The 57,671-nt window shown below is 57.1% G+C and carries 51 protein-coding genes and 4 pseudogenes (1 of these 55 only partly in view); 25 read left to right on the top strand and 30 right to left on the bottom strand.

Features of this window, described 5'->3' with window-relative positions; genetic code table 11:
* The 4 genes and pseudogenes from traA to G6L97_RS24590 all read left to right on the top strand — a co-directional run.
* Positions 1-2,062: the final stretch of a Ti-type conjugative transfer relaxase TraA gene (gene traA, locus G6L97_RS24575; RefSeq protein WP_174004137.1), read on the top strand. The gene continues 2,558 nt to the left of window position 1, outside the view; the window shows 2,062 of its 4,620 coding nt (coding positions 2,559-4,620); the start codon falls outside the window, past its left edge; the stop codon is at positions 2,060-2,062.
* 733 nt (positions 2,063-2,795) lie between these two features.
* Entirely contained in the window at positions 2,796-4,118 is a 1,323-nt protein-coding gene (locus G6L97_RS24580; protein ID WP_174004135.1) for a type II toxin-antitoxin system HipA family toxin, read from the top strand.
* Positions 4,119-4,135: 17 nt separating this feature from the next.
* Positions 4,136-4,414, top strand: a complete 279-nt coding sequence (locus tag G6L97_RS24585; protein ID WP_025591424.1) for a helix-turn-helix transcriptional regulator — start codon at positions 4,136-4,138, stop codon at positions 4,412-4,414.
* 48 nt (positions 4,415-4,462) lie between these two features.
* Positions 4,463-4,723: pseudogene (locus G6L97_RS24590) on the top strand (DEAD/DEAH box helicase family protein); the annotation flags it as partial.
* 185 nt (positions 4,724-4,908) lie between these two features.
* Here G6L97_RS24590 and rctB read toward each other — a convergent pair.
* Positions 4,909-5,259, bottom strand: coding sequence for an SMa0974 family conjugal transfer regulator (gene rctB / locus G6L97_RS28315; protein ID WP_419463424.1), 351 nt, complete (start codon positions 5,257-5,259; stop codon positions 4,909-4,911).
* 564 nt (positions 5,260-5,823) lie between these two features.
* Entirely contained in the window at positions 5,824-6,744 is a 921-nt protein-coding gene (locus tag G6L97_RS24595) for a LysR family transcriptional regulator (protein ID WP_174004165.1), read from the bottom strand.
* Positions 6,745-6,988: 244 nt separating this feature from the next.
* Between G6L97_RS24595 and G6L97_RS24600 the strand changes: the two genes are divergently transcribed.
* Positions 6,989-7,903: a nucleotidyltransferase and HEPN domain-containing protein gene (locus tag G6L97_RS24600; RefSeq protein ID WP_174004133.1), complete on the top strand. Its 915-nt coding sequence runs from the start codon at positions 6,989-6,991 to the stop codon at positions 7,901-7,903.
* A 272-nt stretch (positions 7,904-8,175) separates the two neighbouring features.
* On the opposite strand, the gene G6L97_RS24605 is transcribed toward G6L97_RS24600, so the two are convergent.
* On the bottom strand, positions 8,176-8,688 hold the full coding sequence (locus G6L97_RS24605) for a GNAT family N-acetyltransferase (protein ID WP_174004162.1): 513 nt from the start codon (positions 8,686-8,688) through the stop codon (positions 8,176-8,178).
* An 836-nt stretch (positions 8,689-9,524) separates the two neighbouring features.
* On the opposite strand from G6L97_RS24605, the gene G6L97_RS24610 reads away from it, so the two are divergent.
* Entirely contained in the window at positions 9,525-10,541 is a 1,017-nt protein-coding gene (locus G6L97_RS24610; RefSeq protein ID WP_111799693.1) for a hypothetical protein, read from the top strand.
* 88 nt (positions 10,542-10,629) lie between these two features.
* Here G6L97_RS24610 and G6L97_RS24615 read toward each other — a convergent pair whose 3' ends face one another.
* Together G6L97_RS24615 and G6L97_RS24620 are read right to left on the bottom strand one after the other, a co-directional pair.
* Positions 10,630-11,193, bottom strand: coding sequence for a chloramphenicol phosphotransferase CPT family protein (locus tag G6L97_RS24615; protein ID WP_174004131.1), 564 nt, complete (start codon positions 11,191-11,193; stop codon positions 10,630-10,632).
* A 117-nt stretch (positions 11,194-11,310) separates the two neighbouring features.
* Positions 11,311-11,958 carry an HAD family hydrolase gene (locus G6L97_RS24620; protein WP_174004129.1) on the bottom strand — a complete coding sequence of 216 codons (648 nt, stop codon included), beginning with the start codon at positions 11,956-11,958 and terminating at the stop codon, positions 11,311-11,313.
* A gap of 123 nt (positions 11,959-12,081) precedes the next feature.
* Between G6L97_RS24620 and G6L97_RS24625 the strand changes: the two genes are divergently transcribed.
* Positions 12,082-12,609, top strand: coding sequence for a GNAT family N-acetyltransferase (locus G6L97_RS24625; RefSeq protein WP_174004128.1), 528 nt, complete (start codon positions 12,082-12,084; stop codon positions 12,607-12,609).
* A gap of 49 nt (positions 12,610-12,658) precedes the next feature.
* Here the strand turns inward: G6L97_RS24625 and G6L97_RS24630 are convergent.
* The 3 genes and pseudogenes from G6L97_RS24630 to G6L97_RS24640 all read right to left on the bottom strand — a co-directional run bounded on the left by G6L97_RS24630 (position 12,659) and on the right by G6L97_RS24640 (position 14,746).
* A pseudogene (locus G6L97_RS24630) lies at positions 12,659-13,281 on the bottom strand (tyrosine-type recombinase/integrase).
* A gap of 113 nt (positions 13,282-13,394) precedes the next feature.
* Positions 13,395-13,904 carry a histidine phosphatase family protein gene (locus tag G6L97_RS24635; RefSeq protein ID WP_236773671.1) on the bottom strand — a complete coding sequence of 170 codons (510 nt, stop codon included), beginning with the start codon at positions 13,902-13,904 and terminating at the stop codon, positions 13,395-13,397.
* Between the two features lie 221 nt (positions 13,905-14,125).
* On the bottom strand, positions 14,126-14,746 hold the full coding sequence (locus G6L97_RS24640; protein WP_174004126.1) for a tyrosine-type recombinase/integrase: 621 nt from the start codon (positions 14,744-14,746) through the stop codon (positions 14,126-14,128).
* Positions 14,747-14,895: 149 nt separating this feature from the next.
* Here G6L97_RS24640 and G6L97_RS24645 point away from each other — a divergent pair, with 149 nt between their 5' ends.
* Complete coding sequence (locus G6L97_RS24645; RefSeq protein WP_174004124.1) at positions 14,896-15,348, top strand: NUDIX hydrolase; 453 nt, start codon at positions 14,896-14,898, stop codon at positions 15,346-15,348.
* Positions 15,349-15,431: 83 nt separating this feature from the next.
* Complete coding sequence (locus G6L97_RS24650; protein ID WP_174004122.1) at positions 15,432-15,893, top strand: GNAT family N-acetyltransferase; 462 nt, start codon at positions 15,432-15,434, stop codon at positions 15,891-15,893.
* A 221-nt stretch (positions 15,894-16,114) separates the two neighbouring features.
* On the opposite strand, the gene G6L97_RS24655 is transcribed toward G6L97_RS24650, so the two are convergent.
* Positions 16,115-16,621: an MgtC/SapB family protein gene (locus G6L97_RS24655; RefSeq protein WP_323131708.1), complete on the bottom strand. Its 507-nt coding sequence runs from the start codon at positions 16,619-16,621 to the stop codon at positions 16,115-16,117.
* 97 nt (positions 16,622-16,718) lie between these two features.
* Here G6L97_RS24655 and istA point away from each other — a divergent pair.
* Together istA and istB are read left to right on the top strand one after the other, a co-directional pair.
* A pseudogene (gene istA, locus G6L97_RS24660) lies at positions 16,719-18,287 on the top strand (IS21 family transposase).
* Positions 18,220-18,954, top strand: coding sequence for an IS21-like element helper ATPase IstB (gene istB, locus G6L97_RS24665; RefSeq protein WP_063976958.1), 735 nt, complete (start codon positions 18,220-18,222; stop codon positions 18,952-18,954). The pseudogene istA and the gene istB overlap by 68 nt, the downstream one beginning before the upstream one ends.
* A gap of 854 nt (positions 18,955-19,808) precedes the next feature.
* Here istB and G6L97_RS24670 read toward each other — a convergent pair.
* From G6L97_RS24670 to G6L97_RS24680, 3 genes are all read right to left on the bottom strand, one after another.
* Positions 19,809-20,519, bottom strand: a complete 711-nt coding sequence (locus G6L97_RS24670) for an autoinducer binding domain-containing protein (protein ID WP_174004054.1) — start codon at positions 20,517-20,519, stop codon at positions 19,809-19,811.
* Complete coding sequence (locus G6L97_RS24675; RefSeq protein ID WP_174004056.1) at positions 20,516-21,280, bottom strand: acyl-homoserine-lactone synthase; 765 nt, start codon at positions 21,278-21,280, stop codon at positions 20,516-20,518. Before G6L97_RS24675 ends, G6L97_RS24670 begins: the two co-directional genes overlap by 4 nt.
* A 156-nt stretch (positions 21,281-21,436) precedes the next feature.
* On the bottom strand, positions 21,437-22,156 hold the full coding sequence (locus G6L97_RS24680) for a helix-turn-helix transcriptional regulator (protein ID WP_076846167.1): 720 nt from the start codon (positions 22,154-22,156) through the stop codon (positions 21,437-21,439).
* Positions 22,157-22,967: 811 nt separating this feature from the next.
* Here G6L97_RS24680 and G6L97_RS24685 point away from each other — a divergent pair.
* Both G6L97_RS24685 and G6L97_RS24690 read left to right on the top strand, forming a co-directional pair.
* Positions 22,968-23,702 (top strand): response regulator transcription factor, encoded by a 735-nt coding sequence (locus G6L97_RS24685; protein WP_174004058.1) that lies wholly within the window; start codon positions 22,968-22,970, stop codon positions 23,700-23,702.
* The gene (locus tag G6L97_RS24690) at positions 23,692-25,092 is read left to right on the top strand and encodes an amidohydrolase family protein (protein ID WP_174004060.1); all 1,401 of its coding nucleotides are present in this window, start codon (positions 23,692-23,694) and stop codon (positions 25,090-25,092) included. Before G6L97_RS24685 ends, G6L97_RS24690 begins: the two co-directional genes overlap by 11 nt.
* Here G6L97_RS24690 and G6L97_RS24695 read toward each other — a convergent pair whose 3' ends face one another.
* The 11 genes from G6L97_RS24695 to G6L97_RS24745 form a co-directional block, all read right to left on the bottom strand.
* Positions 25,093-26,433 (bottom strand): MmgE/PrpD family protein, encoded by a 1,341-nt coding sequence (locus G6L97_RS24695; RefSeq protein WP_174004061.1) that lies wholly within the window; start codon positions 26,431-26,433, stop codon positions 25,093-25,095.
* Positions 26,434-26,444: 11 nt separating this feature from the next.
* Positions 26,445-27,542 carry an ornithine cyclodeaminase gene (locus G6L97_RS24700; protein ID WP_174004062.1) on the bottom strand — a complete coding sequence of 366 codons (1,098 nt, stop codon included), beginning with the start codon at positions 27,540-27,542 and terminating at the stop codon, positions 26,445-26,447.
* 101 nt (positions 27,543-27,643) lie between these two features.
* The gene (locus G6L97_RS24705) at positions 27,644-29,038 is read right to left on the bottom strand and encodes an MmgE/PrpD family protein (protein WP_174004116.1); all 1,395 of its coding nucleotides are present in this window, start codon (positions 29,036-29,038) and stop codon (positions 27,644-27,646) included.
* Between the two features lie 13 nt (positions 29,039-29,051).
* On the bottom strand, positions 29,052-30,008 hold the full coding sequence (locus G6L97_RS24710) for a carbon-nitrogen hydrolase family protein (RefSeq protein ID WP_174004063.1): 957 nt from the start codon (positions 30,006-30,008) through the stop codon (positions 29,052-29,054).
* Positions 30,005-30,655, bottom strand: coding sequence for an RraA family protein (locus tag G6L97_RS24715; protein ID WP_174004064.1), 651 nt, complete (start codon positions 30,653-30,655; stop codon positions 30,005-30,007). The genes G6L97_RS24710 and G6L97_RS24715 overlap by 4 nt, the downstream gene beginning before the upstream one ends.
* Before the next feature lie 32 nt (positions 30,656-30,687).
* Positions 30,688-31,554, bottom strand: a complete 867-nt coding sequence (locus G6L97_RS24720) for a TauD/TfdA dioxygenase family protein (protein WP_003517335.1) — start codon at positions 31,552-31,554, stop codon at positions 30,688-30,690.
* A 109-nt stretch (positions 31,555-31,663) separates the two neighbouring features.
* Positions 31,664-32,743 carry an ABC transporter ATP-binding protein gene (locus tag G6L97_RS24725; protein WP_174004065.1) on the bottom strand — a complete coding sequence of 360 codons (1,080 nt, stop codon included), beginning with the start codon at positions 32,741-32,743 and terminating at the stop codon, positions 31,664-31,666.
* Entirely contained in the window at positions 32,740-33,543 is an 804-nt protein-coding gene (locus tag G6L97_RS24730; protein ID WP_173994819.1) for an ABC transporter permease, read from the bottom strand. Before G6L97_RS24730 ends, G6L97_RS24725 begins: the two co-directional genes overlap by 4 nt.
* 9 nt (positions 33,544-33,552) lie before the next feature.
* Positions 33,553-34,437, bottom strand: a complete 885-nt coding sequence (locus G6L97_RS24735) for an ABC transporter permease (protein ID WP_003517329.1) — start codon at positions 34,435-34,437, stop codon at positions 33,553-33,555.
* Positions 34,438-34,448: 11 nt separating this feature from the next.
* Positions 34,449-35,489, bottom strand: coding sequence for an ABC transporter substrate-binding protein (locus tag G6L97_RS24740; protein ID WP_174004066.1), 1,041 nt, complete (start codon positions 35,487-35,489; stop codon positions 34,449-34,451).
* 76 nt (positions 35,490-35,565) lie between these two features.
* Entirely contained in the window at positions 35,566-35,952 is a 387-nt protein-coding gene (locus G6L97_RS24745; protein ID WP_174004067.1) for a hypothetical protein, read from the bottom strand.
* 551 nt (positions 35,953-36,503) lie between these two features.
* Here G6L97_RS24745 and G6L97_RS24750 point away from each other — a divergent pair.
* The 3 genes from G6L97_RS24750 to G6L97_RS24760 are packed head-to-tail and all read left to right on the top strand — an operon-like array spanning position 36,504 to position 40,625.
* Positions 36,504-37,163: an ABC transporter ATP-binding protein gene (locus G6L97_RS24750; RefSeq protein WP_174004070.1), complete on the top strand. Its 660-nt coding sequence runs from the start codon at positions 36,504-36,506 to the stop codon at positions 37,161-37,163.
* On the top strand, positions 37,160-39,568 hold the full coding sequence (locus tag G6L97_RS24755) for an ABC transporter permease (RefSeq protein WP_174004072.1): 2,409 nt from the start codon (positions 37,160-37,162) through the stop codon (positions 39,566-39,568). The genes G6L97_RS24750 and G6L97_RS24755 overlap by 4 nt, the downstream gene beginning before the upstream one ends.
* Complete coding sequence (locus G6L97_RS24760) at positions 39,558-40,625, top strand: lipocalin-like domain-containing protein (RefSeq protein WP_174004074.1); 1,068 nt, start codon at positions 39,558-39,560, stop codon at positions 40,623-40,625. The genes G6L97_RS24755 and G6L97_RS24760 overlap by 11 nt, the downstream gene beginning before the upstream one ends.
* A 355-nt stretch (positions 40,626-40,980) precedes the next feature.
* Here G6L97_RS24760 and blcR read toward each other — a convergent pair whose 3' ends face one another.
* Positions 40,981-41,808, bottom strand: coding sequence for an IclR family transcriptional regulator BlcR (blcR, locus tag G6L97_RS24765; RefSeq protein ID WP_111808668.1), 828 nt, complete (start codon positions 41,806-41,808; stop codon positions 40,981-40,983).
* Between the two features lie 55 nt (positions 41,809-41,863).
* Here blcR and G6L97_RS24770 point away from each other — a divergent pair, with 55 nt between their 5' ends.
* The 3 genes from G6L97_RS24770 to attM are packed head-to-tail and all read left to right on the top strand — an operon-like array spanning position 41,864 to position 45,336.
* Positions 41,864-43,318, top strand: coding sequence for an NAD-dependent succinate-semialdehyde dehydrogenase (locus G6L97_RS24770; RefSeq protein WP_111795140.1), 1,455 nt, complete (start codon positions 41,864-41,866; stop codon positions 43,316-43,318).
* Between the two features lie 20 nt (positions 43,319-43,338).
* The gene (locus G6L97_RS24775) at positions 43,339-44,499 is read left to right on the top strand and encodes an iron-containing alcohol dehydrogenase (RefSeq protein ID WP_065703118.1); all 1,161 of its coding nucleotides are present in this window, start codon (positions 43,339-43,341) and stop codon (positions 44,497-44,499) included.
* 45 nt (positions 44,500-44,544) lie between these two features.
* Positions 44,545-45,336, top strand: coding sequence for an AttM family quorum-quenching N-acyl homoserine lactonase (gene attM / locus G6L97_RS24780; protein ID WP_003517310.1), 792 nt, complete (start codon positions 44,545-44,547; stop codon positions 45,334-45,336).
* Positions 45,337-45,671: 335 nt separating this feature from the next.
* Here attM and G6L97_RS24785 read toward each other — a convergent pair.
* From G6L97_RS24785 to G6L97_RS24810, 6 genes and pseudogenes are all read right to left on the bottom strand, one after another.
* Positions 45,672-45,884, bottom strand: a pseudogene (locus tag G6L97_RS24785) (class I SAM-dependent methyltransferase); the annotation flags it as partial.
* A gap of 322 nt (positions 45,885-46,206) precedes the next feature.
* On the bottom strand, positions 46,207-46,959 hold the full coding sequence (locus G6L97_RS24790) for an SDR family oxidoreductase (RefSeq protein WP_174004075.1): 753 nt from the start codon (positions 46,957-46,959) through the stop codon (positions 46,207-46,209).
* A gap of 215 nt (positions 46,960-47,174) precedes the next feature.
* On the bottom strand, positions 47,175-47,927 hold the full coding sequence (locus G6L97_RS24795) for a GntR family transcriptional regulator (protein WP_013637385.1): 753 nt from the start codon (positions 47,925-47,927) through the stop codon (positions 47,175-47,177).
* Positions 47,928-48,072: 145 nt separating this feature from the next.
* Positions 48,073-49,203: a sugar phosphate isomerase/epimerase family protein gene (locus G6L97_RS24800; RefSeq protein ID WP_013637386.1), complete on the bottom strand. Its 1,131-nt coding sequence runs from the start codon at positions 49,201-49,203 to the stop codon at positions 48,073-48,075.
* Between the two features lie 78 nt (positions 49,204-49,281).
* Positions 49,282-50,154, bottom strand: coding sequence for an amino acid ABC transporter permease (locus G6L97_RS24805; RefSeq protein WP_142851319.1), 873 nt, complete (start codon positions 50,152-50,154; stop codon positions 49,282-49,284).
* 3 nt (positions 50,155-50,157) lie between these two features.
* Entirely contained in the window at positions 50,158-51,090 is a 933-nt protein-coding gene (locus G6L97_RS24810; RefSeq protein ID WP_025591445.1) for an ABC transporter substrate-binding protein, read from the bottom strand.
* A 625-nt stretch (positions 51,091-51,715) separates the two neighbouring features.
* Between G6L97_RS24810 and G6L97_RS24815 the strand changes: the two genes are divergently transcribed.
* The 6 genes from G6L97_RS24815 to G6L97_RS24840 are packed head-to-tail and all read left to right on the top strand — an operon-like array spanning position 51,716 to position 57,665.
* Positions 51,716-52,831, top strand: a complete 1,116-nt coding sequence (locus tag G6L97_RS24815; RefSeq protein WP_174004077.1) for an ABC transporter ATP-binding protein — start codon at positions 51,716-51,718, stop codon at positions 52,829-52,831.
* A gap of 23 nt (positions 52,832-52,854) precedes the next feature.
* A complete protein-coding gene (locus G6L97_RS24820; RefSeq protein WP_013637390.1) occupies positions 52,855-53,895 on the top strand; it encodes an extracellular solute-binding protein in 1,041 nt (346 codons plus the stop codon).
* 10 nt (positions 53,896-53,905) lie between these two features.
* Positions 53,906-54,733 (top strand): ABC transporter permease, encoded by an 828-nt coding sequence (locus G6L97_RS24825; RefSeq protein WP_013637391.1) that lies wholly within the window; start codon positions 53,906-53,908, stop codon positions 54,731-54,733.
* Positions 54,726-55,553: an ABC transporter permease gene (locus tag G6L97_RS24830; protein WP_013637392.1), complete on the top strand. Its 828-nt coding sequence runs from the start codon at positions 54,726-54,728 to the stop codon at positions 55,551-55,553. The genes G6L97_RS24825 and G6L97_RS24830 overlap by 8 nt, the downstream gene beginning before the upstream one ends.
* Positions 55,554-55,576: 23 nt before the next feature.
* Entirely contained in the window at positions 55,577-57,001 is a 1,425-nt protein-coding gene (locus G6L97_RS24835; protein WP_013637393.1) for a M24 family metallopeptidase, read from the top strand.
* 1 nt (position 57,002) lies between these two features.
* Positions 57,003-57,665, top strand: a complete 663-nt coding sequence (locus G6L97_RS24840) for a flavin reductase family protein (protein WP_025591449.1) — start codon at positions 57,003-57,005, stop codon at positions 57,663-57,665.
* Positions 57,666-57,671: the final 6 nt, after the last annotated feature.

The following is a 57,671-nucleotide window of genomic DNA, read 5'->3' on the forward strand; positions in this document are numbered from 1 at the left end:
GCTGCGCAAGGACGGTGTCGAACGGGTGACGGTGACGGTGCCCGTCATCGACGAGAAAACCGGAGAGAAGAGGTTCGAGGAACGGACGGTCGATCGAAACGTCTGGACTGCCAAACGGATCGAAACGGCAGAGGTTCGCCGGCAGCGCATCGAGGAGGAGAGCCATCGGCCGGAACTATTCAAGCAACTGGTGGAGCGTCTTGGCCGCTCCGGCGCCAAGACGACGACCCTCGATTTCGAGAGCGAGGCCGGCTACCAGGCGCACGCTCGGGATTTTGCCAAGCGTCGCGGTATCGATACGCTCTCCGGTGTCGCAGCCTGGATGGAGGACGGGGCGGGGCGGCAGCTGGCGTGGCTGGCGCAGAAGCGCGAGCAAGTGGCGAAGCTTTGGGAGCGGGCGAGCGTGGCGCTCGGCTTCGCGATCGAAAGCGAGAAGCGTGTTTCCTATAGTGAGGAACGAGCCGAAACCCGGACGGCAAAAATTCCGACGGATCGACAATATCTCATCCCGCCGACAACATTGTTTTTCCGTGGTGTCGGCGAGGATGCCCGCCGCGCGCAGCTTCGCTCGGATCACTGGAAGGAACGCGACGCCATTCTTCGCCCAGTCTTGCAAAAGATCTATCGCGATCCTGAAGGCGCGCTTACCAGACTGAACACGCTTGCCTCCGACGCGCGGATTGCGCCCCGCGAGCTTGCCGACGACCTTGAGGCCTCGCCGCAGCGTCTCGGCCGTCTGCGTGGATCGAATCTTCTTGTCGATGGCCGCACGGCCCGCTCCGAGCGCGATGCGGCGGTGTCGGCGTTGTCCGAGTTGCTGCCGCTGGCACGTGCCCATGCCACAGAGTTCCGCCGCCAGGTCGAACACTTCGGCATGCGCGAGGAGCAACGGCGCGCGCATATGTCGTTGTCGATCCCGGCGCTTTCCAAACCGGCTATGGCGCGCCTTGCCGAAATCGAAGCCGTACGCGAGCGCGGTGGCAAGGATGCCTACAAGACGGCCTTCGCTTACGCGGCGGAGGATCGCCTTCTGCTTCGGGAGGTAAAGGCGGTCAACGACGCTCTCAACGCTCGCTTCGGCTGGTCTGCCTTCACCGACAAGGCAGACACTGTTGCCCAGCGCAACATGATCGAGCGCATGCCGGACGACCTTGACCTCGACCGGCGCGATAAGCTCAATCGTCTTTTTGCCGCCATACGCCGCTTTGCCGAAGAACAGCATCTTGCCGAAAGGAAAGATCGCTCCAGGATCGTTACCGGCGCCAGCGTCGTGCCTGGGAAAGAGACGGTGCCGGTGTTGCCAATGCTTGCAGCTGTAATGGAGTTTGAAACCCCGATCGACCACGAGGCGCGGGAGAGGGCGCGCGCTGTGCCTCACTACAGTCAGAATCGCGCCGCCCTTGGGAACGCGGCAGCGCGTATCTGGCGCGATCCGGCAGGTGCTGTTGGAAAAATTGAAGATCTGATCCTGAAGGGCTTCGCCGGTGAGCGGATCGCTGCGGCCATCAGCAATGATCCCGCTGCCTACGGCGCGTTGCGAGGCTCCGGCCGTATCATGGACAAATTGCTCGCTGTCGGCCTGGAGCGGAAGGAGGCTTTCCGGGCCGTCCCGGAGGCGGCAAGCCGTGTCCGGTCATTGGCCACCTCATTTACGGCCGCATTTGATGCAGAGAGGGAGGCGATCAATGAGGAGCGCCGGCGCATGAGTATTGCCATCCCGGGACTGTCGCCTTCCGCCGAAGATGCACTGAGAGAACTCTCAGTGGCGATGAAGAAAAAGAACGGCCGGCTCGACGTCGCTGCTGGCTCGCTCGATCCCGCCATTAGTAAGGAGTTTGCAACCGTCAGCCGCGCCCTCGACGAGCGTTTCGGCCGCAATGCCATCCTGCGTGGAGAGCTGGATGTTTTCAATCGCGTGCCGCCTGCTCAGCGCCGTGCGTTCGAGGTAATGCGGGAACAGCTGAAGGTGCTGCAGCAGGTGGTCCGCATGCAGGCAAGCCACAACATCGTAGCAGAGCGCCAACGGCGTGTCCTCGACCGCGCCCGCTGCGTTATCCGCTGAAACCAATGAACCGAAAGGAGATGAATATGGCTGAACAGGAGTTTTCTAACGACGCAATCGTCCGCGCTGAGGTCGACGCCCAGTCGCGTCATATGCCTTGGTGGTACTCTGGATAGCCGCGATGCGTTGTTCAATTTCGACAAGCCGCGCCTCATCTGTCTCAATAGCAGGGTCGCCTTCAGCGGAGGCTTCGATCTGCGCCTGCAATTCATCGAAGGTCTCCCCAAGAGCCTAAAGCTCGGCCTGTTCTTCCTCTGTGAGCTCTCGTGTTTGCGGATAAATCTGCCCGTAGCCGTCTACGGTGACACCGTCAACATCGCCGCGCGGCTTGAAAGAGTTGCCGAACCTGGAGGCATAGGTGTCTCGCGATCCATCAGAGATCACGTCGTGAAGCAAAGAAGAAAGCTAAAGTTTGAGGACGCTGGCTTTCAGTACGAGCCTTTCAAACCAATACGATTTCGGGATGGTCTTCTTCGCTGCGATCGGCGAAGTCTTGCTCATTGTGTTCGAACGGAGAAGCGATTCCGATGCTTGGCTAACACCTGTGCTGAGCTTGTCCCTCATGCTGTTCGCTTGCGGCAATGCGTCTCGTGGCCGGAAGATGGTCAGCCGAATCAGGAGCTTTAATGATCGCTTCGGTAGCTGGCAGTTTCAAGGGCACTTATTTAACCCACTTTGATGGGTTGAATAAATTGAAAATATGCTTTATTTGAACCATTGAAAGGGTCAATTAATGCGCCTGACGCTTCAAACCCATTTTTATGGTCAGTGGCATCACGCCGCGACGCTAGAACTTAAGGACGACGCGGCCGGCTTCCAAGGCGCGTCCATCGTCGATTACGATCTCGACTATTTCGTAACAGTTGCATCTGCGGAGTTCGCGGGTGGAAAAACGGTTCGCGACCATCGCGCGTTATCTGTTCGATATCCCGTTGATCTCGAAAATCGATATAGCCGCCGCTGGCCGCCCTTCCTCTTGGATCTTATGCCCCAGGGGCATGCAAGGCGAAAGCTTGCCGAGCATCTCATTCTTGCTGAAGGCTCGCGCGCTTCCGATCTCCCGCTGCTTCTGCGATCGGCGACGGGCGGCATAGGCAATATCCGGATCAAAGAAGCGGCGGAGGCCGAGACGGAACGGCTGCGCGGTGTTGAGCGCCAAGGGGTTACAGAAGCGGAAATCCTTGAGCGCTCGGATCATTTCATGGAAGTCGCCGATCGCTTCGGAATGCTCGCCTCTGGCTCAAGCGGCCTGCAAGGCGAATGGCCTAAGGTCTCGATGACCCAAGCGAATGACGGTCTCTATTATCCCGACAGCTTCGTGACTGATGATGAAGCCGTGCGCCACGTCATTGTCAAGCTGGTCCGCAGCAACGAGCCCGTGGACCGCCTTATACTCGAAGGCGAAGCCCTCTATTCGCGGATCGCTCAAGAGATCGGCCTGAATGTGGACGAACCTTCGACCTATGCCGAAAGTGTCCTGATCATTCCTCGGTTCGACCGGAAGAAAAAAGAAGGTGGCGGAACCGTTAGGCTGGGCCAAGAAAGCCTGGTATCCGCGATCGGCGTTGCTGATTTCGGTCATGTCGGCTCGCACGAGGCCTACATCGACGTTTTGCGCCAATATTCTGCCAATCCCTTCGCGGACATTGTCGAATACCTGAAGCGGGACATCGCCAATTTGGCGCTCGGCAATCCCGATAATCACGGCCGAAATTCTGCACTGAGTAAGCACCAGGACGGCACGATCAGCCTGTCTCCGCTCTTTGATTTCGCGCCAATGCGGCTTGCCAAAGAGGGGATCGTTCGTTCCACCCGCTGGGCCATGATGAGGGACGGTGGTCGCGATCACCTTCCCGATTGGAAACGCATTTGCGCTGAACTGATCCCCGATCCTGATGAGCAGAATGCGCTCGCAGCTGAGCTTTCCGTGTTTGCCGAATACCTCCGGCAAACACCGGCTATGGCGAAAGATATGGGTGGGTCTCAGGAGATTCTAGAGCGTGCAATGGGACGCTGCATTGAAATCGCGGAGAGCGTTCTGGCGGCGTGCCAGTGATGCCGGAGGACAGCTAAATGGCTCGATGGAGAAAGCCAACGAAAGAGGAAATTCTTGAGAACCGGCGAACACTGGCGGAACGCGCTCGGACTGGCGACTTGAGGTTACCTGAGGCTGTTGTTGAAATCCGAAGAGGGCTTGGTTTGACGCAGGACGAATTCGCCAAGACGCTATCGCTCACCAGGCGCCAAGTTGCTGAGATGGAAGCCGGGACGGCGAACCCAACGCTCGAAACTTTAGGGAAGATTGGCCGATTGTTCGGATTTACTGTGGGGTTTATTCCGAAGGCGCAATGATAGCTGAATTTTCTCGGGGGATGGGCGTTGGTACTACGCAAGGAAGCGATGGCGAGGATCAAAATCAATCGGCTGCTGGAGGCCGCTGGCTGGCGCTTCTTCGATGACAAGCGGTCCCGCGAATGTCGTTCTTGAGCCGAACGTCAAGCTGAAGCCTGAGCATATCGAAAGTCTCGGTGCGGACTTTGAGAAAAGCGCGAAGGGATTCATCGATTTTTGTTGCTGGGCAACGACGGCAAGCCGCTGATCGTCTTGGAAGCGAAATCGGAAGATAAAGATCCTCGTACATACATGACCGAGGCATCGAGGGAGGGTTGCACCCAGCCCCACCCCTCGACTTTGAGAGGTTCCGCGGCCTGCTCGAGAGTGATTGGGGCAGCCCGCAGCAGCGTACGGAGGTGCCCAGGCGCATATTGCATGGCGCTGGCACAAACCGTGGTTCGACAGCTACGACCTGGAAATTTTTCGCATTGATCCAACGGAGCTCGAGACCGTCATTCTCTCATGTCCGTTGTCGCGGTTCTAGGGAATTGCCCGGAGCGGGACTCTTGTGCTGGTAGCCATGTCATTGATCTTGCGGCGCTGGGTGCTATCTCCCACAAGCGACCCTCGATCACTGTTTGAATGCCGTAGAACGTGAGCAGGTCTCCGGCGGAGACCCTTACAATGAGACCATCGTCAACGACTGTGATGATGGCACACCCATTTTCGAAATTCAGTTGCCTGCCGTTGCACCTGTCGGTGATCGACAAGCAGATATCTCTGCTCTGCGCGCAGATTTTCTTCGCTACGGTGAGTGCGGCTTCTAGCTCAATGAAGGCCTCTGAGACATTTTGATACCCCATTTATCATTCCTCAGATGTGTCTTCCATCCGCTTTGCCCAACATAAAACATAAGCGACGACCAGCGGCGGTATGGAGGACAACATGCAGTTGGTCCGGTTGATGGGAAATACCCACAACGGCGCTCCCTCATATGAGGGGTATCGATACGATCGGCGTACCTCGCAGCTAAACCGTGCGGCGGGCTGAATAGAATTTATCAGGATAACTTGGAAAGAGAGGTTCTGCCGATTCTTCAGAACGGGCGCCTCTTTCGGCCCCCAACGCTTGGCAGACCCGTATCCAGTTCATGGCCGGGCAAACGAGACAGCAAGTGCGTAAACGCCGGTGGGTAGTAACATCGCTGCCACCGCGGTTGCGCGGGGCTTGACGGTCAACACCCGCGTCACAAACATTTTCGATGCCGCCGATCTGAAGGTCACCGACCCCGAGATGTCGCGCGGTGATTTATGTCGACAGACTTCCTGTTTGCTGTGTTGCGCGAGAATAAGGTCCGCACGTAGCAGTGCGTTCACGACTGTTCAGCAAACCAAAAACCCCGGCCTGCCGCATGCTACTTCGGATGTTCAGTTGCGGTGCTGTTTACGAGCCGGCCCTTTCGCCATATTGGATGCGAGCTGGCGGCCGATCTCGATGATGTCATCACGATTGGCGGTCGGGTCCTGGTTGCTCCAGGCGAGCCCAAGGCCGATACGCAGATCAATCTCCTCCACTGCCTTCAAACGAAAGTTTCTGTTTGGCAGGTTTGCCGCCCATTCCGGAACGAAGCCAACACCGACGCCTGCGGAGACGAGCGCGATTAGTGAAAGTGTGTCGTCGCAGGTATAGACGATCCGATCGGAGAGTTCATGCTCGCGGAATGTATCGAGAAAATACCGCTCCGTGTAGGACAGGTTTGAACGCGAAAAGGAAATGATCTTCTGGCGGCGCAGGTCTTCCAGCGTGACGGTCTCGGCCTCAGCTAAAGCGTTTTCTTTGGAGACGGCGAGCAAATAGCGCTCCTCTGTTATCGCCTGCCATCGCAATGCGCCGTTGTTGTCCAAAGGCCGGACAAACCCGATATTGACCTGTCCGCGCTCAATGTCCCGTACGATGGATTCGGTTGTGCCGTTGCGGATATGAATGCGGATATCCGGATAACGTCGGCCAATTCGGGCAAGAAAATCGGGCAGAACACCGAAGGTTGCCGGGTGAATTGTGCCGATGGTGATCTTGCTGGCAGCCTTGCCCGCAACCGCCTGTGTGATTGCATAAGTTTCGTCGACATCCCGAAGTAGTTGAACGCAACGCTCGTAAAAAACCGATCCTGCGGGAGTAAGCTGAACACGGCGTGTGGAACGAATGAGAAGGGAAACGCCCAGTTCCTTCTCGATCGCTTGGACCTGGGCAGTGACGGCAGGCTGCGCAAGGTTGAGCCGGATGGAGGCGCGCCCGAAATGCAGCTCCTCTGCGACGGCAACGAATGTGCTCATTTGGCGCAGATCCATTTCAGTTCCTTCCGCCGGGGGCGCAATTAAGATCGAGGGAGGCCTCGAATACCAGGAAGGATAAAGTGGTTGAGCGCCTCGGTCCAGATGCGACATTGATAGGTTTGTACGATTAATGGTTGCTGAGTGCGGTTGAGCCTCGCATAATGTGGATGCAGGCGGATTGGGATTACAACAATGTGGAGTAGCAATCGCCTGCCGGTAGCGGCTAGAATATCTACCCAGAAGAATCGATGGTGAGGCCATGAAATCGGATATCGGACATCTTCCGCAGACAAAGCAGCGCGAACTGGAAAGGGTCGTCCGGATCATCCACGAAGAGTTCGCCGGCATTGTCGAGCGCTCGAAGTCTGATGCCAAAAAAGACGGACGGATTTATAAAATCATCCTGTTTGGTTCCTACGCCCGTGGAACATGGGTGGATGAACCAAACACGTCAAAGGGTTATCGATCGGATTTCGATATTCTCGTCATCGTCAGCAACAAGGAACTGGCAGATCCCAAATACTGGGACAAGGCGACCGACCGGCTGATGTGGGACAAGGAGATCGAGACACCCGTCGGCCTCATCATGCATGGTGCCCGCGAGATCAGCAATTTTCTGCATGATGGCCAAGCCTTCTTCGTCGATCTCGCCCGCGAAGGTGTCGTGCTCTATGAATTCGACGACCGGCCGTTGGCTGAAGCGAAACCGCTCAGCCCTGCCGATGCACTGAGAGTTGCCGAGGAGCATTTTGAAAAGCAATTCGGCAGTGCCAGCTACTTCCTTCAGTTAGCACGATACGCGATAGCGGATGATCAACCAAATCACGCAGCTTTCTTGCTTCACCAGGCGGTGGAAACTGCCTATTCCTGTTATCTGTTGACACTCACCAACTATACTCCCGCTTCGCACAATCTCAAATTTCTGCGCGGACTTTCGGAGGATCGCGACCGCCGTTTGGTCGACATCTGGCCGCGCGACCATCAGCGGTTTACCGCATGGTACAACGTTCTCAACGAGGCCTACGTCAAGGCACGTTACTCAAAACATTTCGAGATGAACGAAGAAGCGCTTACTTGGCTTCAGGACCGCACGGCAGAACTTCACGTCTTGGTCGAGGTGCTCTGCGAGGAGCACATCGAAAAACTGCGGCGAGCAGTGAAAGACGGCAGTTGAGGCCATGCTGCTTCATCTGAATATTTGGGACTGTTCAGATTAGTTGCATTGGTGACCTGATCAACAAAGAGGATGATGCATTTCTCATGAATCAGGCCCGCGGTGGTTTTGCCCGCACACACGGCTGCTTTGGGGCCGGCATCGGTCCGTCCGCGTCTGGGGGCCTAATTGCGATAACTGACGTTACCATCAAATCGGCAAAAGGCAGCTCCCGACCCCATTTCGGCCATTTGCTTGTCATGCTGACTATGGCCGCTTCTGGCCCGTAGTGGTCATTGAGCTTGGCTAATATACAGGTATCGATTTACGATGCGCCCGCTGCTCTGGAGCCGTTTTTGGTAGACCTCCATTCGGTCATGGACTTTTTCCGCGACTTTCTTCGACGGTATATTTTCGGGGCTTATTATGCTGACCACCCTGCCCAGGCCAAGGGTGTTCAGCGCATGGCCCCGACAAGCTGTCGCAGCCTCAGTAGCAAAGCCGTTCCCCCAGAAGCCACGCCACAGATGATACCCAATTTCCGGTTCGGTGCCTTCAGGGGTCTCTTGTAGAGTAATCCCACAGTCGCCGATGACCTGTCCAGAAGAAGGGTCAACTACTGCCCAAAGGCCGAAGCCGTGCTTGAGGTAGCTGTCGAATGAAAGCTCCTGAAACCAAGTCCGGATTTCCGATGACGACTTGGTGCTTGGATAGAATTTCATGCATTCATGGTCGGCGTAAATCTTGCTCAACGCGTCTAGGTCTTGTTTCTCGACTTCCCTAAGAAGCAGTCGGTTAGTCCTCATAATAGTTGACACGCAAACCTCTCATCTTGCCCGTCGGACACTCTGCCAAAAGGTTGACTCTCGTGCCATTGCCCCTTGACCTCAACTCTAGGTGAGGTTGTACGAATTTCAAGGCGGTCGCGGCCCATCGAACGCGACCACGTCAAAGGAGGGCGTCTTGGTCACATATTTTCGCTACTCGAAACCCAAATATTCCGTCAGAACACGTCTGGTTGGAGCCGTATTGTTGCAGTTACTTGGCACCGGATTGTTAGCGTTCATCTTTTGCCATCTGGACACGCTTACGGCGAAGCCAACGATAACTCTCGGTCAGTTTTTGCCATGCTTGGTTGGGGGCGTCGCTGGGTTTCATTCTGTGGCTTTTCGTCGGCCAGCAACAGACGGCCAGCTTAGCCTTGTCGCAACATCGTTCTTGGCATTTGGAACCTTTTATTGGCTGGCGTCCTATTCATTGCCTGATCTTTTGCTAGCAAGATTGATATCGGGATTTGGATTGGGCGTGGTTGTTGCAAGAGCCTTCCGGCGCGGCTTTCTTGAAAATCCGGTAGTTCCCCGCGTCCGATAGATTCCCGACCGCACTTGGTGCTTTGCATTAGGGCAGTTCCCCGCCCTAAGCCGACATCGGGGACCGATAGCCGCTAGGCCGCTACGCGCACCCATGTCGGGCATTGAGCTGGTGGCGGGAGGATTCCAAAAGCCGTTACATAGCGATCAGGACAACCGGCTAGTATGTGTGCCTTCCTTTGGTCGTTGAGACAAACTTTGAGTTTGCCCGGAAGAGGACCTATTAATGGGCCGAACGCGGCGTCCACTCCAAACAAAGTAAAGTAGATTTCATGACCGATTACGATCCAGAGGCAGTGTTTCAAGGTCATAGGGATCGGTTCATAAAAGTCCTGGAGCCGGTGTTCCTGCCAGACGATCCGGTCAGCAACGACATCATCCGCTATTTTGCATCTTTGCTCCGCGTCATTGGCATGGAAGACAAGGGATGGGACCCTTACGCAGAAAGCCGTAAGATACTTAATGATATCAACCGGCTGATGAAGCTGGAGCTTCCCGAGGATCGTTTCCCTGACGGCTGGACCTCGTGGCGACTTGGCTTGCTCCTATACAGCCACATTGTCGAAATGGACGCACCATACGAAGTGATCACCAATCTGCTGCGCTTCCGTCTAGGAAAGGGCTACAGCCCCAATCCGTATTTCGATCTTCTCACGGAAAGAGAGAAGAAGAACTTTGCCAAGAACGGAATCCGGACAGGGCGAAAGATCGAAGTGATAAAGTCGCTGTCTAAAGAGTGCGGGCTATCGGTCGGTGAACTTTACGACGAGTTCTACAACAGCCGTTTAAGGAACGCAGTCCAGCATTCAGATTTCATCCTCACGGCAGACGATTTTCGATCTCGAAGCGGGATAAGTGGCGGGAAAGCATTTAAACTAACCTACGATGAATTGGATACGCTAATAACGAAAGCGAAAGCGTTCATCGCCGCCTTCTTCCAGCTTGAATTTGATGCGCGCGCAGTGTGGGGGGCGAAAAAGGGTCAGGCGATACCCTATGACCCTCACTATAAGGGGCTAATGGAAGTGCTGGTAGATGACCGTGATCTCATGTGCGGGTTCGCGGTCCACTGGCCAAACAACATCCAGTCCATGTATCGCCGTACAGAAGCGGGGGCGGAATTGGTCAACTGCATGGTGAACGTGGAGCAGGCCACCGTGGATTTGTGGGTAGACCTTTATGCTCGGAAACCTGGAGCGTTCAGCCCGTTGGTCGAGGAAGGAGCTGAGCCAGTCTATACCCCGCTAGACAACTCCGACGTACGTCCATTATGGCCCGCGACGATGTAGCATCCGAAATGCTTCAGTGTTTGGCGGGATAGCGCCGCACCAGCCTCCAACCTCAAAGCAGTTCATGTCTCCTTTGGGCGCATCTACGTCACAACGGCAGCCGGCCTAAGGGGACTTCGGGGCTCGCGAAATTTGACGAGCGATCGCTTTTTCTCCAGGCGACGAGCAGCCTCTCGACATTTGCATCAGCGCCGTCCTCGGACTGTAGTTCAATGTCATACCGCTTGCCGAAATGAATCGTCTCAAAATCCTTCTTGGCGCTACCCACCGGTCTGTTACCTCTCGCGGCTTCACGCTTGACCAGAATTTCGAGCGGACAATGTACGGCGGCGAAGAAGACATCGTGCTCCGCCAAAAGATCAACGAGTTCTTCCAGCCATCCCTCGGTATCGAGAATGTGTTCAAGGATCAGATGGTTACCCGCATCGGCATATGCCCGCAGCGATCCATGGAACCCGTGGAAAAAGGCCATGCGAGCGTCAGTCCAGCGAAAATCACCACTCTTGAAGCGTTCGGTCGGAAGCACGCCAGCGTCGCGCAGATGATCGATCGATACGTGCCAGAATGGTTTCTCGATGCGTTTCTGCAATGCCCTCGCAATGGTTGACTTGCCGCTGCTCGACGTGCCATGAAGAAAAATAACGTGTGCCATCCTTTCGTCTCCCGGTTTCCAGGCCGCAATTAATGCAGGCATATGACACATCAATGACCGCTGATGGCGCTTTCGCGTCACGACGGCAGTCGGGCTCTAAGCGGTCATCAGAGCACCTCATGCGAGGATGCTTGAGACGACCCTGTCGATATTCGCGTCGGGCCAATGCTCAGCGTGGCTTAGCCCAGGCGGCAGATCGTACCCGACGAAATAGCTTTTGGACGCCAGGTTGAGCATGGGGATATCGCCCCAAGAATCACCTGTGGCCGCGAGCGCATCCGGGCCGAGGTTCAGTTCAGATAAAAGAGCCTCGAGATAGCTCGCTTTGTCCTCAGGCCAAAAATGCTGGACCGTGTCGTCGGCCTGCCATCCGGTACCAACAGCGTAATCCGCCTCCAGTTCGGCAGCGAGCCAATCGACCGCGAATGCCCAAGTTATGGAAACGAGAGCTGTTTTGATCCCAGCTTTCTTCAGACGGGCAAATCCGTCTTTCACGCCGGGCGCGAGCCGCAGCTCCATCAGATGCCTGGTCAGATTCGCCTTACCGAAAGGCAGATACCATTGAAGCATTGTATCGCGACCAGCGATAATCTCCTCGCGAGATCGCAGCAGTTCGAAGGCGTCCATCTCGTTTGAGCGACCGATATTCCGAGCGATACATCCGCAGATGTTTTCGCCGCGCAGCAGTGTGCCATCGACATCAAAGGCGGCTAATCTGATACCGGTAATTGTCGGTCCCCTCTCGATGCTCGAACTATCGCTCATGGTAAGCAGAGACACGGTTTAACGCAACGACCGCTTTTGGCGCTTTCGCGCCATGACGATTGCGTATCGCGTCGGCGATGAGTTACCCTCAACCTTCGGCAGAGCAGATAATGGAGGTTAGGGATGAATCCGGCCATTCGAGAGGCCGATGTCGAAGATGCGGGGATACTTTCGGTGCTGGCGACCGAGGTGTGGCTGGACACCTATGCGACGGAGGGTGTTTCCTTCGCCTTCGCGGCGCATTTGCTGGAGGAGTACTCGCCCAAAGCATTCACGGAAACCTTGCTGAATGAGAGCATCCATATCTTCGTCTATACGGACGGAAACTTCGTCAAAGGCTATCTCAAGGTCGTCACAGACCCGGTGGCTCTCGATCTGCGATATGGCACCGTAGAGGTGGGGACGCTGTATGTGCGTCGGCATCACAAGCGACAGGGTATCGGAGCGGAGCTTCTGCGCCACGCGATGGATGTGGCGGTCCAGAGCGGACACCGGAGCATGTATCTCACTGTACATCATGCCAATCGAGACGCGCTGGCCTTCTACGAGTCCCACGGCTTCCACCACGCTGGCAACTTCTTGTTCGAGTTCGAAGGCATCCAGGTGCCGAATGTTGTTCTCGCCATTGATCTAGCGCCGCACGGACCATGACCGCAATTGGCGAGAGAGAGACCACCGGCTATTGCCGATGGTCAAGAACCTATAGCTCGATCTGCTCGGCAATTCTGAGGGCATCATCCACCTCGACGCCGAGATAGCGAACGGTGCTTTCCAGCTTCGTATGACCGAGCAGAATCTGGACGGCCCGGAGGTTACCTGTCTTCTTGTAAATCTGCGCTGCCTTGGTTCGCCTCATGGAGTGGGTGCCGTAGGCGCTGGCATCAAGTCCAATAGACGAGACCCAACGGTGGACAATCCGAGCGTATTGCCACGTGGACAAATGATGCGACGTCTTCCAACGGCTTGGAAATAGATAGCTGCCGCCGTTCCTTCGAACGAAGGGAAGCCATGCCACGAGCGCAGTCTTCGTCTGCTCCGTCACCTCAAACTGCACGGGTCGCTTCGTCTTCTTCTGGATGATGGTCGCTCGGTCCCGGATCGAACTACCCCATCATAGGTCCTCAACCCTCAGCTTGACCAGGTCGCAAGCGCGGAGCTTGCTGTCGATGGCAAGGTTGAACAGCGCCAGCTCTCGGGTCGCCCCACTCATTTCGAGCCTGACGCGCGGATCGACCAAACGTTCTTTGGCTGCAGTGGTCGCTTCTGTCCGACCAGAATTCCTTTGTTCCATGGAGAACGATTACGCAGTGCGACGGTATCCATCCCGAATCCTCCGCCACTCCTCCCGCCGCGTCGCCTCCATCAGGCCGACCAATAGTAGCATATCTCGTCACTACTTGGCCCAAACCCGCCATTCGGGTTCATCCTCAGCTGGGTCAACTTAGACGTTCCATCATCCCCGCCGGTAATAGCCGGAATGCAGCGTTTTGAGGGACTTCCAGATTTAACATCTCATTCTTGGAAAGACCGCTGTGGATGCCCCGCATGATCCGGCTCGTTACTCCGTGACAGACAACAACGGTGGGAGCATGGATGTCGTTCGAGAGGTCGCTCAACACCGCCCGCACGCGGGCGAACATTTCGTCGTAGCGCTCGCCATCAAATGAGTGAAAGAACCACTCATTGCGACCAAGACCATCTCTTGCATGCGGCCACTGCGCTTCGATCTCGTTGTCAGTGAGCCCATCCCATGACCCCATCCCGACCTCTTTAAGACGATCATCGGTGATTAAGGGTACGTGAACCCCCAAAGTTGCGGCGATAATCGTTGCCGTTTGGATTGCCCGTCCGAGCGGGCTGGTTACGATCCTGGTACTCTGATCTAACCCGTTGCTCCTCAAAATTTCCCCGACTTGGGAAGCTTGAGCGAGGCCGAGGGCTGTCAACGCAGAGTCGCGTTGGCCCTGCCATCACCCGGCTGCGTTGAACTCTGTTTGCCCATGTCGCACCAAGTATATCATCCATCCCTCTCACTCACGTCTAGGTCAAAGTGGGCTTGGCAATCAGGTGCCAACTAACGAGCAATAGCATTCGCCCATTTTTTCGGGAAACTTATGACTGCTCTTGGCGCGAGAGAGACCACCGGCTGTCGCCGGTGGTCAAGAACCTAAAGCTCAATTTGCTCTGCGATTCTGAGCGCATCGTCTATCTCGACGCCCAGGTATCGGACGGTGCTTTCGAGCTTCGTATGACCGAGCAAAATCTGGACCGCCCGAAGAGTGCCGGTCTTCTTGTAAATTTGTGCTGCCTTAGTTCTCCTCATGGAGTGGGTGCCGTAGGCGTTGGCGTCGAGCCCGATTGATGTGACCCAACGGTGGACAATTCGTGCATACTGCCTCGTCGACAGATGCTTTGACGTGTTCCGATTGCTCGGAAACAGATAGCTGCTGCCGTTCCTTCGAACGAATGGGAGCCATGCCGCAAGCGCGATCTTGGTCTGCTCGGTGACCTCGAACTGCACGGGCCGCTTCGTCTTCTTTTGGATTATGGTAGCCCGATCTCGGATCGAACTACCGGACCATAAATCCTCAACCTTCAACTTGACGAGGTCACAAGCGCGAAGCTTGCTGTCAATGGCGAGGTTGAAGAGCGCCAGCTCCCGGACAGCGCCGCTCATCTCAAGTCGAACGCGGATCGACCACACATTCTTCGGCTGAAGTGGGCGCTTCTGCCCTACCAGAATACCTTTGTTCCATGGAGATCGATTACGCAGTAGGGCGGTGTCCATGCCAAAGCCTCCGCCACACCTCCCACCGCGTCGCCTCCGTCAGGCGGCCGGATGGTAGCACGCTCTGTCGCTGTGTGACTCGGGGCGGACTTCTCCGCAGATTGCGGCGATCCGTTGCGAAGAGGCTTCTATTGCGTTAACTCAACAGTATGACCGCCGTCACCAAATCCAGTGTTATCCGCATTAAAGCCTTGGGCCTACATTGGCGTGGCCCAAGGCTCCTCGCTTTTGAGGTCTACGACCATGAGGGGCGTCTCAAGGGTGTCCGGCCACTTGGCGGTGGCGTTGAGTTTGGCGAATGCGCAAAAGATGCTGTCATCAGAGAATTCAAAGAGGAGATTGACATCGAGGTTTCCATTCTCGCCGGGCCAATGGTTCTGGAAAACGTCTTCGTCCACGAGGGTGAACGCCGGCACGAAATCCTATTCATTTTTGACTTGGCATTTCCCCCTGGAGCTTTCGAGGCCCAGGAACGCATCCGATTCCAAGAGGATGACGGCACCTCAATGGTGGCAGCTTGGTATGATCCGCGAGAACTGGACATGGACGGAAGCCCGGAGCTTTACCCGAACGGCCTCAAGACCCGGTTGCTTGGTCGATGATCGGTGTTGGGGCTTAGCAGCAGCAGCCCCAACCTTCGGCGCTAGATGATGATCACACCTCTCGGAGGTGATATATTTCAAACATGGGCCAGATCGCCACACGCCACTATCGGAAAGAGGATGCCAACGCTTGCTTGGCCATCTTCGATAGCAACGTACCAAGATTCTTTGGATCGGAAGAGCGTGTCGAATTTGCCCAATTCCTTGGTGAGGTGGACCGCTCGATGTTCCCTTATCTCGTTCTCACGCTAGATGGCCGTATCGTCGCATGTGGTGGGCTGAGCATTGCTTCAGAACCGACGATGGTGTCTCTATCTTGGGGCATGGTCGATCAAGCCTATCATCGACGGGGACTCGGCACTCGCCTGACACGTGAAAGACTGAACCTGGCTCGATCTTCAGCAGGCATAGCCGAGGTTTCGATGGCGACGAGTCAACATACTAGTCGTTTTTACGAGAAACATGGCTTTAGGATTGAGCGGATCACACCGAATGGCTTTGCCGCCGGATTGGACCGATACGACATGACACTACGTCTAGGGTAGCAGAACTTCACGTCTCCTCTTGGCGCAAAGCGGTCGATTGGACTCCCGCAACAGACTGTCTGGGTTCCACCCCATTGCCGACGCTGGCTTTGAGCAGAGCGACTGCTTTTGGGACATCTTCGAAGTGAACCTAACGTCTCAAATTGCGCGCTTTTCAGCCTTTTCGCGCTACCTGCTACAGATTGAGTTGAGGCCGAAACATCTTCGCTGTCGTCCTACGGTCAATCGTCCCCACTAGACTTTGAGTCCGTCTCGGATGGCGTGGGCAAGATGTGAGGCACCGCTGCGAGAATGACCAAGACGATCGCGGTCGATAAGACGGCCGTTACCTCCATTCCCAGGCCGGCCATTACACCAATCGCGGCTGTCGCCCAGATACTGGCCGCTGTGGTGAGCCCTTCTACCTCCCGCTGCGCCGAGCGGATTATGATAGCACCCGCGCCGAGGAAGCCTATTCCTTGAACGACACCCTGCAGTACCCGTGACAGATCGCCGATCTGCATGCCGCTCTGCAGTGGACCTAAAACGAAAAGTGCAGCACCTACGGCAACCAACATGTGAGTCCGCAAGCCAGCACTTCTGCCCTTGCTCTCGCGTTCGAACCCGAGAACCCCACCGAGTACCGCCGCGATCACAAGGCGCACAGTGATGCGAGTTATGGCCGACGCGTCTGGAACATCAGAGAATTCTTTGACTAACGTCCCCCAAACTGTGATTAGGCATGGAATAAGGACCCCGCAAATGGGGTGATCGGCGTCCAAACGGGACCCCCATCTGCGATGGGGTTACAACAGCCTCCGGTTTCATCGGAGGCTTTTTGTTTGGATGCTTATTGTGGAAACAATTCTGAAGATACGGCGGCTAGCCCATGTTCAGGGCAAGTCGATCAAGGCGATCTGCCGGGAGTTGGGTATATCGCGGAAAGTGGTGCGGAAGGTTCTGCGCACCGATGAGACGGAGTTCAAATACGAACGGACCCGTCAACCTCAGCCGAAGCTCGGCCCCTGGCGCGATCAGCTCGATAGAATGCTGCTCGCCAATGAGGCCAAATCCTCTCGCGAACGGCTGACACTGATCCGGATATTCGAGGACTTGCGCGACCTCGGCTACGAGGGCGGTTACGACACAGTCCGGCGTTACGCCCGAACCTGGGCGAAGGAGCGCGGGTCCGTGACGGCGCAAGCCTATGTGCCGCTCTATTACGCGCCGGGCGAGGCCTACCAGTTCGACTGGAGCCACGAGATCGTCGTGCTGAACGGCGTGACGACGACGGTGAAGGTTGCGCATATCCGGCTCTGCCACAGCCGGATGATGTATGTGAGAGCCTATCCGCGCGAGACGCAAGAGATGGTCTTCGACGCCCATGACAGGGCGTTCGCTTTCTTCGGCGGGGCCTGCACGCGCGGCATCTATGATAATATGAAGACCGCGGTGGAGACGGTCTTCGTCGGCAAGGAACGGCAATACAATCGCCGCTTCCTACAGATGTGCAGCCATTACCTGATCGAACCGGTGGCCTGCACGCCGGCGTCGGGATGGGAGAAAGGCCAGGTCGAGAACCAGGTCAATCTGGTGCGCGAACGCTTCTTCACGCCGCGGCTGCGCTTCAAATCCTACGATGAACTGAATGGCTGGTTGCTGGACAAGTGCATCAGTTACGCCCGCGCTCATAAGCACGTCGATCAGACGGAGCGCACGATCTGGGAGGTGTTCGATGCGGAGCGGCCGCACCTGGTCGGCTATCCCGGCAAATTCGACGGCTTCCACGCAGTGCAGGCCTCGATCGGCAAGACCTGCCTCGTGCGTTTCGACAACAACAAATACTCGGTGCTGTCCACGGCAGTCGGTCGTCCGGCCGAGATACATGCCTATGCCGATCGCATCATCATCCGGCAGGATGGCGTGGAGATTGGCCAGCACGATCGCTGCTTCGGCCGTGGCGAGACGATCTATAATCCCTGGCATTACGTGCCGGTCCTGACCCGTAAGCCGGGAGCCCTGCGCAATGGTGCGCCTTTCCACGACTGGGTTTTGCCCGCCGCCATGGAGAAGGTGCGCCGCCGGCTGAAGGCCATGCATGACGGCGACCGGCAGATGGTGTCGATCCTCGAATGTGTGGGCCTGGACGGGCTCCCCGCCGTCGAAGCGGCCTGCCAGGAGGCGCTCGATCAGGGCGTGTTCTCGGCCGCTGTCATCATCAACATCCTGGCCCGCAAGCGTGACCCGCAGCCGGCCGCCATCCTTTCCATTCCCGATGCGCTTCGCCTGACCCACGAGCCTCTGGCCGATTGCGCCCGTTACGACAGCCTCAGGAGGGCAAGCTGATATGGAACGATCCCAAATCCTCGACATGATGGGCGCGCTGAAGCTGTTCGGCATGCGCAGCGCCTATGACGAGATCATGGCCTCCGGCATCAAGCGACAGCACGAACCGCCGCGCATCGTCGGTGACCTGCTTCAGTCGGAGATCGCCGAGAAGCAGGCACGTTCCATCAAGTACCAGATCACCGTGGCCAAGCTGCCGCTGGCCAAGGACATCGACGACTTCGACTTCACCGACACGCCGGTCAACGAAGGGCTCGTGCGCCAGCTTGCGACAGGAGCCTTCCTCGCCGAGCAGCACAATATCGTTCTGGTCGGCGGAACCGGCACGGGGAAGTCCCACCTGTCCATCGCGCTCGCACGCGCCCTAATCCGCAACGGCGCACGCGGACGCTTCTTCAACGTCGTCGACCTCGTCAATCGGCTCGAAACGGAGGCACGCAGCGGAAAGCAGGGGCGGCTGGCCGACTTCATCACCAGACTCGACTTCGTCATCATGGACGAACTGGGCTATCTCCCATTTGCTCAGGCCGGCGGCCAGCTCCTCTTCCATCTCATCAGCAGGCTCTATGAGCGGACATCGATCATCGTCACGACGAACCTGGCCTTCGGCGAGTGGCCAGCCGTATTCGGCGATGCCAAAATGACCGCCGCTCTGCTCGACAGGCTCACCCACCATTGCGAGATCGTGGAAACCGGAAACGAATCCTGGCGCTTTAAAAACCGCTCTCAAAGCTAAAGCCGAAAAGACAAACAACCCGCGCCCGCAGGCCCCTGCGCTAAATGGAGAGCTCCGGGCCTACGCGCGCTGACCCGATGCAACCAGAGGCAGGGGTCCCTTTTGGGAGCCGATAAGGGGTCCCGTTACGACGCCGATTGACACCCCAAACTTCGTCTCCCACGGTCGCATCCTTATGTCGTTCGCAAATTTGGCATGTAAACGAGGTGCCATACAAACGCTGCGCTGGCAACTTCACTGCCGCCATCGTCACCCGTGAGGGTAACTTTTGTGCCGATAGGGGGGAATAACAGCCGTCTCGCACCGTCAATTGCCGCGGGATGCCTTCCCCCAACCGTCCAGCGGAGCGATTGCTCGTGCGAGCGCAAGCAGCAAGCAGCAAGCACCGGGATGTAAAGCCATGTCTGCATTTAGGTACGGGCAAACACGGTGTCTATGACTGGAATGAAGGCGCGAAGCGGAAATGATTTCTGTTGTCGGCCCTTGGTAGTCGTGAGGCCGACCGAACGGGCAGATTGGGATCTACTTCCTGCCGCTCCATTCTCGGAAAGCCGCCTGATAAATGCAACCAGCCCCAACACCGAAAACCTGCTGTGGTCGGCGGCGCTGTGTCGTAGTCGGGCTCGTCCGCCGGGAACGCATCGACATAGCCGAAATCTACGACAGAAGTTCTCTGACAGACCGCGGTCTCAGAAGAAAATGCCGTTCGTCACGTCCCGATCCGTGATGATCGTCAAATGAATCGACACATCGGCAGTCTTCTCAACATACTTGCTGCCCACGTCGACTCTCTTCGGTGGGCTCGCTCTGGGACGATCGAGCGCAAGCTCATCGTGAACCTTTGGCAGTACAAGCTAGATCAGTCCCAGCTTTGTGGCCAACGCAGTTGTCTGCGGGAGTGTGACGGTCTTAAGTTTCCGTCGAATGTTCTTCATATGAAAATTCACAGTATGGTGTGTCATGTTTTCGAGGAGGGCTATCTCCTGGGTCGTTTTCCCTTCGGCGGCCCACTTGAGCACCATTGACTGCCGCGCCGTCAGTTCGATGGCCGGTGCTCTGATCGATGCCGCCTCGGTTGCCTCCACGCACATGTGGAGTAATGCCACAGCGTTTGCACTCAGAACAGGCTGTAGTTGGTATTTGTGGGGCAACGTTACATCGCCGGTGAAAAGTGAGAGGGTGAACAAATCGCTGAAAGGCGCCATCACGGGCATGCATATGCCGGCCCTGATGCCCGCCTCGTTGGCACTGGAATAGAATTCTTGGTGGGGTCCGCGTGCGAGTTTTCCCTTATGCTCAAAATCAAAGACAAACGGTGCCATTATTTCACGGGCCTGGGCGAGGATTGGATCGATCCTGTCAAAACGCTCCTGCCCATATTTGTCCAGCCACCCATCTGGGGCATTGGACAGGATGGAGTTTCCCAATCTGGGGTGATGGAGAGTCAGCGCATGATAATAGTCAAACCCCAGCTCTTGGGTCAGGTGATCGAGTAGTTCTGTAGTCGCTCGGCTGGTTTTCATCATGGACGTCGTATCGATCAATTTGTGTAGCCAGAGTTTCATCCGAGGTATTTTCCTCCCATCCTTGAGAGACACGTCTGGCTGCTGGCTGCGTTGCAGGTCCAGAAGACCTCCGTTTTTCTAAGAGGTTTGATGTGGTCCGAGCCTCGAGGCGTTTGTCCTGCGGCCGCTTCTGACGCCGCTGGCAAAAATCGCCTGTATAGAGGTTGTGCAACCCGAAGGACTGTTCGCATCTGATTGAGAGTTTCGTCTGAAACGGCGAACACGCCACAACACACCGGGAGCCGGCCGTAACCATCGGCACGGCCAATCTCCTCCACGATCAATCCCGCTCGCCGGTATACTCTCTCCATTGGCGGCTCGTAGTTTGACACAAGTGTTTTGATGCCATGCGCGAAGGCGCATTCGAACAGGGCCAGCAAAAGGAACCCAAACGCTCTAGATGGGCTGAGCGTCGGTTGAGACGCTCTGAGGAGGTCGACATCAAGGCACATTCGTGTGCCTTCCCATGTGGCTGGAGACACCAGATCCTTTGCCGGCAAAGTTCGCCTGAATACATCATGCAGCAATGTCGGCCCTGTCGTCGGCATGAGCCGTACCGTGCCATAGAGATGGTGCGCGTCCTTGTCACACCAGACCAGGTAAACGGCTCCTAGACCGTCATAAGCGTCCCGTTCAAGGCCGTGATGCACATCGACCTGCCAGCCAAGACAATCGTGAAAAACCCGCTTCCGCAATCGGAACGACTGCTCCAGCAGGCCTGCGTACCGATAATGCTGATATGGTTGGATAAGAAGGAACACGAGCCAATCTCCGATCATGTGTCGGAATAGGATGCACGTAAATCCCCGGTTGCCCATTGCTACAGATGGGCACAATCAATTGAGGTATTGCGCCGAAAATTGAAGGTCTATGGTTGTTGTGCCACGAGGGTGAAAGTCCGGGTTCGTGCTGCTAAATCAGATGTTGATCAGCCTGAACTTCATCGCCTGGACCGCGGCGGATGAAATAGTTGCGCATCCAAGCTTTAACCGGCCCGACTTGAGGTAGCTTCTTGCCGTATGCTCCGAAATTCCGAGAATGAGTGCAATATCCTTGTGGTCTTTTCCGCGTGCTACCCATGATAGGCACTCCCGCTCGCGAGCACTAAGACCCGGAACAGGGTCTTCTCCGCCATGAATCTCCGTGATCGCCTTCATATGGATCTGATAGGCGATTTCGATCCAGTCTGACCTATTTCCTGCAACAAGTCTGTCCCAGCCTTTCGGGTCGTACTCCGCACTGAGGGAGAAGATCGCCCGCCGGCCAACCCTGTCTGTAACGGGGATCGAATAACCGAACTCTCCGACGCCATGCTGCCGGGCATCATCAAAGAATGCTGCGATTTCGGGCGTCATTTCGAATTCACGCCAGTCGAATGGAAGCTGCCGCAAAAAGCCCTGTTGAACAACAGGATCGACCTGGACATATCGCTTCAGGAAATACCGTGCGATCCATTCCGGACTGTAAGTCGATTGAACAAATGGTGCATCAAGGTCGCTGATCACAGTTGCGGTGAGATGATAGGTGACGAAATCTACGTCGTAAATTTCCTGAACACATAAAAGAGCCTCATAGACTGTGGGGGCATCTGTGATTGTCTCGATAGCCTTGGCGAGATTCGCAGACACTGTTTTCATGCGGTAATCCTTTTTGATGTGAGGTGAGTCTCACGGCGCACGCGACAAGCACCTCATTCCCCATGGGCGCTCAACGACAACGCGCCAGCGTTTTAGAGGACCGACATCCTCATGATTTTGCCGCTCGTCTTTCGGTTGAAGCCGTGGCAGGCTGTACCGCGTTCAGCTTTATTGTTCGGCTATCGGCTCGACATTGGGGAACGATCGCTTCAAAACCGGCACCTTGCCAACATTTTTCTAGCGTTGGTCAGCGTCCCGCTCGGTCGCTGATAGCTCGCCCGTCAGGAGTCACGCCGAGCGACCGTCTTGGTCTGGCAGCTGCATCTTTCCGTTGCGGGCTATGTAGCTTCCAACCAGACCGCAGCGATGGCGTGGTAGCCCGGATGCCTGTTGCCCGTTGGTGGAGGCATCAACTTCGGCAACATAGATAGCCGTTTCGCACAGCCGTTTATGGCTGCTTGGATGATGCAGTGAAAATTTAAATGTAACGACGCCACGTTTCCGATCTCGCTGCCAAGCGTTCGATACGAAGCCATCCCTGGTCTTTCCGCTCTTCGATGTGGTCAAATGTCCGTCCCTGCAATGATCGTCCTGCGAGTAGCCAAACTGTGTCGGCGGCCACCGTCTCCCCTGATAACAAACATAAATTTCAAATTTGCCACAACGCGCCACGTTTGGCGACTACTACTTCTAGTAGTCGATTTCACATCGAAAATGGGAGAAAGTAGTGTGTCGATTGTAGGTATGTTGGTTCGATGCAGGAGATAACAGCCCTGCTTTTGTAGGGTGCTGCCGACGCAAAGGACATTTGATGAAAAAATTGATCCTGATCGGTTCGGTTGATGCGGACTTCTTCCTCCTCCTTTCACATATTCTGGGAGTTGAGGGTTATCAGGTTCGGATGGCCAGAGGCGTGGAAGAGATGTCGCACCTGGCCGACGATCACCAGGTCATGGCTATACTGCTTGACTGCAGACCTGATCCCTTTCCCGCGGTTGAGGTCTGTGACAGGATCAAGGGAAATCATCGCACGGCGGGCGTCCCCGTGCTCGCGATCATTGGTGCGGGCGCCGAGGGGCAATATGTCGATATGCAGCGCGCCGGCGCCGAAGAATGTTTCGTCCGGCCATTTGCGCCGGTCAAGCTGCTTGAATATCTGCGCAAGCGTACGCTCAGCCGGGCACTGCCTCGAGCGCGATCAGGCCAGTTGTCCTATGGCGGCATTGAGATTAATTTCGAGCATCATCGGGTTTCAAGAAACGGTCTAAACGTTCATTTGGGACCACTGGAATTTGCTGTGTTGTCGCACTTAATGGAGCGACCGACCGAAATTTGCCGGCGGGCGGAGCTCATGAGTGCGGTGTGGCCAGGTCTGCATCATGTAGAAGAGCGCACACTGAACGTCCACATAGGCCGATTGCGAAAGAGACTGAACGGGAACGGGCAACCCGATCTTATCCGCACCGTCCGGGGTGTCGGCTACATTCTGGAATCCCCTGCGCATCAGGCTCCAGACGGTTTGGGGGACGATCGTAATGTCTCATAATCGGCTCGACAGGATCATACGCGGTGCGTCCGTGATTACTGGAGATGGCGCGACATTTCATGAAAATGCATCCATCGGTATCGGAGAGGGCCGAATTGTTTTCGTCCAGCCAGGAGATATATCCATCAATCCTGATGAGATCGACGTCATCGACGCTCACGGCCACACGATTATCCCGGGCGTTATCAATGCGCATGCCCATGGCTGCGTCTGCGGGCCATCCATGCCGAGCGGGTCGTCTCCTGTCGATAGGGACGTGATCGACTGGAACAGGAACAGGCACCTCCTCGAGGGGACGACGACATTGTTGAATGTATGCGGTTTGGCATTGGCTGATGAGGCGTTTGCGGGCGATCCACATCCGCTTGATGTCCATATCTCCACAGCGCACACCCCTTCCAATATCGAAGCCGCCTTGGCAATCGATGGCGCCGGTCTTTCCGAACGACATCGACATGCATCCATCGATGATGCTTTGTCTCAAGGAGCAAAAGCTCTTGGCGAGGTTGGCGGGGGCCAGACACTGGGAGGCGGTGCACAGGAATACCGGTTCATTCCAGAGGCGATGAAACGGGCGACGGAACGGGAGGTATCACCTCTGGTTTCACGCCAGTTGCGAAATGCCGTGGTCGGCCGATACCTGAAAGTCGAGGATGGAGTTTCCGATCGCGAATTGCAGGAGATACTCAACGAATGCGGTCTGTCCGATGTCTGCAGCGTGCGAACCGTCCGTCAGGTCATTCTCGCGTCCGTAATGCCACCGGTCGACCTCGCGCTGAGAGGCTTTGAGGAGGTGGCGCGAGAAGCCGCGCGTGTGGGCTTCCCGGCGATTTTTCACAATTCTGCGCCGTCGGTCCAACGTCTGATCGAAGTCGCTGAGAAATACCCCCACGCAAACATCGTCGCGGGTCATACGAACCATCCGATGTTTCTGCCGGATGAATCCGTATCATTCGCCCACGAACTGCGACGGCGTGGCGTCACCATCGATGTCTCAACGCTCGACAGCATCCAGACTCGTTGGCGCAATAATCCGGCGAATTTCGACGCCCTGATCGAGGCCGGATGCGTCGATACGATCTCGACTGACTATGCCGGCGGCCATTGGGACAGCATCCTCGTGGCAATCCAGCGCATTGTTAACAAGAAGCAGATGTCACCGGCTGCAGCTGTCGCATTGGCGACCGGGAACGTCGCACGCGCCTTTCCACAATTGGCAAGCGATCGCGGTTTGATCGAGAAGGGCAGGCGCGCCGATCTCGCGATCGTCGATCGTGTCAACCTGGGCCGCGTCCGTCACGTTATCATCCATGGCAAGGTGGTGGTCTGGAATGGAACGATCAAAGGCAATAGTTCGGGCGCTTCTACGGCCAAGCGAAGCGATCAATAATCACAGGTCGGCCAAAATCTCTCGCAGGAACGGCAGAGGATCACCATACTTGAGCTGGTCAATCGCCGTGTCGAAAACGTCCTCACGCGCTGCACTCATTTTGCCCTTGCACACCTCATGGAACTTCTCCCTAAGGTCGTCCCAAAGCATCGGTCGGCCCGCATCGCCACGCGGCATAACGGTGGTGGAGGTTATTTCGCCCGAAGGAGTGGTTAATGTCACTCTAGCCAACGTTTCTGACGGAAATTTTTCGTCGATCTGTTCATCGAGGGCCAGGGTAACGGCACCGGCAAGGGAACAGATTTCCCGGTCATCGAGAAGTCGCTCATCGATGGGCGCCAGCGCAGAGGCGCCACGACGGACGGCCGCTGCCAGACAAAAAGGCAAACTGTATTGAGCCTCCACGAGAGTTTTCGGTATGACTTTGTTTTGCAGCCGCTGAGCCCACTGGAATGTGTGGACCTCGATTGACAGTACGTCTTTCGGCTCGAGTCTCCGGCTTTGCATGAGGTCCATCGTTGCATCGATGGCGGGATGAATATAGCGGCAACAGGAATACGGCTTGAAATAGGTCCCCAGGATTTCCCAGGTCAGACCAAGCCCGTTCTCGATACGATCCCTGTCAAAATGGGAGGCGTGATCGAGAATATCTTCTGGACCCGTAAATCCCGTTTCTGCCAATTCGAGTGCGGTGAGGCCAGTGAGGACGCTCCACGGGATTCCTTCTTTCGCATGATTCCCGGTGAGCTTCGAATAGCCGGAACTTCCATTTGCCGCCTGATTGGGGGCCCATACACCGTTGATCGCCAAGGCTTGGGCAAGATGATCACCGCGTGTGCGATTAATACTGCCGGCTGCAGCGACCGCACCGTAGCCGGCCCAGAGACCGCTTTGGCGACTTTTTATGTTCTCAGGGTTTTGTGCGGCGGCGATCCGAATAGCGATCTCGTAGCCGGCGACGATCGCAGCGACGAATTCGTCCGCGTCGATTGCCCCGTCCGCGGAGGTGGCCAGAACAGCAGGGATCACCGCAGCACCTGGATGTCCGCGCGCGGCACGATGACCATCATCAAAATCAAGGGCGCAAACAGAAGCCGAGTTGGCGAAGGCGGCGCCGATGGTCGATAAGCGATGCTCCGAAAACCAGAGGGCCGCGTTTCCGGGACCGAAAATTCGGCTGGCAACAAGTCTGACGCTCGTCGATCCGGTGGTGTATTTGCCGGCGAGAGCGCAGGTCGCGGCGTCGAGCAGGCAGCACAGTGCCTTGTTCCTCACCTCTACCGGCGCGGTACGGAAAACGCGGTCAGCAATGCATTCGGCGAGGAGCTTCGTCATATACATGGGAGCATCTCTCAGTGGGCCGCTTTTGCAACCGTCGCTCCGCCGGCGTTATCATCAGTGACGCCTGACAAAGTCTCATAGACATGTGCGGCCACATAAAGGTCCAGCATAGGCAAACCGACACAGGTGATGTGGACAGGTTTTTCCTGTGCGATCTCCGACGGATCCAGGATCGCCGTAATTGACCGGATGCCGAGAAGTGGTCCCAATTGCTCCAGCGTCGTTCCTTTCCGCGAGAAGTGAAGCGCGAGGCTTTGCGAACCACGACGCGACACCATCTCCACATCGTCACACAGAACGCTACCGCACCGCAGCGCCCGTTCCAAATGTCCCGCGGGTGTTTCATCTCCACCCAGATGAAGCACGGGAGCGTCGCCTATCTCACTGGCCTCGAAGACGGGAGACTTGGCGTTTGATGCAGTAATCACAAAATCGCATCGACCGAGATCGGCGTTGTCCCGAACAGGAATCATGTCGAAGGTTACCGTCTTTTCCAGCGATCTCGCGAGCCGGTTGGCTGAGTCAACTGTGCGGCTCCGGATAAAGACTTCGCGAATCTTTTCCCGGTGGCATCGATCGAGCGCCAGAACGATTTTTTCAGCAATCGGTCCGGCGCCGAACAGGAAGACAGACATATCTCGACGCGGCGCGAGCAGTCGTTCAAGAACAAGCGTCGCATAACTCGCCGTCCTGGCGGCGGAGATGTCGGTTCCATCGAGCAGGCAAAGAGGAAGGAGGGTAAATTTGTCCAGGAGGACAATCGTGGACCGTGACCGTGGAAGACCGAGCTGGCGATTGAGGGCGTTTGCGCCCACGATTTTCACCGCCCCATAGCGGCAGTTGACGCTTGAAAGGCAGGACAACTTCCAGCCAAGGCGCTCCTCCAGCGATACTGCATCCTTGATCAAGGGATGCCTGTCAATTTCTCCGGGGGTGATGGAGAGCACGGATTTCGTGCCGTACGCGGAACCGCGCGCAATGTCGTCCCATGCTTTGCCGGCAACCTCATGGACGATCTTGCCATCGAGGAGAGCCTCGTTCCCGGCGATATCTGTCGCGCAGTAACACGCTATGTCTGACAGGCTTGGACTGATAATTCCTCCATTCATGCGAGTTCCTCCTCGAACATCCGAACGAGAGGATTTCAGCAGGAATCAGCGGGAAATAAAGCCAAGATTAGCTATCATTTATGCGACAATATTCATTCCGGTTACATAGGACTGTCCATGGCCTGAGGCACGCCTCGTGGTGTGCGGATCGTGTCCAGCAGAAACAGCAGGTCGTCTTTCAACTCGAGCTGCTTGAGGAACTGCAGCATTTCCAGTTTTGCGTTCCCATGCAAACGCCCCGCCGACAGGCGCAAAAACTTCTTCTCCAGAAACGAAGGCGAAAGTGGATTGGCAGCATCGCCCTTTGCAACCTCGACATTGGCCTCCACCACGCGGCCGTCGAGCAGGTGAAGACGGACCTTTGCCCCGTGATGATGGCTCAATCGATCCGTGGGTCTCAGAGGAAAGAGCCGGATTTTTGACGTCAGCTCGCGCACTGTTTGATCCAGGAACCGGGAAGGCTCGAACCATTCCGGACCGGCAGCGTGTCCGAGCACGCCCATGGCGATTGAAAAAGGTGCGCTGAACTGGGCCGCCCAGATGTCGCGGGGTTTGGGATCATTGAACGGGGGACGGCAGACGATCTCGGAGGCGAAGACCTTAACTTCCCTGACGTCATGACCGTTGCCGTGAACAGCCGCGACGGCGAATGCCTCAACGGCAGCTTCGACGCTGCTTTGAATGATCCTGCAGCAGCTAAACGCCTTGAAGCCGACGTCTTGTATTTCGTAGCGAATACCGGGCCCGATTTTCAGCTGCGACAGGTCGACGCCATCGGCTCCCGCCATCCGCCAGAAACCGGTGTCTCCTTCGAAAACGTCAAGAGGCCCTTCAAATCCGGCACGAGCAAGAAAGGCTGCGTTGACGCCACCCATTGCTGCGGTCGCAAAATTGTTTTTCGCCATTGTCGGTGCGGCCCCGTAAACGGTCTTCATGACCGACGCCACAGGCGCATTGACAGCCGCGATTGCCAGGGCATGGGCCGCTTGCTTATGATCGAGTTTCAGCAGTTTCGCCGACGCGGCGGCTGCGCCGAATATTTGCCAGGTGCCATGGCCATGGACGGTCTTGCGCGGTCTGTTGTGGCGGAGCGACATGCCGATGCGGCATCCCACTTCGTAACCGGCGACGATTGCAGCAATCAGGTCGCGCCCTGTGGAGCGCGACCGGTTGGCAACCGCGAGAGCGGCAGCAACCACTGTCGCCCCAGGATGCCCCTTCCAGTAGATGTCATCGAGGTCAAGGGCGTTGGCCAGAGTCGCGTACTGAAATGCGTGCCAGGCGGGATCTGGACGGGGAGGGTAAGCGGAACCTCCGGCGATGTCAGCCGAAAGCCGTTCCAGGCCCGGCGCGACCGGGGTTTGGTGACCGCCGAAAAAGCATCCGACCGAGTCCATCAGGCAGAGCTTTGCTTTCTCTACCACGTCCGGCGGAAGGTTCTCAAAACACGCATTCACGAGGCATTCGGCAAGGGTCTGCGTTGCGGGGGTCGTCATGGCGCTCTCTCGACTATTCACACGAGGCAGCCAGGTCTGTCTTGCTGCGGCAAGTCGAACATAGCCCGTCGCAGGCAGCATTTTCGACTACTAGATGTTGAGCTGTTGGTGACGGCGTTTCAGCAAGACCTGCCCGAGATGCTGCGCTTGGAAACTGCTGACGATGGCGCTCCATCGGAATAAGCCGGCGCACATCATTTATTCGTTGGCTGTCCAGCCGTGCCGTTGCAATGCCGGTTCCATCCGAGGCGCGGGCGATGACTTGTCCCCACGGATCGCAAACCAGAGAGTTGCCGAAACACTGCCGGGTCTCGCCGCCGGCGGCAAGGTAACTGCCCCATTGGCCGCACGCGGCGAAATAGACCTGGAACTCGATGGCGCGTGCCCTGCAAAGGACCTCCCAATGATCCTTTCCGGTCTGCATCGTGAAGGCAGCCGGCAGAATGACCAGATCCACCTTGTTCTCGGCAAGTTGATCGAACAGGCGGGAAAACCGGAGGTCGTAGCAGATGGCGGCTCCGATCCGGAAGCCGCCAGCCTCGTAGACAAAAAGGTCGTGCCCTGGTGCGACCGTGACGGACTCGCGATAGGCCTTGCCGTCGGGAGCCACGATGTCGAAAAGATGAATCTTGCGATAGCGGCCGACTTCCCTGCCTTCGGGATCGAACACAACGGTGGTGTTGTATATTCGCTCTTCCCCGGGAACACGCTCGAGCATGCTGCCGGCATGGAGCCATAATCCGTGCCGGCAAGCAAATTCCTGCGCCATCCGGTAAGCTGCACCACCGGGCATATAGTCTGCCGCCGCCAGCTTTTCCGCGGCGGTACCGCCTGACCAATCGAAATGTTCCGGCAGGACTATCAGATCCGGCACCTCCTCCTTGACGGCCTTGAGCATCAAAGCCTGCGCCTGACGCAAATTTGCCCTGCGGTCCGACTGAGAGTTCATTTGAATGAGCGATATTTTCATTGGGATTGCCCCTCATCGTACGCGAAGATTGAATGGCCTGCCGCAAGATGGGCACGCAGCCGAGCGGACCGTTCTTGACGCTTCAGCGCCGCCTCAGCCAGGCTGCGCATCCGTGAACGGTCTGCGACGAAGATCCCGGAAGTGTCTGCGAGGACCGCGAAACCGGGAAGCACCGCGGTGCCGGCGCAGGCGACGGGAACATTGATGTAGCCACCAGTGCGGAATGCCCGGTTCGTCGTTTTTGCCGAAACTCCGCAACACCAGACCGGCAGGCCTGACGCGACGATTTCCTCGACATCAGTGCATGGTCCGTCCACGATAATTGCAGCAGCGCCACGCGCTTTTGCCGCTGTCGCGACGCCGCCGCCGACACAGGCGATATCGTCCCCATCAACCCGCGCGATAACGAGAATATCGCCGGGCCTGATGAGGTCGATCGCCTTATAGATGATCACTCCGTCGCGGCCTGGTGCCGCGACGGTCAATGCCTGCCCGATGACCTTCGCAGGAAGGACCGGACGGATGCCGGTGTTGAGAAAGCCAAAATGCTCGGTGTGTCCGATCGTTGCAGTTTCAACATCCTGCAGCAGGACACAAAGGTCCGTTGGAAGGGGAGCCCCTCCCTTTTCTATCCGGTACTCTTGCATGATTAAGGTCGCTTTTCTTAAGCTTGAGACGATCAGACCGGACGTTCGCCGGAGGTCGTGGTCCGGTGCATGATCCGGATCGTGTTGGGATCAAAAGAATCCCGGCGATGCATGGTGCAACGATTGTCCCACATCATGATGTCGCCTCTCGTCCACTTCTGGACAAAAACCTCGCTTGTTTCGGTCGTGTGCTGCCACAGGCGCTTCAGCAGGTCATCGCTTTCATCAAGTGGCATCCCGACGATCCATGCACCTTCAGCCGTTCCACCAAGATAAAGCGCCTTGCGACCGGTTTCCGCGTGAGTGCGCACCAGCGGATGGACAATACCGTTCCATTCCCGGAAATCCTTGCTGGCAGGCTTCACCTTGCCAAGCCGCAATTTCCCGGTTTTGTCGTAGACGTTCTGGAAGAATATCTGCCTGCCATCGATTGCCTTGCGAAACTCTTCCGGCAATGCATCGTAGGCGCGATAGGTGGAGAGAAAGTAGGTGTCCCCACCTTCCGCCGGCACCTCCACCGCACGCAAGATTGCACCTGCTGGCGGGCGCTCGTAAAACCAGGTATCCGTGTGCCAGGTCGCCTCGCTGTTGCCCATGGCACCGGAAGGCTTGCCGTCTTTCATGGTATTGGCGATAACAAGGATTTCCTTGTGTGTCGGATGTCCACCCTCCTGCAACTGCTTGGGGTGAATGACGAACTCGCCGAAGTGACGGGAGAAAGCGACTTGCTGCTCGTCAGTGATGTTAGCGGCCTTGAAACGAAGAACGCCGTAGTGCAGCCAGTATTTGCGAACTTCTTCAATGTCCCTTTCGTCATAGTTGTTGAAGTCGAACCCGACGATGTCGGCACAAACGTTGCTTCCGTCCTGTACGGCCGATATTCTTTGAGTGTTGAGCATTTCCTGTTCCTTCCTTGGAAATTTCCATCTCTGCAAGGGAAGAGTAGCGTTACTGACCTTCGTATCTCCAATATCAATTTCAGTGCATTGATAGGAATACACGATCAATTTAATCTTCAAGCAGCTGTACAGCCTCGGGATCAATTGAGAGACGGACAGGATGACCGACCCTCAAATCGGGCAGCCGCGTCGATCGCACGAGTGACTTGAGAACGGTCCCGTTCGTCAGGGTGACGAAGCAATCACGATACGCCCCGAGGTTGACGATCCTGGTTACGGTTCCATTGAACGTATTGGCAGGGGAGGGTAATTCGGTTCCCTGGGGCGTGAGACGGACGGCTTCCGGTCGCAGGCAACAGTACCGGACGACATCGGGATTTTCCGGCGACACGACGATCAGTTCAAGACCGCCCTCGACAACAGCAATCGTCGCTGCTTCATCCCGTCTCAGGGATACGATCGGAAGCAGATTTGATTTCCCGATGAAATCAGCGACAAAACGCGACTGTGGACGGTCATAAATATCGTCCGGCTTACCCTCTTGCGCCACAAGGCCACCATGCATGACCACGATGCGGTCAGACATCGCCATTGCCTCGTCCTGGTCGTGGGTGACATAAATGAAAGTCATTCCGAGCTCCTCCTGGATTTCCTTGAGCTCAATACGCATCGCCTCTCGCAGTTTGAGGTCCAGGTTGGACAAGGGCTCATCCAGAAGAAGGAGCGACGGTTTCGGCGCGATCGCTCGGGCAAGCGCAGTGCGTTGTTGCTGACCGCCGGATAATTCCTTGGGATATCGCTGTTCGAAACCTTCGAGATGCACACGTTTCAAGGCCGACTGCACCTCGGCCTCGGTTTTATCTCTTGGGCAACCTTTCATTTTCAGGCCAAAGGCGACATTTTCGGCAACCGTCATATGCGGGAACAAGGCGTAGTTCTGAAAAACCAGTCCGATCCCGCGCTTTTCCGGGGGGACACCCAGCTGGCTTTGCCCCCGGATCCGGATATCTCCGCTGGAAGGATCCGAGAAGCCCGCGATCATGTTCAGGGTCGTTGTCTTGCCGCAACCGGACGGACCCAGGATGCTGACGAATTCGCCTGCCGGGATCGAAAGATCAATATTGTCGACGACGCGGTTGGCACCGTAATTCTTGGTGATCGCGATCAGTTCTATGTCCATTGTGCTCATTTGCTTCCACCATGTATCTGTGTCGAAAAACCGCCGATCCGCTCGAAGAGAAAGACGGCCGCGAGGATAAAGAAGAGGGAGGTGACGTTGACTGCCGCCAGAACCGGATCGAGGCTGTATTCAAGGTGATTGATAACGGTAATGGGAAGTGTCGTTTCGCCAGGCCGGACGAGGAAGACCGACAGGGGAATGTTGTTGAAGGAGAGAATGAACGCGAAGGTCATTCCTGAAAAAAGGCCGGGCTTGATCAAGGGCAGCAGGATATAGCGGATCCTTTGCAGCTTGCTTGCACCCAGAACACGCGCCGCAAGATCAAGCCGTTTGTCGAAATTGAACATTGCACCTGCGATCATCCGCACAACGAATGGCAAGGTGAGTATGACGTGTGCGATGATCAGGCCGGGCGTTCCGAGAAGACCATAAAACCCGGTCGAGGAAAGGAACAGCACGATTGCCACCCCCTTGACGATCTGCGGGACGGAAAGCGGAGACAACAGGAATGACATGATAGCGGCATGGCCCGGGCATTTTTCGTAGGCGACCGCGAAGGCTGCCAGAAGCCCAAACAGTCCGCTGAGAACCGTTACAATCAGCGCGAGCTCGACGCTGAGCAAAAATGGGTCGATCCAGCGGCTGGTCAAGAGCGCGCCATACCACTTCGTTGTCCAGAGCGATGGTGCAAAAACGATCTTTGCGGTCGGGCTCACGGATGCCACCAGCACGACCAGGAGCGGGAGCGTGATGAATGCAAGGATGAGCGCCAGCGAAGTCTTGAAGGTAATCGACAAAAACCGGTTCACGTCATTCTCCTAGAGATGCAGCTTGTTATGGAGGCGCGCTTCAATGCGAGAGCCAATGAAGACTGCGACAAGCATTGCCGCCAGCAACACATTCGCCATCACCGCAGCGAACGGCCAGTCGATGTAGAAAAGGACCTGCTCGTAGACCATCGTTGCGAGTACCTTGAAGCCCGCACCGCCGAGGAGTGCCGGGGTCGCATAGGCACTAGCAGCCATCGTGAAAGCGATGAGCAACGAGCTGACGATGCCTGGAATGGAAAGCGGCAAAACGATATGGCGGAGGACGGCCGGACGCGAGGCCCCCAGGACTTGCGCGGCCTTTTCGAGATTGGGATTGATGCCTTGCAGGCTTGTCAGCAAGGAAAGAACCCCGAAGGGCAGAACGACATGCGTCAGACCAGCGACGACGCCGAACATGCTTCTCGACAGTGGCAGTGGGTCAGAGATCAACCCTGCCCATATCAGCATCGAGTTCACAAAGCCGTGGTCCTCCAGGATTACCAGCCAGCCGTAAGTGCGCAGCACAACACCGGCAAGTTCGGGCGCAATCGCAAGTGCAAACACGACTGTGCGCCAGCGTGACGTCGAACGTGCCAGGTAATATGCGAGCGGATAGGCCATAACGGTCACGCAAATGGCAACCAGACCGGACATAAGCATCGTCCGGCCAAGACCAGCCAGCATCAGATCGTCGGAAAAAAACCGCTGATAGTTGGCTGTTGTCCATGCCTCATCATCGGCTCCTTGAAAGCTCATCCCGACCATCATGCCCATTGGCACAGCAAAGAAGATCAAAAGTACCGTTGCAGGGGGCACTAGAGAAAGATAGGGCCGCAGCGTAAAGGCCCGGCGTCGCGCAGGTTCAAGTGGCGACAGGAGTTCCAGCGTTGTCATTGTGCCCTCCCTTATCTCGCTGCCGCGATCACTTCACGCTCCCAGCGAGCTCCCCATTCCGGCAGTTTGGCTGCGACGGTGGAAAGATCAGGGAGAAGAAGGGTCTTCAGATCGTCTTCGGTGGTGATCTGACGGGCGCGGACGTCATCGGGAACATCGATATCAGTGCGGGCGCTGCCGACATTGTAGCCCGTGACCCACGCCTCCTGGCTGGATTTCTCGAGAAAGAAATTGACGAATTTGTTCGCCATTTCTTTATTGCGGGCGCCAATCGGCACATTCAAGGTCGCAACGAGCGGGATCGTCCCTTCCGTGGGCCTTACGTAATCAACCGGCAAACCGCTGTCGACGAGCAGCTGCGCACGCCCGTTCCAGAATGGCATGGCCCAGACTTGGCCTTCTTTCATGTAATTCTCCATGATTGAGGAAGACTGTTCGAAGCCGATCGATTGTTTTGCAAGTTTGCCCATCGCCTCGAAGCCGGGATCGACGTTGTCGATAAGATCGCCACCGTTTGCAACCGACATGATCTCCATGAGATAGGCAGCCATGATGTTCTGGAACGTTGGAAGGATAACCTTGCCCTTCAGTTCCTCGCTGAAAAATGCCGACCAGGAGGTTGGTGTGGATTTGAGCTTGTCACTACGCCACAGAAGCGACAGGTACTGAATTTCGTGGACAGCACCGCAGGGGCCGGCGATCCTGCTGATTTCAGGGTTGAGTTTCGCAATATTGGGTACGGTTTCCGGCGAAAACTTCTCCAGAAGCCCATCGCGGCAGCCATCAAGCGACTGCGAGGCAGTCATGACGACGACATCGAAGCCCGGTCGTCCACGCGTCGCCTTGATTTTCGCAAAGTCTTGCGACGCGGATCCAACCGCGTCGTAGATAACCTTCACGCCGAATTCTTTTTCGAAGGGCTCGATGATCCGGTCCCGGATGATATCTTCGTAAGGTCCACCGTAGCTGTTGACGATCAACTGCTCTGCGTCTGCAGATCTGACCAGGCCGGTTGCAGCTACAAATGTAACAAACAGGATTCCACGCTTCATCGTTCGCCCTCGTAATGGATTGATTTTCCGCAATTTGCTGGCAGACATTGGCTACGCTGCCGCGCCAAATCCAATATTAGTTTTTTATTATTGATCGTATTTCGTGAATAATTGCGTTTCCGATATGCCGGGATTTGAGCAGCACCGAGAGGCAGTCACACCTGTTCTCCGCGGACGGAATTCCGGAGCGCTCAGAAATTCCTGGAATGTTGAAGGCTGGTGGCAACTGAAGAGAGAAGACCGGGGACGCCTTGCGAAGATCGCAAAAAAGACCAAACCAGAAACGATAATGGTCATCCTTACCGTCGCCACGTGCTTCTATGGCGCACCATGCCGCGGCTGTCGCAGCATAAACCCCATAGTGATCACGCATCACCTCAAAGGCGACAGCGGCGTGTATTCCGTCGCAGGTTTCTACACGTACGAACGGCAAGGACGGCGTTGCAAAAGATTGTTCCGACATGACGACTCTCCAATGAGAGTCCGGCCGAGTTTAGAAGTTGCTTGTGGCCGGACACTACCTTGGCGACCCTCGCCGTCCGGATGCACACCGCCTGTCATGTTTCCACAGCATAGGACAATTCTTCAACAGGGTGAAGCCTGTATGCGCCTGTCATGTGAGCCAAAGTAATCGGATGCCCGCGACTGACATGGATACTCCCAAGTTTTGAGAAGATTTTGCCTCGGCAACCTTCAGCGCCACGCCGCTCACTTTTGCCCGGCTCAGAAATGATCTAAGGGGCCGCGACATAAACCGTCACGTTGATCATGTAGTTCGTCGGTCAATCCAGCCCCCTGGAGCCGCCATGACTGTCGGAAGGCTACGGCGAGTGTTTTTTGTGTCGGGTGCCATCTCACGCTCGGAACGGGAGGGGGGAGACGCCAGAGGGGAGGGCGACTTTACAGGCAGAAACGGTGCGGTCGTTTAGGCTGCGCGTCGAATATCGGTATCTAAACCGGTTGAGATCCGCCAGCATATCGGTCCATATAGGACGAAGCAGAGATCGAAGAGCCATGGTCCTTTCACTTTCCGGTATCAAGAAATCCTACCAGACAGCCGAAGGCATTATCCCGGTCCTGAACGGCGTCGACCTTTCACTTGAAGCCGGCGAAAGTCTTGCCCTGACGGGGGAATCCGGCAGCGGAAAGAGTACGCTTTTGCATCTGGCCGGCGGCCTTGATTTGCCCGACAGTGGCATCATCACGGTGGGGGGGCGGAAAATAACCGATCTCGACGAGGCCGGTCGAGCGAGCTTCCGACGCCGGGAGGTGGGCTTAATCTTCCAGCAGTTCAATCTCATTCCGAGCCTCGATGTCGGATCTAATATCTCGTTTCACGCCCGGCTGGCGGGCCGTTTCGACCCGGTCTGGCAAAAAAGCCTGGTCGAGGCGCTGGGGATCGGAGAGCTGCTTGCACGCTATCCCGAACAGCTCTCCGGCGGTCAGCAGCAAAGGGTGGCGATCGGACGTACGCTTGCGGCAAGACCGCCCCTCATTCTTGCCGATGAGCCGACAGGTAATCTCGACGAGGCGACGGCTGATATCGTCATCGATATTATGTTGAGACTGACAAAGTCCGCGCAGATCACACTCCTCCTGGTGACCCATTCCAGCCGGCTGGCGGTAAAACTCGATCGGCGTATCGCGCTGAGTGGCGGGAAGGTTTCGCAATGAACTGGACCGCCTTCCGGGCGCTGCTCTCACACTGGCGCTACCGACCGCTTCAGCTTCTCACCCTCATTGTCGGCGTCACGCTTGCAACCGGCCTCTGGTGCGCGGTCCAGGCAATCAATGCCGAAGCCAGAGCAAGTTATGTCCGGGCGGCCTCGGTCCTGGCGCAAAACCAGCTGGATCAACTGGTGGCAAAGGACGGCGGCAGAATTTCCTCGCAAACATATGCCCGGCTTCGAAGGGCGGGTTTGCACGTCTCTCCGATCATTGAAGGCGATTACAGGTTTGGTACGACGCGTATCAGGCTTATCGGCATCGACCCCCTGACCATGCCGTCGGACGGAATGGTGCCTGCACCATCTGATCCGTCCGGGCTGGTGGAATTCATTCAGACGCCCGGACAGATGATCGTTTCTGCTGCAACGGCTGCCACATTGAAAGATACCTCTGGCCTTACCATTAAGGCACGAGCGGATCTCCCCGACGGCGCAGCATTTGTCGATATTTCCACGGCTGACCGCATGTTGAAACGCAATGGTGAACTGAGCCGGCTTATCGTTTCGCCATCGCAAGACCCCGATCTTCCGACGATCGGAAACATAGCCCCTGAACTTTCACTCGAACAGGCACAAAGCAGGCCCGATGTCGCAAGCCTCACGGACAGTTTTCATCTCAACCTGACGGCTTTTGGTTTTCTTGCCTTCGTTGTCGGTCTCTTCATCGTGTATTCCGCAACGGGCCTGTCGTTCGAGCAACGGCGTGGATCGTTCAGGACCATGCGGTCGCTCGGGGTCTCGCTTCGCTCCTTAACCGTGATGCTGGTTATCGAAACCGCGCTCTTTGCACTGGTATCGGGAGCGCTCGGCATTGTTGTCGGATACGTGGTCGCATCGGCTCTGTTGCCGGGCGTGGCCGCGACCCTGCGCGGCCTTTACGGGGCCAGTGTTGCCGGTTCACTCTCGCTGCGCCCTGAATGGTGGATCGCCGGCCTTGCAATGGCGCTGGTGGGGACCGGGCTCTCCTCGCTCCAACATCTCCTCCGCGTCTGGCGGATGCCGATACTGTCCACGGCACAGGGCAGGGCGTGGGCGATGGTGTCCACGAAAAGCCTCCTCCATCAGGCGGCCTCCGGGTTGGTTCTGCTTTTTGTATCTGGCTCGCTTGTCCTGCTGGGCGGCGGGCTCATTTCAGGTTTCGCAGTGCTTGCAGCGCTTCTTCTGGGCGCTGCACTCATTCTTCCAACCTTGCTGGCACTGGGCATGAGAGTGGCCGAACACATCTCCGGACACGGACTGACCCGCTGGTTTTTCGCCGATACGCGCCAGCAACTGCCGGGTCTTTCCCTGGCGCTGATGGCATTGCTGCTCGCTTTGTCGGCCAATATCGGGGTCGGCACCATGGTCTCAAGCTTCAGGCAAACCTTTGTGGGATGGCTCGATCAGCGCCTGGCCGCAGAGGTCTATGTGACGGCCCGTGACGAGGCTGAAGCTGCGCGTTTGCGGCAGTGGTTTCCCCACCACGCAAGGGCGGTTCTACCCATCTGGAGTACGGAAGGGGAAATTTCGGGGCAGGACGTCCGCATCTTCGGCGTCGCTGACGATGCGACATACAGGGATCATTGGCCGTTGATTTCGGGTGCGCCCGCAACATGGGACGAGATTGCGAGCGGGAAGGGTGCACTGGTCAACGAACAGTTCTGGAGGTCAGGAAAGGCGTCGCCCGGCGCAGAGATAGAAATGCCAAGTGGCTGGAAAGCCCGGGTCGTCGGGGTGTTTTCCGACTATGGCAATCCGAGGGGCGAGATCATCATTGGTCTTGATGCCCTCGTCCAGCACTACCCGGACATTGAAAAGCTGAGATACGGCCTTCGCATGGAGCCAGAGGATGTTGCGGGCTTCAGACAACGCCTCATGACGGAGTTCGGCCTGCCCGAAGCCAATATTGTAGACCAGGCCTCGTTGAAACGGCAGTCTGCTGCAATCTTCGAACAGACGTTTGCGGTCACCGGCGCGCTTAATGTGCTCACGCTCGCGGTGGCGGGTTTTGCCATGTTTTCGAGCCAGCTTACGCTCGCTTCGCTTCGATTGCCGCAGCTTGCTCCTGTCTGGGCACTTGGACTTCGTCGCCGCGACCTTGCGATGCTGGAGGTGCTGCGAACTCTTGCGTTATGGCTTGTGACATTCATTGCCGCCATTCCTGTCGGGCTGGGACTGGCCTGGGTTTTGCTGGCAATCATCAATGTGGAGGCTTTTGGATGGCGACTGCCGCTGATCCTGTTTCCGCTGGACTGGCTGAGGCTGGGTCTTGTTGCCCTGCTCGCCGCCATCATTTCGGTCCTGATCCCTGTTCGACGGCTTGCTAAAACCGCGCCGGCCGATCTTTTGAGGATATTCGCCAGTGAACGCTAAAGCCGTCCTCCTGCTCCTTTGTGCTTCATGCACTTCCTTGCCCACGCCGGTCATAGGGCAAGGCTTTGCGGGCCTCGGGTCAAATGCCGAAGGCTTCAGCATTCCCACACGCGGCGTTGAACTCGTCTTTCCAAAAGACCACAAGCCGCATCCCGGTTTCAGGATCGAGTGGTGGTACGTCACTGCAAATCTGCAGACGGCCGATGGACAGCGCATGGGCGTCCAATGGACACTCTTTCGTTCTGCACTTGAACCTGTCGAGCGCCCCGGATGGTCCGACCCTCAAATTTGGATTGGTCACGCAGCCGTGACGACTGCCAGCCGTCACCATGTTGCCGAACGGCTGGCGCGGGGAGGCGTGGGACAGGCGGGGGTCAAAGGCGAACCCTTCGACGCCTGGATTGACAATTGGCAAATGAAGGCAGGAACCGGCAATGCACGGGACGACCTCGATCAGATCGATTTGAACGCCAATGGCGAGAGCTTCCGATATCGTCTGAAACTTCAGGCCCACGGGCCTTTGGTGCGTCAGGGCGACAACGGCTACTCGGTTAAATCGGCAGAGGGCCAGGCAAGCTATTATTACTCCCAGCCATTCTACCGTGTCAGCGGCAGCGTCTTTCTTGATGGTGAAACCCATGAGGTAACGGGCGAGGCGTGGCTCGATCGGGAATGGTCGTCGCAACCGCTAGCCTCGAGCCAGACGGGATGGGACTGGTTTTCCCTTCACCTTGAATCCGGCGAAAAACTCATGGCCTTCCGTCTGCGTGACGACAAAAGCGGCTACATCTCCGCCAACTGGATTTCCGCCGATGGAAGGCCGTCTCCCGTCGATCCGGACGACGTTTTGCTCAGTCCGTTGCGGACCGCGGATATCAACGGAAAGAGCATTCCGGTCGAATGGAGCGTGAAGATACCCAGCCGTAGCCTCGACATAAAGACGAAGCCGCTAAACGAGAAAGCCTGGATGGCGACGTCAACCCCCTACTGGGAGGGGCCAATAGAGTTTGATGGAAGCACCTCAGGACAAGGTTATCTGGAGATGACCGGATATTAGCCTGTCCCACTGTCCCAGACGAGATATCGGCTGGAACGGTGCCTGAGCTTACAGACGCCGTCTTATTCGGGTAGGCGCGACACCCCGGACACGCTCCGAAGTAGCCGTCATGTGATGACAACCCATTGTTCGGCTTCGTCCCAGTTAGGAACAAGGCAACGCGGTGGATCGTGCATCTGCGGACCGAAGTCTTTTCCCTTGGTGCTCAATACATCGATGATGTTTTTTATGTTCTCGACCGGAACTGCGCTCGGCGCAGCCGTACTCGGGACAGGGGCTACCTAGGGTATCGGTGCACTGGCGCATACAGCAGAGCTGGGCTGGTCGGCATCGTCTATACCGCTACGGGTTACGACTAGTCTTTCTGCGATCGGTACCCAAGCTTTTCAGAAAGCGCGTTGGCAGTGGTGCGAAGCTCCTCACCAAGGCTAGCGATTTTTTCGTCGCTGGCTTCGCTGCGGATCAGACTGATTGCAATGCCGGCAGATGCGGCTCCCGAGTAATCGCGTATCGCTGCGCCAATGCAAAGCATACCTTCGCGGATCTGACCATCGTCGATGGAGTAGCCGCGAGCGCGCGTCAAAGCCAGTTCCTCTTCAAGCTGCGAAAGGCCAGCAACGCTCCTTGATGTCAGAGGCTGTGGAAACTGAGAGAACAGCATCCTCAATTCACCGGCCCCGAGATCGGACAGGAGGATCTTCCCGGTGGCCGTGAATGGCGCCGGCAGACGCATACCGATCCGAAACGTGTGTCCAAGCGGCTGGGCCGAGTTGCGACAGCCGATGTAAACGACTTCGCCACCCTCGCGGACGGTGAGGGTCACCGTGTAGGGATCGAGGTCGTGGCGCTGGGCGAGATGGTCGTTGAATGTCGATACGATATCGAGGTGCGATAGAAAACCATTCGCCCATCTGAGCGAGTGGGGTCCAATACGCAGGGTTCCATCGGCAGATCGCGCCAGAAGATCAAGCTCAGTCATCACCGCAAGCAAGCCATGCGCGCTGCTTTTGGGCAAATCCAGAAATCGTGTCAGCTCGGCGGCTGTAAGGTCCCGCGGCGAACCTGCCACAAGATCCAGAATACGCACGGCGCGTCTGAGTGCCGGTACAGTGTCTGATATTTGCGACGATTGTTGATCTTCAGCCATGCACCTTCCTTGACACACTTGGCCCCTTTGGCCCATAGTTCACTCTAATGATTCAAGTTCAATTAGTTGAACTTTAGTGCGGGAGAGGTCGATGATCAAGCTAAAAAATGCGGCGCTGTTACGTGATGCCTGCCTGGTGAATGGTCGCTGGCTGAAAGCTGCGGATGGCAAGACGATTGCGGTCGAAAATCCCGCCAACTCGATGATCATCGGTCACGTTCCTTCATTGTCGGCAGATGAGGTTGAAGCTGCAGTCGAGTCAGCAGGCAAGGCATTTTCCGAGTGGAGCCGCCGTGCTGCGAAGGACCGCGCTGCCATATTGCGTCGATGGTTTGATCTCATGGTGGCGAACGCTGACGATCTTGGTGCGTTGATGACTGCGGAGCAGGGAAAGCCGTTTGCGGAAGCAAGGGGCGAAGCCCTTTATGCGGCATCTTTCGTGGAATGGTTCGCGGAGGAAGCCAAACGTGTTTATGGCGATACCATTCCTTCGCCGACCACGGACAAGCGCATTACCATCCTGAAGCAGCCGATCGGTGTCTGCGCCGCGATCACGCCATGGAACTTCCCGGCCGCGATGATCACCCGCAAGGCGGCCCCGGCACTTGCCGCAGGCTGCACGATGATCGTCAAACCGGCTGAGCAGACCCCTCTCACCGCACTTGCTCTGGGTGTTCTCGCCGAAGAAGCGGGCGTTCCCGCCGGTGTCTTCCAGGTGGTGACGGGCGCCGCACGCGATATCGGCAAGGTATTTACCGAAAGCGACACGGTGCGAAAGATCTCCTTTACCGGATCGACCGAAGTCGGTCGTCTGCTGATGGCGCAATCGGCCCCGACGATCAAGAAACTGTCGCTGGAACTTGGTGGCAATGCGCCTTTCATCGTCTTTGATGATGCCGATCTGGATGCGGCCGTTGAGGGCGCGATCGTTTCGAAATACCGCAATGCCGGACAGACCTGCGTGTGCTCCAACCGGATCTATGTCCAGGATGGTGTTTACGACGCATTCGCGGAAAAGCTGGTCAAAAGGGTCGAAAGCCTGTCCGTCGGTGAGGGCACCGAACCTGGTGTTCTGATCGGTCCACTGATCGACCAGGATGCCGTGGCAAAGGTCGAGGATCACGTTGCTGATGCCCTTGGCAAGGGAGCAACGATCGTCACCGGCGGAAAGCGCCATGCTCTTGGAGGCACGTTTTACGAACCAACGGTTCTGACCGGTGCAACCCAGGCCATGAAGGTTGCCCGTGAGGAGACCTTTGGACCCGTCGCCCCGCTCTTTAGGTTCGGGACGGAAGACGAAGCGGTCGCCATGGCGAACGACACCGAATTTGGTCTGGCGGCCTATTTCTACACCGAGAATGTCCGCCGGACATGGCGTGTCGCAGAAGCGCTCGAATACGGCATGGTGGGCCACAATACAGGCCTCATCTCCAACGAAGTCGCACCATTCGGTGGCGTGAAGCAGTCCGGCTTGGGCCGCGAAGGCTCGCACTACGGCATCGATGAATATCTTGAAATCAAATACCTGTGCTCGGCCATCGGCTGAGATCACGCTGGGAGGATCAGATGACCATCAACCCTTTCGAATTCCGCACCGTTCCCTCCATGCAGGTTGCCTGGGGTGGCGCCCAGCGTCTTGGAGAGATTCTCTCCGGCAGGTTTCAGGCGCGCAAGGCGCTGCTGATTACCGATGCAGGTCTCATCAAGGCCGGCCTCATCAAGCCGATTGCTGACGCTCTTGCGGCGAGCGGCTTTAACGTCACGATCTTCGACAAGGTCGTTGCTGATCCGCCAGAGCACATCGTTGCCGACTGCGTCGAGTCCGCAAGGCAGATCGGAGTCGATATCGTCATCGGTCTTGGCGGGGGCTCATCGCTCGACATCGCCAAGCTCGTGGCTGTCCTTCTGATTTCCGACCAGACGCTTGCCGACATGTACGGTATCGGCAACGTAAAGGGATCACGCCTGCCGCTCGTGCTGGTGCCGACCACGGCCGGTACAGGTTCGGAAGTCACAAACATCTCGATCATCACCACGGGCGAAACCACCAAGATGGGGGTCGTTTCCCCGCAGCTTTACGCTGATTTCGTTCTTCTGGATGCTGAACTGACGGTGGGACTGCCGCAGGTCCATACGGCTGCCACCGGTATCGATGCCATGGTGCATGCCATCGAGGCTTATACCAGCAAACACAAGAAGAACCCGCTGTCAGATGCTCTGGCGCGCGAGGCATTGCGGCTGCTCGGTGCAAACCTGATCGCCGCCTGCAGGAACGGGGCCGACCGGAAAGCCCGTGAAGGCATGCTGTTGGGTGCGACATTGGCAGGTCAGGCTTTCGCCAACTCACCGGTGGCCGCCGTCCATGCGCTCGCTTATCCGCTGGGCGGCCATTATCACGTGCCACACGGGCTTTCCAATGCCCTGATGCTGGGGCCGGTTTTGCGCTTTAACGCGAAGGCTGCAGCGTCGCTTTATGCGGAGCTTGCCGACGTGCTGGGTGTTCCGGGTGAAGGGGATGCGACAACCCGTTCGGATGCGTTCGTTCAGCATATGGAAACGCTAATGAACGAGAGCGGCGCACCGCGGCGTCTGCGCGATGTCGGCGTGACGGACAACACGCTCGCCATGCTTGCGTCCGACGCAATGAAACAGAGCCGGCTGTTGGTCAATAATCCGGTCGAAGTCCGCGAAGAGGATGCGCTTGCGCTCTACCGCGAGGCATTCTGACCCATTTCTTACAGCAATATCTTCAGTCCCAAGGGAGGAAAACGAGTGACCGATATCAGACTTTACATGCTTCAGTCGGGTACGCTGAAATGCAAGGTACACAACATCAAGATGAACCAGGGTAACGGTGCGGACTATGAGATCCCCGTTCCGTTTTTCCTGATTACCCATCCGGCTGGGCACACCGTGATCGACGGCGGCAACGCGATTGAAGTTGCAACGGATCCGCGTGGCCATTGGGGCGGCATCTGCGATGTCTATTGGCCAGTGCTGGACAAGGACCAGGGCTGCGTTGACCAGATCAAGGCGCTTGGTTTCGATCCGGCCGATGTCAAATATGTTGTGCAGTCGCACCTGCATCTCGATCATACCGGCGCCATCGGTCGCTTCCCCAACGCAACCCACATCGTGCAGCGCTCTGAATATGAGTATGCCTTTACGCCCGACTGGTTTGCTGGCGGCGGCTATATCCGCAAGGACTTCGACAAGCCGGGTCTGAAGTGGCAGTTCCTCAACGGTACGCAGGACGATTATTACGACGTTTACGGCGACGGCACGCTCACCACGATTTTCACGCCCGGTCATGCGCCCGGCCACCAGTCCTTCCTGGTGCGCCTGCCAAACAGCAAACCGCTTCTCCTGACGATCGATGCTGCCTACACACTGGACCACTGGGAAGAGAAGGCTTTGCCTGGCTTCCTTGCCTCGACCGTTGACACGGTCCGTTCTGTTCAGAAGCTCCGCACCTACGCCGAAAAGCATGATGCAACAGTCGTCACCGGCCATGACCCGGACGCCTGGGCGAACTTCAAGAAGGCTCCCGAATTTTACGCGTAAATAGAACGCGCAAGTCAACGGCCAGATACGGCGAGGTTGCATGCAGCCTCGCCGATTTTTATCACATGAGCCAAGGGCACCGAGCCGAGCGGGACCGTGTATTTCGGCGCATCGGCCTTTTCCGGATATACGCCTTCGTTCAGGTCGCTCGCGTTGTCGCTTCGTGTGCCTGAAAGCTATCCTCTAGCTGCGCGAGTGTGCTCATACGACGTTTTTCGCCCCGGCGTTACGTTGAGCCATGAGGGTTCGGGCTGACAATTTGCCAATACCGGATGGCTGAGAGTAAACTTGTCTCTTTGATCCAAACTGTCTGCAAATCGAGCAGATTATGGCGCTCACTTAGCGTTCCCCAAGTGTCGGGCCAGCCATGCTCCCCAAAACAAGCTTGCAAAAAACCGAAGCGTTTCGTTGAAACCAACGCCCTCCAGCAACGAAATGACCTCGTCTTCCGATCGGGGTGGCTCCGCACCCTGCAGAATCTTGCCCATTTTGGCCTGGACCTCTTCAGGCCCGGCGCCGTTCATACGCCAGCGTGCTGCCCAGGCTGCGGGACGCGCCTTAGAGCAGGCAACGCTTCACAGCGGCGTAACACGTCACCTGTGCGCCGATACTGTTGAAAAACTCCCCCAGCATCGGTAAGGGCGCGCCGCGCCCGGATCGTTAGGTATAGTTTTCTGACGGTGCAGCAAAGCTGAAACCAAATTGCGCCTAAAGCGCTGGGGAGCGTGGCAGCGCAATATTACTTCAGTGGGCCCGAAGGGAAAGCCGCCTGTGGGAGTTTTTCAACACTATCCGCCAACAGCGGACATCGAAGCTGGCTTACGTCGTCGGCCAGAATTCAAACGACTACCACGGGAGCGTGGCGACAGGTCAAGTCGATGGGAACAAGCCGCCATCGTCGGCATCAACGTCGATAGTCATAGATAGATGACGGGGTCTAGTCAGTGCGAAAGAAGCAGCTTCAACAATGTCACGGCTGGTTGCGCGCTCCCCCTTCTGGCGCCCGCTTGCATGGAGCCAATCTTGTTGGTCGGGTCGGGCATCGTCCAGGTAAGGCGGATTTATTAGGATCGATCGGAATTTACTGCCAATGAAGGTCTGCCTGAGCCCCTCTGCGAGTGCCACTTGTCCACGTTTGGCCGCATAGAAGGGCACAGATACGGACTGCAACGCTGCATTTGGCAAGCCGCTGATCGAACCGATCGTCACGATATCTGGCGTCGGTGACGTTAGCATAAGGGGGCGAAGTCCCTGCACAAAAAGGTAGGTTCCAGTGATTGCGGCGTTCACAACCGCCAGAACATCGCTCTCTGCATAAGGTTCGATACTGCTTTCGAGCCACATCGCGCCATTATTGATGACGATATCAACTTGGCCCTTCAGCGCAGCGATATTAGACGCTGCTTCATTCACAGAAGAGGTATCGGCAAGGTTTAAGGTAACGATATCGGCCCTTTTACCGCCCCTCTGCATGATCAGATCAGCGACCTCCTGAAGGTCCGACTGTCGGCGGCCACACAACACGAGCTCACAGCCTGCATCGGCCAATGAAAGCGCAAAGGCCGCTCCCAGACCTCGACCAGCGCCAGTAACGACAACAACTTTTCCGTTTAGTGAATTCATGTCTCTGCTCCTGCAACTTGAGACGCGTCCTACCTCAATTTAAAACGTGTGCAAGGTGCAATATGGACGCGGCTCTCGTAGACCGAGACCCGAATGACCGTTTCGGGCAAAAAGCAGCCATCACAGTGTGAGTAAGCGCGTGCAAAGGAGATTCAAAGCCCTATCGGAGGGTCGACTATAATGGCGAAAGTCCGACTCCTATCAAGACGACGCGATTAGGAAAAATTCTCCAGCACGGCCAGGAATGTATGTCTATCACCCTGTCCCTCAGTCAATCGTACGCGGCCCTCGATGTCTGCAAGGTGATGGTCCATCAGTTGCTGCGCCTTTGCGAGATCCTTCCCTTTCAGGGCTGTGACTATCAACCGATGGTGATCGGCGCCGCAGTCGTCTTTACGCTCCTCCTCGTACAGAGACATGACGAGCGAGAGGCGCGCGACGATCTTTGACAACACCTCCGTCAAGACGGCATTGCCACCAAGCTCCGCCAGAACGACATGGAACTTGCCTGACAGCACCGTCTTCGACTTCTCATCACCATGGTTATGGATGTGTTCTTCCTCGTCGGTCAGCTTTTCAAGCGCGTCCAACTGATCGGCAGTCGCGTGGTCGAGGACAAGCTCCAGGATGACGTGCTCGAGCTTGCGACGGGCCTCGAACAAGGCCTTGGCCTCTTCAATGCCCGGTTCGGCGACGAAGGTGCCACGGTTTTTCTTGCGTTCCAGAAGATGGTCGCTTTCCAGAACGCCGAGTGCGCCGCGCACGACCGTGCGACTCACGCCGAAGTGGTCGGCGATCGCATCCTCAAGGATCTTGACGCCGGGCTTGAGCGCGCCTTCACCAATCGCCGTGGCAAGCGTGATCCGGATGCGTTCAGTCACGTCGTCATGAGCGTTTTCTGCCGCATCGACCGAGCCGTTGGCCTTCGGCGCGGTCTTGGTGCCTTGGCGTCGTGTCGTCCTCTTCATTTCCCGCTCCAGCTCCGATCAAGCGACCCAATTATTTTCATGATAATATTCCTGCGTATATGCGCTTGGTGCCAAAAGTCGAGAGGCTCCGAATGTTATAAGGAGCACCGGAGACATATGTCGCCGGTGCTGAACCTTTGGCATGTCAGGCGGCTCGCTGCTTCGTGGAAGGTATCGAGATCGAAATTCCGTTCTGTGTACAGATATCTTCAATGTGCCGTGCAGAAGCCTTGACGAAGGTCAGCGCTTCGTTGAAGCCATAGGACTGGTGCTCATAGGACGGATAGCCATACTGGCTCGCCTCATAGGTCTCCCAGTCCGGTATTTCTCCGCTGGCCACACGTTTTTCAAATGCGTCCACCAATCCGAGATAGGCTTCGAGTTCCTCTGCCGTCAGGTCTGGATGGCCGGCACGCCAAATTGGGTCATCGATCTCGATGCATTGGCGGGGATTGGCCTTGCGTGGCTTGTCCTCGACGGAGGCCGCGACCTCCAGGGAGAGGTTCAAGTCGGGATTGGCTTTGGCAAGGATAGGGATGATCGTGGCGAAATCGACAATGCCGCGACCGACGGGGCGGGTCTGGAAATCGAGGCCGCCCGTGGCATGACCGACATAGGCATCCTTGATGTGGGTTTGGCGCACATAGGGAGCTACCCGTTTTGCGGCAAAAACGGGGTGCTCGGCGCGTTGCAGGCCGTTTGCCGTGTCGAACACGACACCCATGCAATCTTCGCCAACCTTTTCGATCAGCCGGAGGATTTCGAAAGAGGTGATCTCGTCATGGGTTTCCATATTGAGATGAACGCCGTTTGCGCGCGCAACCGGCGCGAGCTTCAGTAGGACCTTTTCGATGCCCAGCAACTGCTCATCCCAGGTCACATCGGTGCGAAAGCGGTCATTGGCCAGCCGTCCGCGATATTCCGACTTGAAATTGCCCGGCGACACCCAGAGTTCGCGGCAGCCGATGGCCGCACTCGCTTCGATCATTCGGGTAAAACCGAGGATGACGTCGCCACTGCCGATCGCGCGAAACTCCGGAGCCTCTGCGCTGCAATAGGGGTTGATCTTACCGACGCCCGCTTCGAGGTAAAGGCCAAGCTCATCAGCCTTTACCCTGATATCGGCCAGTTCGCCGTTGTCCAGTGTCTCGCTCATGTCGAGCACCGTGCTGAAGAAGATGCCGCCGAGACCGAGTTCCTTGACGTGTTCGAGGCTTTTGAGAGGGCCGCGCTTTCTGGCTTCTGGCAGTTTTTGTCCGTCAATGCCTAGCTTCATGATCTGCTCCTTGATGTTTCCTGATTGGATTTGCTGCAATGGCATTTCCGTTTGATTGGTGGTTGAGGTGGCGGCGCTTCAGGCGCGGCGTCGGGTATCTTTCTGCGCACGGGCATCTCGACCTTTTGGCGCGAGGTGCTTTTCCAGAAAATGCTGGCCGACTGATGCGACGGTGGTGATGAGCAGGTACCAGAGCGAGGCAACGCACAGCAGTTCGATGACAAGGAAGTTGCGCGCGTAGATGGCCTGCGCTTGGGTCAGCAGGTCCTGCATGCCGATGACGGAAACGATGGCGCTGGCTTTCAGCATACCAATCGCCTGGTTTCCGGTCGGCGGGACAATCAGGCGGATCGCTTGAGGCAGAACCACGGTCCGAAGCGTTTGAAGGGGTTGCAAGCCAAGCGAAGAGGCTGCCTCACGCTGACCGCGATCGACGGCGGTCAATCCGCCGCGAATGATCTCGCTCATATTGGCCGCTTCGTGCAAGCCAAGCGCCAGAAACCCGGCGAGGGCAGGGGTGACGAGGTTGTTGATCGATATGGAATAGGTGCCGATGCCCACCATCGGAATAAACAGCGCGATGTTGAACCAGAAGAAGATCTGGACGATCAGCGGCACGCCGCGAAACCACCAGACGAAGGCAACGGCAATCGCTTTCAAAACGATGTTCTGGCTTGTGGCCATGACAGCGACGATGCAGCCGAACGCGGTGCCGAACACCATGGCGCCCGCCGTCAGTTGCAGGGTCAGAACTACGCCGTCGAGGATGATTGGATCGACCATATAACGGGGAATTTCGCCCCATTGAACAGTCTGGTTTCGTGCGACTGTGAGGATGACGAGTGCCAGCGCGACGATCGCGCTGGTACCTGTGGTGATCTGCCCCCACCGCACCGGCTTGCCGAGCGGAGGTGCGATGGCCATGCTGACGGGTTGAGCAAAAAGGGACATGGCTCAATTCACCGGCATGCTGGCGGCGTCGTTGAACTTCACGGTCTTCACGGCAAGCGGACCAAGGCCCCATTTCTCCATGATCGCTTTGTAGGCACCGCTATCGACCATGTGCTGAAGCGAGGCGATCACCGTATCTCGCAAATCCAGATTGTCTCTCGATACCAGCATGCCGAGGTAGCCGACGGCGAGGCGGACGTCTGGGAGTGCCTGCAGGCCGACGCCCTTGCCGGTCTGGTTTTCGGTCGTGTAGACGCTGGTCGCATAGCCATTGACAGTCGCGTCGGCGCGGCCGGTGCGCACGGCCTGAAGGACGTCGGGCATTTTCGGGATGGACATGATGTTCATCGGTGTCGTGCATTTGGCCGATGCCGTTTCCACCAAACGCGCCTGGAACGTGCCGACCGGCACGGCAACATTCTTGCCGCAGAGGTCTTCCATACTCTTGATGCCGAGCGGGTTGCCCTTGATGGTCATGATGGTCGTGGCGTCAAACATGTAGTCGATGACATCGACCTGCTTTTCCAGCTCCACATCATCGTTGATGCCGGAAATGGTCATGTCGAAACGCTTGGAGAGGACGGCGGGTACGATTGCAGCACCTGCGCCGACATTGGTCATCTGAACATCAATGCCGAGAATGACACCCAGTGCTGCGGCGATATCGGCATCGATCCCGATCAGCTTTCCATCCTCCGCCTGGAAGCTGATCGGCGGCGTCAGGTCCGTCGCCACCTTCAGGATCTTCTTGTCCTTGATGGCAGTGGGCAGGCGGTCCGCCAGTGTCTGGTTAAACGCGATGCCCGGCAGTTTGGCGATGTCTGCATCCGGCACCATCTTGATGGCGGGACCTTCTGCGGCATGGACCGATGTGGCCAGCAGCGCGAACGCGATACCGGTAAGGCCGTTTTTGAGACTTTTCGTGAAGCTGCGCATGCGATCCCCTTTTGATTTTTATCGGAGTGAATTCACAGGGGCAGCGATGCAATCGGCGTGCCATTCTGATCGGAACTTCTTAGGGGACTGTTTTTAAACGAGTATTTTTCCGACCCGGCAAATTTCCACTTCTCAACGAAAACATTCGCATGAATTTGCGAAAGCTAACTGATTAAAGAATCAGCTCTCGCATCAGTCACGGTTTGTGAATTGACGATTGATCGTCTAAGTTTTTGCTTTGGCTTGATATTTCTCTGAATTTCAATTTTTGGGGATCGTGATATGCGGCGATTTAACCAGAAACAATCGCCAATAGATCCCAATCCAAGTCGGGAATGCTGCTCAATATATGATCTTTACCCACGAATATTGCACATTTTTTATATTCGCAAGAAATTAACGTTGAACATTATGCAGAATGTTCGAAACGATAGAAACCTGATATAAGTTTGTAATTTCCGTGGTTTAGATATTTTTTCGGTTCGAAATCGCAAACTGGCACACCGCTTGCAGCTCCCTTGCTATGACCCACACTAAACTTAACATCGTCGAACGACCGCATCTCTGCTTGATGCCGCCAGGCGCTAAGCGCTTTGACGTTACGGCGCAACCGAAGGGGATGTTCATGGCAGAGGCGTCGAAGTCAGGAGAGGGCAAGCAGCTCAGCGTCCGGGGTGTGACCCACAGCTATGGTGGGCAGAACGCGATCAGCGACATCACGTTCGAGATCGAGGCCGGCGAGATCGTCGCGCTTCTGGGGCCAAGCGGCTGCGGCAAGTCCACCGTCCTGCGGGCCATCGCCGGGCTGATCCAACCAAAGAGCGGTGCCATTCAACTCGGTGGCCAGGATCTCGCCAATGTGTCCGCAAGGTCCCGTGGCATTGGCATGGTGTTCCAGAACTACGCCCTTTTTCCGCATCTGACCGTGGCCGAGAACATCGCCTATCCGCTGGCCTGCCAGCACGTGCCGCGGGCTGAGCGCAGGGAACGGGTGGAGGAAATGCTCTCGCTCGTACAGTTGAAGAACTACGGCAACCGCCTGCCGCGTGAACTCTCCGGAGGTCAGCAGCAGCGTGTGGCCGTTGCCCGCGCCATTGCCGGGAGGCCCTCGCTTCTGCTGCTGGACGAACCCTTCGGTGCTCTTGACCGGGCGCTTCGTTTCGACTTGCAGGTCGAACTCCTGCATTTGCAGAAGACGCTCGGTATCACGACGCTGATCGTCACCCATGATCAGGAAGAGGCGCAGAGCCTTGCCGGGCGTCTGGTGCTGATGAACAAGGGTAATATCGAGCAGATCGACACGCCGATGGCCGTTTATGACCGGCCGAAGACGCTGTTCGTCAACACCTTCATCGGTCAGGCCAATCTGCTGCATGGCACGGTGCAGGGCTTGGATGCCGAGGCAACGACGATTGCGCTTGCAAATGGCAAACCACTCGTTCTGCCGCGTCGCCTGAATTTTACGATCGGCTCCAAGGTCACCATCACTTTCCGTCCCGAAGACGTCCGTCTGTCGACGGCCCCCCGTGGCTTTTCGTTGCCGGCACGGCTGACCGTGTCCGTCCCCCTTGGGCCGACGCTCGTCCATGATCTTCTTCTCGAGGAGGGCATGGGCCTGCGCGCTTCGCAGGTCCGCGGACCTTCCACCTTCATTCCCGAGTCGGGAGCTCAGCTCTTTGTCGAGATTGACACCACCAGGTGTCACGCCTTTCCGAGCGAACCGGAACCATCCAGTGAATGAACAACAACAATAGAGGTGAACAGATGAAGGACTTTAACATCACACGACGTCATTTCGGATTGCTTGCTGCCGGTGCGGCTGTAGCGGTCTCCGCCCCCTTCGCTGCTCGTGCCGCTGGTGGCACAGCCGTTGCCGCGACCTTTCCCGGCAGCTGGGAAGACGGCTATCGCACCGTACTGACGCCACTTGTTAAGGAAGCAGGTTTCGACCTGACGGTTGCGCCAGCTATGGCGCAGGATCAGCTTGCCAAGGTCATGGCAAGCCCCGGTAACCCGCCTTACGACACACTGCTGATGTCACCCGGCCAGATGGCGGTCGCTATCGAGAATGACCTGATCGAAAAGATCGATCCGTCGAAGCTGAAGAACTGGAGCCTGCTCGATCCGGCGTTTCAGGGCGAGTACGGCCCGACCGTGACCGTTGAAGTCAACGGGATCGCCTATAACCCGGATCTGGTGCCCGCACCGAAGGGCTATCGCGACCTGTTCGAAAACCCGGCCTACGAGGGCCTCGTCTCGTGGACGGGCTTTGCCTCCAATACCGGCGTCATGGCCTATTCCCAGATCGCCAAGATCTTCGGCTCAGGCCCGACCGACATGGATGCCGTTTTCAAGCTGTTCAAGGAACATCCGGAGCATCTGAAAGGTGTTGTCGCCAGCACCAACCACCAGATGACACTATTCCAGCAGGGCGAGATCGCTGTCTTCATGTGCTCAACCGGCAATGTCGCGAAGCTGAAGGCATTGGGCCTGAGGGCTGAGTTCGTCCAGCCCGAAACAGGCTCTCCGGCAGCTCCGGTCAACATCCACCTGACCAAGGGCGCCAAGAACCCGGACGCGGCTTACGCCTATATGGATGCCGCGATCTCCAAGGCAGCGCAGGACAAGCTGAAGATGCCGCCGACCGAGATGTTCCCGACCAACAGGGAGGTCGAACTGACGCCAGGCATCGAGGCCTATGTGAAGCGCGAACAGCTTGCGTCTCTGGTTTATCCGGACTGGGCGGCGATCAACAAGAACCGTGCGGAATGGATCCGCCAGTTCGACGCTCTTGTCGCCGGTTGAGGGTCATAAAATGAAAGCGAGCGGCTTCCCATACGTTCTCCCGATGCTTGCGCTATCGGTGGCGTTCTTTGCGACGCCGCTCGCCGTTCTCGTCGGGTTCAGCTTCATCGGCCCCGACGGCCCGTCCTTTCACAACTACGCGCGCTTTCTCGGCGATGCGTTCAATTACCGCGTTCTGGTCAACACCGCCACGCTCGGTCTGCAGACCATTGCCAGCACCACCTTGCTCGGTATTCCGATTGCACTTCTCTATTGGCATAGCGGCAAGACCGCGCGACAGGTCATCATCTTCCTGACGCTCATCCCGATGCTGACCAGCAACGTGGTGCGCACCTTCGCCTGGATCGTCATCCTCGGGCGACAGGGCCCGATCAGCGAGACCTTCGTGGCGCTCGGACTTGCGGAGCGCCCGTTCACCCTGATGTCCACCGAACTCGGCCTCGTCTTGGCCATGTGCCAGATCGACTTGCCGCTGATCATTCTGCCGCTGATCGCCATCCTGTCCCGCACGCCAGTCCAATTCACCGAAGCGGCACAGGTCTCGGGTGCCGGTCCGTGGCGGATCCTCGTGACCGTTCTCTTGCCGATGATGTTGCCGGGGCTGCTGGCGGGCTGGATTCTCGTCTTTGCCAGCACCAGCGCTTCCTTCGTCACCCAGGCTGTCATCGGTGGTGCGCGCAATGTGTATGTGCCGCAGCTCATCTACCGCGAGGTCGGCACGCTGTTCGACTGGCCGATGGCCTCGGCCATTGCCGTTGTCCTGCTGTTGTCGACCGGCATCCTTCTCGTTGCCATGACCATGATTTCCCGCCACAGGAGGCTTGTCGGCCATGCATAGTCCTCGCGAAAACCCGATTCCGACCCTCCTCTACAAGGCATTTGTCTTTGGCTTCGGCAGCCTCAGCCTGATCTACTTGGTGGCGCCGATCGTCATCGCAATCACCATGTCCTTCACTGCTGGCCAGACGCTCAAATATCCGCCCGAGGGTTTTTCGCTCCGCTGGTACGAGGCGCTCCTCGATCCCGTCCGCTCCGGGACAGAGCATATCGCAGCCGGCAATTCGCTGAAGATCGCGGGCCTTGCGGTGCTCGGATCGCTGCTGTTTGCCGTCCCTGCCACCATCGGCATGGCGCGTATGAGGCGTAGCACGGTCAATGCGCTAGAGCCGTTTCTATTGGCCCCACTCGTTCTGCCAAGCCTCGTTTATGGTCTGGCGGCGTTGATCGTAGCGAACTTCGTCGGCTTCCAGCCGTCGCTCTGGCTCACCGTTATCGGCCATGTCGTCGTGTTCGGTCCTCTGATGTACCGGGCCGCATCCGTCGTCGCGCAGGGCATCAATCCGTCGCTGGCAGAAGCCTCCACCGTCATGGGCGCGACCTGGTACACGACGCTGAGGCGCGTGATCCTGCCGCTGCTGGCGCCCGGCATTCTGGCCGGTGCCTTTCTCGTTTTCATCCAGTCGCTCGACAACGTCTCTGTGTCGCTCTTCCTGGCTGATGCGCAGACGACCGTGCTGCCGCTTCGCATGTTCGCACTAATCGAAGAATCGCTCGATGTCCGCGTCGCGGCAATGTCGGGAATTCTGATCGGACTCACACTCATCGTGATGCTGGTAGCGAGGCGCGTATTGGCCCCGGCACGGCAAGCTGACCAATAAAAATACTCTGGAAGGAATACCCAATGAATAGACACGCCACCAAGGCAGGCGACTACCGCATCGGATCGCTGCTGGCCGATTTCCAGCCGGATTTCGACTTTGTCGCACCGCTGCCTTTGCCCGTCGAAGAGTTCGAGGACCGTCTCCGGCGCATTCGCCGCCAGGCTGTCGAAGCTGGCCATGATGCGCTGATCGTCCACACCGGTGGGGTCGGCTGGTTCCATACCTCGAACGCATATCTGCGTTACATCTGCGACTGGATGCGCGAGGGCGTGCTGATTATCCCGACGGACGCCGACAAGCCGCTGACGCTTCTGTCCTTCTTCACTCAATCCGTGCTTCTGCCGCCGGGCGGCGAACCGGTTCTCGTCGAGGATATCTGGCAGATCGGCCCGATCGGTCGCGAATATGCCGACCGACCGGGTGATAGCGTCATCAAGACGGCTGAGAAATGCGTTGAACTTCTGGCCGGCATGGGACTGTCGAAGGCGCAGATTGGCCGGATCGGTGACCGCACCTCGCTGACCTTCTGGGCAGCCCTCGACGAGTTGATGCCAAAGACAAAGTTCGTCGCCGACAATGCTATTCTCGACCGGATGCAGAAAGTGCGCTCCCTGCGCGAGATCGAGATGTTCCGAGCGGCAGCCCAGCTCGTCAGCATCGCTACGCAGGCGGCCTATCATGTCGCCAAGCCAGGTGTGACCGATCACGAAATCTATGCCGCGTTCACGCAGGCCCAGCTTTCCTTTGGTGGTGAAACGGGTGATGGCTATCAGATTGGCATCAACGAGTTCGGTACCCATTGCGGAAAGCCTTATGGCCATGTCGTTCGTCCGGGAGATCTCATCAATCTCTACGTTTCCAACATCACCTACCGCGGCTATACCGCCCAGACCGCCCGTATGATCGCAGTTGGCGACATCACCAAGCGGCAGGAAGAGGTGCTGGCGGCCTGCACCGAGGGCGTTAAACGAGCCGAAAAGCTGATCCGGCCCGGTGCCCTGATGCGTGACGTCAACAACGCCGCCTTCGAGCCGATGATCGAGCGCGGCATGCTGTCCTCGCCCGAAGCCCGCACCATGCCCTACAACTGGGCGCCGATGGACGATGGCAGCGCCCGTCTAATCCCGCGCCAATATGTGAAGAATATCGACTGGGAAGCGCAGGGCCGTACGCTGATGCACATTTACCCGGCAACCCATGGTCCGCATAACCCCAATCTGGGTCACTCGGTTGGCTTGGCCGGCGGCCAGAACAGTTTCAACATCTCATCCCACAATTATGACCGGATGGAGGAGGGCATGGTGTTCGTTCTGCACACGCAATGGCTTGAGCCGTTGTCGGCAGGCTGCAATGTCGGCGATATGTATGTCGTCACCAAAGACGGGTTCGAGAACCTCGCCCGCCACACTCCCCTTGAAACCCACCGCATCGCTGCCGAGGCCTGATATGACCGACCACACCCATTTTGATTTCGCTAAGCTCAATGAGCGGGAACGTTACAAGATTCTGATCGGAACCGTCATTCCACGTCCAATCGCTCTGGTAACCACGGTGAGCAAGGACGGGATACCAAACGCTGGCCCTTTCAGCTTCTTCAATGTCCTGACCCATGATCCGGCCATCGTCGCCATCGGCGTCGAGAACTATTCCGACATGCGCTTTAAGGACACCGCCCGCAATATTCGTGAGACAGGAGAATTCACCGTCCACATCTGCGACAATGCGCTGGTCGAGAAGATGGAAATCTGCGCCATCAAGTTCGGGCCCGAAGTTGACGAGATGGAGGAGGCGGGTCTTGCCACGGCACCCGGCCAGACGGTGAAAAGCCCCCGCATCCTCGCCGCCCCCGCCGCCTTGGAATGCCGCCGCCACACCACGCTTCAGGTCGGCCCGGCCCGCGAAATCATCCTCGGCGAAGTCGTCGGCGTCTTCGTCCGCAGTGATGCGGTTAATGCTGCTAACCTGCATATCGACCAGCAGCTCATGGATGCGGTCGGACGCATGGGTGGGCACACTTATACCCGCACACGCGACCAGTTCGATATTGAGACGCTGACGCCGCAGGAATGGGAAAGCCGGAAGGCGGATGAGAAGGTGGCGGCGGAATGAAGTCAC

Origin of the sequence: Agrobacterium tumefaciens, from assembly GCF_013318015.2 — a bacterium.
GTDB lineage: Bacteria > Pseudomonadota > Alphaproteobacteria > Rhizobiales > Rhizobiaceae > Agrobacterium > Agrobacterium tumefaciens.

Coding starts and splice junctions, on each gene's coding strand:
- G6L97_RS24620 (WP_174004129.1), bottom strand. CDS start 11,958: ATGAGCGATAGTTCGAGCATCGAGAGGGGACCGACAATTACCGGTATC.
- G6L97_RS24615 (WP_174004131.1), bottom strand. CDS start 11,193: ATGGCACACGTTATTTTTCTTCATGGCACGTCGAGCAGCGGCAAGTCA.
- G6L97_RS24600 (WP_174004133.1), top strand. CDS start 6,989: ATGAAATCGGATATCGGACATCTTCCGCAGACAAAGCAGCGCGAACTG.
- G6L97_RS24840 (WP_025591449.1), top strand. CDS start 57,003: ATGACCGACCACACCCATTTTGATTTCGCTAAGCTCAATGAGCGGGAA.
- G6L97_RS24735 (WP_003517329.1), bottom strand. CDS start 34,437: ATGACAACGCTGGAACTCCTGTCGCCACTTGAACCTGCGCGACGCCGG.
- G6L97_RS24695 (WP_174004061.1), bottom strand. CDS start 26,433: ATGTATATGACGAAGCTCCTCGCCGAATGCATTGCTGACCGCGTTTTC.
- G6L97_RS24585 (WP_025591424.1), top strand. CDS start 4,136: ATGGCTCGATGGAGAAAGCCAACGAAAGAGGAAATTCTTGAGAACCGG.
- G6L97_RS24825 (WP_013637391.1), top strand. CDS start 53,906: ATGAAAGCGAGCGGCTTCCCATACGTTCTCCCGATGCTTGCGCTATCG.
- G6L97_RS24710 (WP_174004063.1), bottom strand. CDS start 30,008: ATGAAAATATCGCTCATTCAAATGAACTCTCAGTCGGACCGCAGGGCA.
- G6L97_RS24750 (WP_174004070.1), top strand. CDS start 36,504: ATGGTCCTTTCACTTTCCGGTATCAAGAAATCCTACCAGACAGCCGAA.
- G6L97_RS24580 (WP_174004135.1), top strand. CDS start 2,796: ATGCGCCTGACGCTTCAAACCCATTTTTATGGTCAGTGGCATCACGCC.
- G6L97_RS24790 (WP_174004075.1), bottom strand. CDS start 46,959: ATGAATTCACTAAACGGAAAAGTTGTTGTCGTTACTGGCGCTGGTCGA.
- G6L97_RS24595 (WP_174004165.1), bottom strand. CDS start 6,744: ATGGATCTGCGCCAAATGAGCACATTCGTTGCCGTCGCAGAGGAGCTG.
- G6L97_RS24700 (WP_174004062.1), bottom strand. CDS start 27,542: ATGAATGGAGGAATTATCAGTCCAAGCCTGTCAGACATAGCGTGTTAC.
- G6L97_RS24740 (WP_174004066.1), bottom strand. CDS start 35,489: ATGAAGCGTGGAATCCTGTTTGTTACATTTGTAGCTGCAACCGGCCTG.
- istB (WP_063976958.1), top strand. CDS start 18,220: ATGGAACGATCCCAAATCCTCGACATGATGGGCGCGCTGAAGCTGTTC.
- G6L97_RS24835 (WP_013637393.1), top strand. CDS start 55,577: ATGAATAGACACGCCACCAAGGCAGGCGACTACCGCATCGGATCGCTG.
- G6L97_RS24725 (WP_174004065.1), bottom strand. CDS start 32,743: ATGAGCACAATGGACATAGAACTGATCGCGATCACCAAGAATTACGGT.
- G6L97_RS24820 (WP_013637390.1), top strand. CDS start 52,855: ATGAAGGACTTTAACATCACACGACGTCATTTCGGATTGCTTGCTGCC.
- G6L97_RS24715 (WP_174004064.1), bottom strand. CDS start 30,655: ATGCAAGAGTACCGGATAGAAAAGGGAGGGGCTCCCCTTCCAACGGAC.
- rctB (WP_419463424.1), bottom strand. CDS start 5,259: ATGGGGTATCAAAATGTCTCAGAGGCCTTCATTGAGCTAGAAGCCGCA.
- G6L97_RS24810 (WP_025591445.1), bottom strand. CDS start 51,090: ATGCGCAGCTTCACGAAAAGTCTCAAAAACGGCCTTACCGGTATCGCG.
- G6L97_RS24755 (WP_174004072.1), top strand. CDS start 37,160: ATGAACTGGACCGCCTTCCGGGCGCTGCTCTCACACTGGCGCTACCGA.
- G6L97_RS24645 (WP_174004124.1), top strand. CDS start 14,896: ATGACCGCCGTCACCAAATCCAGTGTTATCCGCATTAAAGCCTTGGGC.
- G6L97_RS24800 (WP_013637386.1), bottom strand. CDS start 49,203: ATGAAGCTAGGCATTGACGGACAAAAACTGCCAGAAGCCAGAAAGCGC.
- G6L97_RS24705 (WP_174004116.1), bottom strand. CDS start 29,038: ATGACGACCCCCGCAACGCAGACCCTTGCCGAATGCCTCGTGAATGCG.
- G6L97_RS24625 (WP_174004128.1), top strand. CDS start 12,082: ATGAATCCGGCCATTCGAGAGGCCGATGTCGAAGATGCGGGGATACTT.
- G6L97_RS24690 (WP_174004060.1), top strand. CDS start 23,692: ATGTCTCATAATCGGCTCGACAGGATCATACGCGGTGCGTCCGTGATT.
- G6L97_RS24640 (WP_174004126.1), bottom strand. CDS start 14,746: ATGGACACCGCCCTACTGCGTAATCGATCTCCATGGAACAAAGGTATT.
- G6L97_RS24685 (WP_174004058.1), top strand. CDS start 22,968: ATGAAAAAATTGATCCTGATCGGTTCGGTTGATGCGGACTTCTTCCTC.
- G6L97_RS24670 (WP_174004054.1), bottom strand. CDS start 20,519: ATGAAACTCTGGCTACACAAATTGATCGATACGACGTCCATGATGAAA.
- G6L97_RS24745 (WP_174004067.1), bottom strand. CDS start 35,952: ATGTCGGAACAATCTTTTGCAACGCCGTCCTTGCCGTTCGTACGTGTA.
- blcR (WP_111808668.1), bottom strand. CDS start 41,808: ATGGGCCAAAGGGGCCAAGTGTGTCAAGGAAGGTGCATGGCTGAAGAT.
- G6L97_RS24795 (WP_013637385.1), bottom strand. CDS start 47,927: ATGAAGAGGACGACACGACGCCAAGGCACCAAGACCGCGCCGAAGGCC.
- G6L97_RS24775 (WP_065703118.1), top strand. CDS start 43,339: ATGACCATCAACCCTTTCGAATTCCGCACCGTTCCCTCCATGCAGGTT.
- G6L97_RS24605 (WP_174004162.1), bottom strand. CDS start 8,688: ATGAGGACTAACCGACTGCTTCTTAGGGAAGTCGAGAAACAAGACCTA.
- G6L97_RS24720 (WP_003517335.1), bottom strand. CDS start 31,554: ATGCTCAACACTCAAAGAATATCGGCCGTACAGGACGGAAGCAACGTT.
- G6L97_RS24805 (WP_142851319.1), bottom strand. CDS start 50,154: ATGTCCCTTTTTGCTCAACCCGTCAGCATGGCCATCGCACCTCCGCTC.
- G6L97_RS24830 (WP_013637392.1), top strand. CDS start 54,726: ATGCATAGTCCTCGCGAAAACCCGATTCCGACCCTCCTCTACAAGGCA.
- G6L97_RS24650 (WP_174004122.1), top strand. CDS start 15,432: ATGGGCCAGATCGCCACACGCCACTATCGGAAAGAGGATGCCAACGCT.
- G6L97_RS24610 (WP_111799693.1), top strand. CDS start 9,525: ATGACCGATTACGATCCAGAGGCAGTGTTTCAAGGTCATAGGGATCGG.
- G6L97_RS24680 (WP_076846167.1), bottom strand. CDS start 22,156: ATGAAAACAGTGTCTGCGAATCTCGCCAAGGCTATCGAGACAATCACA.
- G6L97_RS24815 (WP_174004077.1), top strand. CDS start 51,716: ATGGCAGAGGCGTCGAAGTCAGGAGAGGGCAAGCAGCTCAGCGTCCGG.
- G6L97_RS24770 (WP_111795140.1), top strand. CDS start 41,864: ATGATCAAGCTAAAAAATGCGGCGCTGTTACGTGATGCCTGCCTGGTG.